The organism is uncultured Ruegeria sp., from assembly GCF_947497005.1.
In the GTDB taxonomy this organism is placed as follows: domain Bacteria; phylum Pseudomonadota; class Alphaproteobacteria; order Rhodobacterales; family Rhodobacteraceae; genus Ruegeria.
On the sequence record NZ_CANMFF010000029.1, the window covers coordinates 1 to 44,371 of the forward strand.

Genomic DNA, 44,371 nt, shown 5'->3' on the forward strand with positions numbered 1-44,371 from the left:
TTTCGCATTCGTTTGCTCCTTCGAAAAGTTGAGCAAACTCTACATCAGAGCGAGGGAAGTTTCGGGGGGCAGGTCAAGGCCAATAGAGATTTGGAACGACGGCTCGAGCTTGCGGAACGAAACGACACCGTGGTGAGCGAGCAAGAACTGGAGCGATTGCAAACAGCCGTGTCCGGCGCGGAAAGTCAGGTTGCGGCTGCACATGCCGCGCTCGATGGTGCCAAACTGCGCCAGACCACCCTTCTACCAGCACAGTTTGATACTGCGCGTGCTGTTTTGAGCGAAGCAGAGAATGAGATATCAAAATCTACTGTAATTGCCGAAGTGGATGGGACCGTCATGCAATTTCTCCGGAAGCCGGGTGGCATCGTTAACCCAACTTTACGTACCGCTGGGATTTTAGTTCGCGATTGGGGCTTTCGATTGGCAGGATCAAAGGTTGGTCAACCGGAACGAGCCTATATCACGCGCCCATAAACGCAACCACGGTTGGCTATGGCGACACAAAGCCAGAAAAACCCGCGAGCCGGTTTCTTTTAAGTTATCAACGCGTTTATTGGGCTCAACTTTGCTGGAATTGTCGTCGGCATAGGTGTCCATTCGGTCGAAGCCGCGATGATCGCCAATTTCTAAACAATGGAAATTCGAGTTTCAAACCTGGGTCAATCTCAGGCGACGGCGATCGACCGTTTTGAGGTGCGATCTGTCGAATGCACCTGCAGCAATCAGGACGTTCGGCGGCGCCAGTTCATGGCTCAAATCACCAGTCGAGGCGTTCAGCAGAGAACGGCGGCTGAGTGGCCACCTTTTGCAGATGGTCCAGCTTTTCTCACGGTGCTTTCCATGCGAGCTTATGGCACCACCTGACCTCAGCAGATTTTGTGCTGTCCGAAGCGCTCGTTAACCGGTAAGTTCTTAGTTGTCGCGGTTCGATTGTCGACCATCGCGGAACTCTTACTCCGCATTTACCGCCCCACCCTCGCGCATCCGGCGTTTTGTCCAGTTTTCGTTGACCCCTTCCAGCGTGTTGGACAATTCAGTGAAAACGGCGTCCAGGTTTTCCTGCGTTACGTCACCCGCCGTGCGTAAGTATTGCAAGTCATCCTCAAGCCCATAAAGCTTTGTCAGGGTCAAACTATAGTTGATCCAGGTCCAGCGAAAATCGAAAGTGGCTTCGACGGCGGCAAGGAAGGTTGCCCCAGCGCTGAGAACCAGCGCAATGTTTGCGGTCAAATCGGTGTTTATGGAGAACCAGGATGTGGCCTTCAATCCCAAAATGACTGTCACTACGCCACTAATCAGGATCGTCCCCGTACGGATAGCGATCCATGCGCGTTTACTTTTGGCGCTTTGGCTGGCAAAGAACGCTTTGTTCTGTTGCAACTTGTCCAACACAAACTGGATTTGCTCATCTTCGGGCATCTGCTTGGTTCCATTCATATTCCTACATCCTCTCTTTCAGGGCGGTCTGAAACCCTTTTGCCGAGATGTCCTGCCCTGCACTGGAAACATAGCGCAAGAGTTGCAGTGCAAGATATTGCGAGAACGCAAGCAGTTGGTTTAGGTCGTTCTCAGGCACTTCACTTGCACCGGTATGGGCAAGCCTGTTGCGTAGACCACGCGCATCTTTTGCGAACCACCGGCCAGTTGAGCCAGGGGCAATTTCTTGCGCTAGCCGCGCCACTTGTGCGCCAATGTCGGAACCCGAAATACGCCCGACTACTGCATCGGTGAATGCAAAACACAGCCGGGCTCGGACAGGATTGCTGACAATCGGATGAAAGAAGGCTTCGCGCAGCAGAGTCAACTGCCGGTCGATTCCGGGATGGTCTTGAGCGATTTGCAATACGGTATCAGCGAGAGCACCCGCCTCTGACAAAACAACTGGATCGGGTTGATCCACTTCATCAAGCCATTTTGTCAGTAAGGTCTGACGGTAGACGCTGGGCAAACGCAGGCGCAGTTTGCCTTCGAAATAGTACTCGCCCAGCAAAACTGGATCGAGGAAGTTGCCGAAGCCCAGGGCTCGAAGCGCGATGACGGTCGCACGCACGCTCGGATAATCATGCGGCGCACGCGCTCGAATCCCCGTGTTATTGTTTTTGGCATCCGGCACAAGGAGCAGGGCGCGGCCCGTGTCGGGGATTTGGCCCGCTTGGATTGCGGCGCTGGTACGGCGCAGGAAATCTTCACGTATGTAGCCGTCTTCCAATTCCTCTAACTTCACAAACGATAGTGCACTGAGCGCCACCGGTGCGGTCTTACCAATCGTAAAAACACCTTCTGGGCAATCGAGGCCGATAAGAGGTGACCAGGCAATCGCTTTACCTTCGGGCGCCCCCATCGTGGTGCCCATTTGGGTAGCTATAGAACTTCGGTGGCCGGACATGCGGTTATCGACGCGGAACTGTTCTTCAGCTTGCCAAGAACCTTTCTGAACAATGCGAGACAGTGCCTCAGTGCCTTCATTGAGTAGAGAGGAAAAAGTTGATCCTTCGGACACAGCGCGACCGAGAGAGAGGATCGCACTGGCAAGCAGCGCAGGCGCAAGCGCCAGCGTCTCGGGAGAGGCAGCAGCCACATTGCCAGAGCGCCCATGAAGCACATCGCTGCGCAGGCCGTAAAGATCGCCGAGCGCGCGCTTGCTGACCGTCCCGCTTTTCGGGACAAGCGCAGAACTTGCGGCAACGAAGGCCTTTTGAAGGCCAGTGGTCTGGCCGCGCAACAAAAGCTCCTCTAGTGCGATAGTGCAGAGTGTCGCCTGTTCCACTCGACCTAGCGCAGCGTCCTGCGCGTCTAGGAAGGTTCGCAGCGCGCCCGCCAACTCCGGGGTCTTTTGGATCGGGCGGATAAGGTGGGCGATGCGGTTCGCGTGTTGGATATCGACTTGCGTAAGTGGTGCCTCTGTCAGCTTGGAAGCAACGAAATACTCATGATCGGCGTCGCCCTGCACCTGAATGCCGTCAAAAGTGTTTTCCCGCCATTCGAATTGTTTGGGCCCATCGGGCACCAAGAAAAAAGACGACAAGCGCGGTTGAATGAATCCCGACACCGGGCGGGCGAGCGAAAGCGACACCCAGGCCCCATAGATCATATCAAGCGCCCAGGCGACAGCGTCGCCGTTGGGTAGAGTTGCCAGGAGGTCAGTGCGATGAGCCGGGCTTTTCATTTCCAGAAAACGTGAGCCGCTCAAGGTCTGCTGCGGAACGAGATCAGTTTCTACAACAGAGACCAGCGCGACGGGTCTTCCCATCTCATACTCGCTTTTTCGGTCGTGAGCGCCCCCCGTCAGAGCTTGATATTCGTCGTAGGGCAACTGCTGGAGTTCGGTGTGGGACGTCATAAAGGGAATTACGGGCTCAGGTATCACCACACCTGGTAAGTGAGCGATCAGAATAACATCGCCTTTAATGTGCGACATGGCGGCCACCTTGCAAAAAAGTCGGGCTCGAAACGGTCGAATTCAAATGCGAGGCTATTATTACCGAAAATTGCCCAAACGACTACTTTGTTTGCTACAGGACAGGCGATAGAGGTCTGTTAGAACAAAAGTTGTTTAACCAAATCCCCCAATTCTTGCGGCCAATTGTCGACCTGAGCTACCGTTCCGTGCGGGGCGCAGGATGCGCAGTATCCCACCGACTTGCATCGGCGCGGCAGCACCGAGGACGGCATTCGACACAGCAATCCAGCTGGTCGGTTTGGGCTCCTCGCCGCCGATTGCCTGTGCAGCAATTCGCTGATCAGCGGCTTCCCGCGACTTGCCACTCGCACGGATGGTAGAATGGGCCGTCGACGCGGTGTTGATGCCTGGGCCTAGATGGAGCGTTGGCCTCAATGCAGACCTCGTGGACCTCGCGACCAAACGGCAGATTGGAAAATCGACGCTAGGGCGTGTTGTTCAGACTATGTCACGCAGCCAGAACACCGGACAGGCGTTCAACCAGCTCTCGCTTAACGATAGAAAACTTCGGAGTATGCGCGATTTCATCAAGTGTCGTGACCCACAGAGGAACTTCAATTTCGGGACCAATTTCCATCGACAAGTGGAGCCGAGAATCCGCGTTTCCAATAAATGAGGGTAGAAACGCTTTGCCCACCCCGGCCGCGGCCATCTGCTGAAGCACCAAAAAGCTATCTGCGCCGTTGGTCATTTCATCCGCATTGACATGTTCTGCCAACCATTCGGCCGGGAGCGAGCGGCTCAACGCCCCATCAAGCCTCATCCATTTTCGATTTGGGGAACCATCGTCAAAAACTCCAAATGACAGCGTACCTGCACGTTCCCCGACAAGCCCTTCTTCAAGTCTTATCGAGGGTCGTACTGCAATGTCCGCTGTCAGCCTCGAAAGATCATGATGGCTATTTCCGCTCAATAAGGTCAGCTCAAGGCCGGAGTATAACTGTGAAATCTCGTTTAGTATTTGAGGCAATACAAGCTGGCAAAGACTATCCGTGGACGCAATGCGTACGTGACCAACGGGAGACCGATTTGCGCCTACAATTGCCCGCTCTACGGACAACACGGCGTCTTCAACGCTTTCCATCGCCGAAAGAATTGTGCTGGCCTCGGGGAGTGCTGCATACCCTGATGGGCTTTTTTGAAAAATCACACATCCAAAACGTTCTTCAAGGGCAGCAACTCTGCGCAGGACCGTTGCATGCGTAACACCTAAGGCCACAGCGGCCGCATTCAACGATCCGTATTTTCTTACGGCGAGCGCGTATCGAATATCATCCCAATTCTGGCTGTTCATAAATTAACAAGAAACGACAAGTAACAAACAATTACAATAAAATTTGTTCAAGGTAATATTCATCATACAGAACAGGGAGACACACCATGATGAAGAGATTTTCCATCTTCGCGGCGGGCCTATTGACTGTAGCCGCTATTGGAACGGCAATCGCGCATGAAGGCGAAAATCCGGCGGTGAAGGCCCGAACTTCGATAATGCAACTCTATGCTTTCAACCTTGGCACTCTTGGCGGCATGGCCAAGGGAGAGACGGAATATGATGCCGAGGCCGCAACACGGGCCGCAAATAACATCGTCGTTCTGACGCAGATCGACCAATCCGAGATGTGGCCCGCCGGATCCGACAATGTGACCGACCCGTCCACCCGCGCGTTGCCTGCAATTTGGGAGAACTTCCCAGATGTAGGCGCCAAGGGGCAGGCTTTGGCCGACGCCGCTGTTGCGATGCAGGCTGCGGCGGGACAAGATGTTGAAGCGCTTAAGGGGGCAATGGGTAATCTGGGCGGCGCCTGCTCGGCATGTCATAAAGCCTACCGAGCACCGAAAGACTAAAGGAGCGCTAGCTATGCGGCGTTTTTTCATCTTCGCCGCTGTTTTTGCAGTTCTGGTCGGGCTGGCCGGTCTCGTGCTGACCCGACCGCAGAGAGTTGATCGGACGCAACTGGACGGTATTACCCCAGATCTTGCAAGAGGTGAGACCGTTTTCTACGCTGCAGGATGTGTATCTTGCCATTCTGCACCAGACGCCGTCGGACAGGAAAAACTCAATCTCGCTGGCGGTCGCCGGTTCGAGTCGGATTTTGGCACTTTCATTGCCCCAAACATATCCAGTGATCCGGTTGCTGGTATTGGGTCATGGTCCGCTCTGGATCTGGCCAATGCCCTGATCCATGGGACCGGGCCCAAGGGGCAGCATTATTACCCAGCGTTTCCTTATACGTCCTACGCAAACATGACGGCAGAGGATGTCGCATCACTCCATTCATTCCTCGGAACCCTGCCAGCGGTAACCACTGAAAGCACCGCGCATGAGGTCGGCTTGCCCTTCAACATTCGACGCGGGCTGGGTGGATGGAAGCTATTGTATCTAAAGCCGGGTTGGGTGGTTGACGGCGATCTGACTGACCAACAGATTCTAGGCCGTTATCTGGTGGAGGCGCTTGGACATTGCGCTGAATGCCATACGCCGCGAAACGGACTAGGTGGCCTGAAACGTGATCTCTGGTTGACGGGCGCGCCTAATCCCAACGGAAAAGGTCGTATCCCCGGCCTTACCTCAGACCAGCTTGATTGGTCCGAAGCCGACATTGCGGAATACCTGAAATCCGGTTTCACGCCGGATTATGACAGCGCCGGTGGGGAAATGGTTGAAGTCATCGAGAATACTTCTCGATTGAGCGATGACGAGCGTTTAGCGATTGCCGCTTATCTCAAAGCCGTTCCTGTGCCTCAGATTGAGCCCCCGTCAGAGTAACAGGTGTCACAGGCCGCGATGCAGATACCAAGGCTGTTTCCCCTGCTTTAGGCAGAACGCCCAGAGGCTCTAATTCTTTTTGGCCAGACACCTGGTTTAGGTCTCGTGTACGTAAACTCGCCCTATCATCGCGACTGGCGTGAATGGTGCATCGGCTTACTTGTTGCTCAATATCGGCAGGCGCGAGGAGTCGCCTGCATTGGAGGCGAACTACCGGCACATATTCACTGACGTGATGACCTCAATTGGCGGTGTCGTGCGACTTTTACTTGCGCCTGTTACCGGCTGGCTGATCTTTGACCTAATCCTGGCAATTCTCATCGCGCTGAACTTCCTGTGGGAAGGATGGAGAATTATTCGGGCACCCGTGGATGGCCTGATGGATGTGAGCCTCTCAGATCATGACGTGCAGGTTGGCTCCAGTGCCATTGAAGCAAATTTCGGATCAGCATTGGAGTATCACAACCCGACAGTGCTCTAGGCTACCGCCCTCCGGCCACGGAAACCTTCGTCCAGATGGACCAGTGGCCAGTCATGCACTAACAGTCAAGTAGGGCTGATCACGGCGGTTCCTGCTCCATGGCATACGAATTGTCGGGGGTCGACCACACCATCAAGGATGGCACAATTCGGACGCTGACTGACAGCCAGCGCGCCACGGTGCAACTTCGCGAAACAGTTCTTGATGGCCACAGCAGCAATCCCTGTGCACTGATGGTCACAACTCGAGATATTGCTGACTTTGCGCGCCAAGTACGGCAGGATCTCACCGTGCCTATACCAAACCCGATTCATTGCAGAGGCGGAACTGCCACATCCCGCCTTTCAGAGTTGAACTCAATTAACGGTGACATTATGAGAATATTTACATCCTCGCTCATAGCTGCTGCGACCGCTTTTTGTCTGAACAGCACTTCCGCGCTTGCCGATGATTTGCCCATTCAGGACCAGCAAATGTTAACGTCCCGCGTGGCTGAGCACAGCCCGCAGAAAGAAATCTACATCAAGGATCGTCCGATCTTGGGTTGGAGCCTAACCAGCGACAGTCTGGAAGACATCCCCGCCCCGATCCGCGAAGCTCTGGGCAGTGTCGATGCCACCGGGTATGACGCCAATTATCTGGCCGAGAACAAAGGTTCAATTGTGGCGCTGCAGATGCGCAAGGATGGCACCGATTTTTACATCATTGGCAAAGAAACCTTTGATAGTAAATACGAACTGGTCGCCTTGGACGAAGTGGCGGAAAAAAACAGGCGCCTCGTAGAGCGTTTGAGCATGGCCCCCGAAGTGCAGGCGATGTTCAACCAAAGAGCCGCTGGTCTTGTCGGTGCGCTTAAGACTACACCGGTTGAAATGATCCGTATCTCAGGGTTGGGATATGACCTGAACCAAGAGCTAACCATTCAGGCGCCTTGGGGCACCCAGACCAAACCGGCAAATGAAGATGCATTCTTGGTTTGGGATAGCGGTGAAAATCAGTATTACATGGTGAATGCAAGCGCAGATGGCAATCCGTCCAGTTATATCCCAGCGCAATAACACCGCACATATATCAACAGCTCGGTGTGTAGATGTGCAATCTGACATTACTGGCTAGTACCGGCCAGGGTTCCCTTTTTCTTGCACTCACCGTCACGGGCAGCCGATGCTCAGTGGATCCTGTCTGACAGGCAGAAAGGGCTCTCGGCCGCTATGCGGTGCCACTGCGATCTGCAATGTCGTCGTGCATTGAGACCGATGTTTTGCCAAGCCCAAACTTTCCGCCGAAGAATCTGTAAATGAACGATTTTCTCAACCCATCAAGATTGTCGTGCAGCATTCGCGGATTGGCACCGGGCATTCGCATATACGCCAGAGGCAATTATGACCTCACTCGCAAATAAACGCCCGTTGCCCACCTATTTTCGAGCATGCGCGAGGACTGAATCGGCACTGAAAATCATAAGCTTGATCCACTCATCAACCATATCCGGCGAAACGTGCTGACCGGCCTGGATCGGCCATACGTGTCGGTGATGCACGTCCCCGTCCTGAATGGCCGAATGTCCAATCGGCGCGATAACGTTGGCGTCGGCCAATCGACTGGCATCACCGTCCTGTGCTGGCCCCATGCTGATCCAGGCCTGTACCAGATCGGCATAGTCCAACGCACCGTCATCAGGCAGAACGGTGACGCTCATTGGGCGGGTTCCGGTGCCATCCCGTGACGGTACGTCAAACAGGATCGTCGACAGATCAAGACCCAGTTGATCGGTATCCATTATCTCGCAGGCATATCTTGCGGCGCTTAGCGCGTTGTACAGCGCATCAAACCGCGCAACCCTGTCTGGTCTGACCTCAGCCACGGGTTTTCTGTCCTTCTACGATCATGTCATACCCTTTCGCAGGATCCCGCTTGCAAACGGCAACCCAGGCTTTCCAACTCAGCCCGCCTGCCCGGACATACCACGACACCTCGTGGAATTGCTTGTTAAAATTTGACCGCATTTCATTGGACAGCGGACCGTTGTGCTGTTTGATATTGGTATATAGTCGCCCGATTTGCGCAAACAGCAAATCAGCAATATGTCGGCGCTGCTCCAGCTTTTTCTCGCTTGATTTGTCTGCGTTAAAGACACGCGCCCACCGCGCATTGGTCGCCGCCTTGTTGCGGCCGAACTGTTTCAGGTGGCGTGTCACCACCATGGCGGCTTTACCCGCACCTGCCGCGATTTTCAAACCTCCACCCGCGCCCGCTCCAACCCCGGTCAGGGTCGCGATGTCACCCGCAATAGAGGTCAGATCGAGGCCGAGATTGGCAAGACCCCGGCGGGCAGTCTTTGCATTAACTTGCTGGAAGGCCCGCGCGATCTGATAGCGTTCGATGAGAGCAATAACCTTTTTGCGCGCTACAATCTCATGACCATGCGCCGGGTCCTCGGCAATCCGCTCCAGATTTTCTTTTTCGCGCTCAAGCAGCGCTTCTATCCCCCGATGATCGATAGCGTTCACCCCTTTGTGCAACACCTTTCCAGCGAAAGACCACTGGTCTTCAATCCCTTCTGCACCTCCCTGCCGTGACACGTTTTCGTCCTGCTGGATCGCGACGGCCTCTGCGTCCACAGCACCGCCAAGCTGCGATTTCAGGTCGCGTTTACGTTCCTGCATTGTCTTAAAGTCCGCCAGACTAGTTCCGACATGATAGGCGTGAATAACTGCCTGCAGGCCTGTCACAAGCAAACCCAAGATCGGGACGGCCGTTGACGCCGCCACGCTAAACGCATTCTCCAAAGTGAATTGCAGGTTGCGCGCAGTGCTGGCTGCACCTTTCGCCAGCTTGAGAAAATCCAAAAGCGCTTGTGCAATTCCCCGCCTCTTTTCCCCGCGCGAGCTTTCCTGCTTGGCCATGCAGGTCTTGATGGCGTCCCTCGTGCTAAGCACGAGATCCTTGACCGACGCGATGAGCCCGGCAAAATCGCCGATGTTTCCAGTGATCTTGCCAGCCGCATCAGAATGGGTGGTCGCATAGCTGCCTTGTCGACCGCCGCTGATGCTTGTCGCGCCGCCGGTACCGCCGGTCCCTCTGCCGTCGTGCGCTTTGGCACTGGAATCCACCACTTTGGCCACATTCGCGCCCAGACTTGTGGTGCTTGCGCCAATTTCGATTGCATCACCAAATTTCTCACCGGTGTTACGAGTCCGCCAATTTCGGATCAGCGACCCGATGGCGATGATATCGGCAATGCTGCCCGTGGCCCCGGCCATAGCCTCGGACCCGTGTTTGAAATCCCAGTCGCGCTCGTCGATCCGTTCCGCTGGCTTGTCGACTTTAAAACCAGAGCCGTCAGATTCCTTGAGTGCCCCGCGATCGTGCATTCCAGCAGCGGTATCGGCCCCTTCGGTGCCTTCCATCCCAGCTTTGAGCGCGTCAATCCCGTGCGTTTCCCCCAACGCGACAGCAGATGTATCTGACAAAGCCTTGGCCCTGATGATCTCGTCAGTGCCTTCGATCCTGGAATAAAGCAAAGGCTGCCCGGAGCGGATCGCGACCAGAGGCCGTGTCGCAGTGACTTGCGCGCCGCGGGGCAAGCGCCTCACTATTGCGTATGTATTGTGTGGGCCAGGGGCAAAGACGGGTTCGGAGGCGCTGGTTACCACTTTCTCCGAAAAATCAGGTGTGGCCGCAGCAGCATTCAGGAGGCCATCCGTGTTGTCCAGTTGTTGCGCCGCTTCAGCCCCATTGACGGCATTTTGCAGATGCGCAAGGCGTTGCTCGGGTGCCGTCAGGGCGGGCATTTCGCCCTGTCTTTCGGCCCGAACCTGACGACGTCGGAGGCTGTTGGCCTTCCGCGTCGCTATCTTTTCCTTCAGGCTTTCGACCATGGCAGCGATCTACCCCTCAAAAAATGACATTGGCCACATGCGCACCTGACATCAGCAGAGTTTTCAGGCCCCCACATAGCTTCTCAGGCTGTCGACTTGATTCAGCCATCCTTTGAGAAATACTTCATTTGAAGTGTGTTCGCGTGCGATCGCTTTGTAATAGCTGACCCGCTCATCCAGATAAGTACCTGCCGTTGTCACAGGGCTACAAGACGCGGCATGAGTGGCCGTGCTTGGCCCCCAGAGACCATCAGCCGTACAACCAACAGCTTGTTGCAGAAACTTCATCGCGCGGCCCGTCCCGCAGTTCACCGCAGAGTCGAATTGGACGATCCCCAAAACAGATGGGAGATCAGGACATTTGGCCATGTCCCAGTAGTCTTTCAGGTAGATATCATCGACTTCTTTTTGGGAAATGGCCCTGACCGATTGCGTCGGTAACCCATGACTTTGCCGATATGCATCATAAACCTTTTGGGTTATTCCCTTATTGGTTGCTTTTCCGGGATCGTTAGGGTTGTCGACATAGCCACCCTCCCATTTCAACGTGAAGCTCAATGCAGTCTGAAAATTTTTATTAGTTGCGGGCATCACATGTCCTTCCAAGGTTAACGTGGGCCGTCACAGGTAGACGTTCATCGTTGAAACCAGTTGCAAGCGGGTGCCGTGGTCCATCACTTGGGTCACACCAGGGCTTGCAAGTGGCAGTTGGATTTCACCGTCTCCCTTCGCGCTGGTTGTGTAGCGCAGCTTGAAGTTCAGCGCGGGCAACAGGTCGTCGCGCAACACAATTGGTTTGATCGACGTGAACTGCATCCCGGTTCGCCCATTAACCGAAATGGGTTTTGGTCCCAGATACTCGGAAGCGTCTTTGGGTCCGACAATTTTCGGGTCTTGCTTATCCAACCCAAAAATATTGTATTTCCAGATACTTGACCTCGTCTTGAATGCGATCTCATAGGTCTTGGGGATGACCATCGTCCCGTTCGGCACAAGACGCTGCGAGGCAGGAACCCCAGTTCCGGCCGGGGCGATTTCAACTAACGCAAATGGCTGCGGACCCTTAGTCAGCACCCCCGAAAGCAAGAGCTTGCGATCCGCTCTGATTTGATAAGCCCCTTCCGGGAGCGCCGCCAGATTCAAACGCAGAGTAGAGATTGGCCCATCCGGTGCTGCGACATCCAGAACGGTTTCGCCGGTAGCCATGCGTGTGACCGTAATCCGATCGGCGCGGATTTCCGGGTTCAGCCTTTGCGAAAAATGTGGCGGCAAGATCATCAGCTGCGGCCCAGTATAGTCTTTGAACCGCAGGGAGGGAGGCTGCCCGTCCCCGGCATGCTGAACCCCGGCGGCATTCGTGCTGAAATAGGCCGTGCCGTTTGCAGGTAACTGCGTAATCGGAAAAAGGTCGGGCTGACGATTTACGATCCAAAAAGAAAAGACCGCATTTTGCGATATGCGTTTGACGACGCTGTCCCGCCCGTCCCACGCATACCATAACTGCCCACCAGAGGTCGTCACGCGAAAGCGGCATTGGTATTGATCAAAAAGCGCTTGGGTCGCCTGGGTCGGCGTAATCTGAAACACCCCGTTTTGGCCTTGCGTGAAATAGGCGTGGTGCAGGTTCAGGTTAGCTAGCCAGCGGTACTCGATCCCAGTCATGATGACACGTCCAGTCCGCTGATCAACGGCGTCTCATCCTCGATCCAGCCCTGCTGGAAGCTGAGCATGCGGATTTTATAAAGCACCGAAGGCAAATATCGCCCGCCCAGCACCGCCCACAAATCGTGAATATCCTTGAGGCTCAGATCAACCCAGTCACAGGTCAGACGTTCGAGGCCGGCGGGCAGATCCGGCGCATTCTGGCGTGTATAAAGCGGCTTGGCCTGGAAATAGCCGATGACCCCATCAAGTAGATTCAGACCATCCTCGTACCGGTCGAAATTTGCCGAAACCAGAACGTCCAGCGAAACTTGAAGGGTCGGATTCATCCGCGCAGAACTGTCATGCTCTACGTGCGTCAAAGGCTGTGTCCGCATCGCGGTGCTGTCACGTTCAAGGTTGACTATTGTCAAAAGAACCTTGTCAGCAGCGTCGACAGGAGCGGAGCCGGTCGCAGTTGTCACATGCGATGCAATGACCCAATCACCGTCACTGGGATAGCGTTCAAGTAAAGCACGGTTCAATCGGGTTACAACGAATGTCATTGTCTCGTGGATCATCTGATACGCTCCACTGCCCGGGTTTCGCTGCGGAACTCGCGTTCGATGGCAGTGACAAGATCGTCCTTTGTCAGTGACGTTCTGCCCTTCGCGTGAACCGTCAGCGCCGCATTGCGTAAAACGTTGACGATACCGGCCCCAGTGACAGAATAGTTGCGCGCAAGTTCCGGCAAGTCCAGATCATCCCCCAGCAGATCGGACCCGGCAAGCGCCCGATGCCACAGGGCCAGTCGCTCTGCCTCTTCCGGCGCAGGAAACGAGATTGTGGACTGAATGCGCCGTGCAAACGCCGGGTCAATATTCGACCGCAGGTTGGTGGCCAGCAGAACAAGCCCTTCAAACATCTCGATCCGTTGCAAGATGTACGCGACTTCCTGATTGGCGTAGCGATCCACCGCACTTTTGACTGCGGTACGCTGCGCAAATAGGGCGTCTGCCTCATCAAAAAACAATATCGCATCGGTCTGTTCTGCCTGATCAAAAAGGCGGGCCAAGTTTTTTTCCGTTTCACCAATCCATTTGGACACCAAAGTCGACAAATCTGCCCGGTATACAGGTCGGCCCAGCCGTTTACCCAAAAGCGCTGCACTTAGCGTCTTTCCGGTGCCTGGTGGACCATAAAACAGGCTTCTGTAACCTGGACCAAACAGCCGATACGGGTTTTGGTCCGACTGCATGACCATACGGTAGTTCATCCAAACTACGATCTCTTCCAGCGCGTTTTTCGTGGCCGTAGGAACAACAAGGTCCGCCCATTCCAGCCGGGTTTCGAGGGGCTGCGCGGGTAAATTCAACCGCACTGGAGGGGCCAGCGCGCCAAGTATCGGCTGCAGGCCGGGCCCAGGTGTCAATACGCGCTCATTACTTGCGGCCGCATCTGCGATTTCCGGCAAAATGAGTTGCCCTCGCAGGAGCGGTGCCATCGAACCGAAGTGCCGAGAGACCTCAAACCGTTTTTCAAGATCGCGACCGGCCAGCAAAAAGAATACGGTATCGAGGGTCGGTAGCAGCCCCGACCCCGGATGAGTGACCCCGCCGAACTCGGTAAAGGGTTTGTCCAACGTTTTGTTGCGAACCAGCAAAGGGTCCAATGCTTCGGGGCGCAAAACGGTCGCCGCAGCAAGGATCAAGATTGCACGCACATCAAACCCCAGTTCCCTGGATTTGATAAGCCGAGCGTAGTCGGATGAATCATCATCGAGATCCGGCGGTTCAAGCGCTGAGGCGGGCGGGCGATCGGGCAGCTCAAAATACCGCGCAATTGCGTCGGCGATCAAAGCATCCAACCAGTCCAGCTCGCGACCAAGCGTTTGCGCATTTGCCTTTGTCATCTCAGGCCCCAATCGACCTGAAGCAATCGGGTCATCCAATCGAACCGAACCATGGAAAAAGGCCAGTTTATGTTATTCAGCAGCATGTCATAAGGGGCACTGTCGACGGTCAACATAAGGCTCTCGTCCCCATCGACCAAACGCCCTGCGCGGCACAAAAAACTTCCGCGCAGACCCGCGACCGAGGTGTTTTCCAGTCCCGGCCAGCGTTCGGTAACAGTCGTCAGCAAATGGTCAATCAGTCTGATCTCTTCATCGTTCAGTTCTTTAGACGGCCAAATCGGATCAACGGGCTCCAGACCGCATAAGACTTTCGCCAGCGTCAGATCGTGATCCGCCGCATGATGCGTGCCTGTAGCGAGATGGTGCAGCAAATACACCGACCGGTTCTGGTGTTCCGGTGTGCAAAACCTTCCGTGCTTGGTAGTGCCCAGATGTGCGAAATACTGCGGTACGAAGGGCCAGATCAGAACCAGACCGGCAAGCGAGACGCGCATCGCCGTGGACCGGGCGTCTGATGGAGATTGGGACAGCATGTCCGGGATCTGAAGAGGGTCGGGTAGCGCCCTGCCCTGCAGAACTTCGACGGTCGCGCGCTGTGCAACCAGCAAGACGCGAAACTCGTCGCTGCCCGCGTGCGCCGCACTTTGTAGCAAGGCCTGCAGGATTGCCACGCGTGATCGACCCAAGCGCGCCGCCACGGTTTCGGTTGCAATGCGCAAAAGTTCCGCCGGTTTGGCCGAAGCAGGGGTCGTCGAAAACAAAGCCTCATAAAACGCGTGGCTAACGATCTGCTGTGCCTCGGGGTGCAGCTCCGCAATCGCCCGATCCAGATCCTGTACGATAGAAATCAATGAAGAGTCATTGTGCCGGTGGGCCAGAACCGCCGTGCGTACTGCGGAAGTGGTCGATTGTGCTAACCGCATCCTTGTCGCCGGTAGCGTAGCTAGCCAGTACATCATTTGGCTGGCCCCGTCGCCGTCCGTATCAAGAAACCGTACCAACGCCTCGGAGTTCGCAAGCTGGTCTCCCGGAACCCCCTGACCATACCGCAGAAAGCGCATCAAAGCAGCCAGAGGCCCGAACTCGGCGACCATGTCCGCAAGGGCGAGCGGTGCATCCAAGGGGGGTCTGCCCGGCTCTGATACAGAAGGCTCGGCATCATCTGAAAGGCCATCGAACCGGGCTTGATTGATTGGGACTGTCTCTGCCTCGGCTGCGCCTGACTGTAAGTGGTCCAGCAAATGGTCCAGATCGCTAACCGATCCGGTTCCTGCGCTGGTAGTACGCGATCCAAGAAGGCGTTCTACTATGTCCACAGGGGCAACTGCCGCAATCCGGGCCGCATACTGGACCATCTGCCCGGAAAATTGCTTTTCTGTCAAGGCTGGGTCATTGGGTTCAAGAGCCCGTCTCAGAACCAATTGCCAAAGGCGCCCTGAGACACCTTGCGGCAGACAGCCACCTGCCCGCTTGAGCATGTCCAGCAACCAGCCTTTATGGGTTGGCACAAGCAATGAAATCAGCCGGGCCAGTAGTTCAAACGGAACTATAACGATGAGCCGGGAAACAAGGACCTCTCGCGCTTCGACACAACGAAGATCATCGATAAATTTGTCCGGATACTGCGTCAGTGCGGTTTCTATCCTCGCGACCAATGCAGCGTGATCCTGTATTTCCGCGAAGTTCCGGTCCTGATCGCTCAACAATCGTTCAATGATCGCCATTGGTTCATGACCCAGAGCAAAATCAGCATCTTTCACCTGCTCTGACACAGAATGACTTTGGGCATGGGCGCCAATATCAGGGACATCAGGCATGGGCACATCAACGGGCACCGATGGCCAGAACTCCGCCCCGGTCAGTTCAGTCGGGGCGTCCAGATCGTTGCTGTTTCCAGCTGTCGCTCGCCCTGGACCCGGCCCGCTGGACGAGGAAGGTACAGGTGGCTCCAAAGGCACTGAATCTCGTTCTGAAGGGCCCAAAGTCGGGCCCGGTCTGCTTTGCGCGAATGGCAAACCAGAATTCCCTCTGGTATCTGGATCATCGATATCGGCTACCGGGCTGATGGACAGGGGATCACGCGCCGATGTTTGTGGTTCTTCTCCCTGAATGCGCGTATCGAACATCGTTAGATTATCTGGTTTCGGATGAACATTTTTCCGCCCTGCCTCAGAGCGCGAAGACGATATATGCGGCGCTGCTGCGTTGGTTTCAGAAACCAGTCCCTGATTCAGCAACATGGCTACTTCTTCCAAAAGCGTGCCCATCTGAAAGCGCGGGTCGGAGGTCTCGGCACTGGCGAACTTGAGGGCCACATGCCGCCAATACGGCTCAAACTGTGCCGATGCCCAACCCATATCAGCACAAATCAGCGAAACGTTGTGCGTGTAGGCAGCAACATCCAGACCAAGCGATGTCAGCAAACGCAAGAATTGTTCCGAAGGAACCGTTCTCACCAACCTCTGCGTTGCCGCCGGGTCTTCCAGCACTTTTTGCAGCCAGCGGCGCTTGTCCGGCACAGACGCGCATAAGACACTTTCGATCCAGCCCCCAACAACCTCTGAAACATGGGAAGCCGAGACCGGAATCCGGCCGGTTCTAAGAAAGTGGATGAAACCTGCGTTATCGCCGATATCATCCATTCTTGGCGTCTTGAGGCTTTCTGTTGGCGGCACATTCAAGGCGCGCAACGCATCGACCAACCGGGTGGCGATGTCATTTTCCAGGCGATCACGGCTGAGATCGCCCAAATCCAGTTCAACCCGATCAGCGTGAACTGATACATCCCCCAACTGCGCCTGCAGAATTTCCGGCAGGTCATCGCTGCAAAATCGGCTGATCCGGTTCTGGAAATGGTCCGCGTCCGCCCGGTTGGCGAAATCGACATCAATCGTGAGCGTCGCGAACCTATGGCTGGTCATGGGCTTGTCATCCCATCCAGCAGCGCCTTGCATGCCAACTGATCGAGACGGTCGATCAAAGCACCCGACGCAGCACTTGGCCCAAGCGCAGCGCGGTAGCGCGTGAGAATTGTCTCATATTCGGCTCGCTCGACCCAATACAGCGCCGCATCCAGATGGGCGGGCAAATTCTCGGCCAGGATCTTCCCGAACAACGTCTGCGCACTGGGGCCTGCGCCTTGGGGCGGAATGTGGGCGACGATCGACAGGCGATGCGCGTTTCCCTCTGCCAGCAGATACGATGGGGTCATCGAAACCGGACCGGCGGTCAGGCTTTTAATTGCAGATCTGGCGCGCGCGAATGACGGAAAAGGTGTGGCAAAAACAAGCTCACCCCGAGTTGTCCTGAGCGTCAGACGAGCGCTGTAACCGCCGTTTGGCGACACCCGAAACGCTCCCGGATCGGCCAACCCATCCGTGACCGCTTGCCGGGTTGCCGTCCAGGCACCGCTCGGAACGCGTTTGTTCAGCACAATCACGCCTTGGTATCCGTGCGCGGACAACAAGAGGGCCTGAAACTGACGCGGCGGATCAGGGGGTGGATCCAAAAGCGCATGTTCGATGATGACAGACCGAAAATCCGCGCCGCATTTCAGATCGACCCGACGCTGAAGTGCTGTTTTGGTCGGATCAACCACTTTGGGTCCCAGCCCGCGATCGCGGCCCAAATCGACAATCTCGCGTAAAAAATCGCGTCGAAGCCCAAGCTGCATATCTTCGACTTGTTCCAGCGTCTTGTGATCTTCACGCCGCATCCAGCGATTGATGGCGTTAGTCTCGAATTCTTCGCCGAACCGAGCCAGCAAATGATCCAGAGCGCGTCGCAGCCGTATTCGGTACGGATCATTGTCCAGAACGATTTTTCTTAGTCCCGTGTTATACGTTTCCAGCCAGTCCGGGTCCTTCAGCGCGCCGAAAATAGGCGCAATCAGGGGAGCATCGTCCGGGCGCGCGGGTTCATGGGCCAAAGGTTGACTGAAGTAACTGCGTTCAACGTTGCTGAACGAGAATAACCGTGCAACATTGTTGAGCTGTTCCAGATAGTTCGCCAGAATTTGTTCGGCAAACACCAGGTATCCCTTAAGCTGACGCACTTCTGCCAGCCGCTTGGCGCCGCCCCGGTCAGGCCCCATTGCACCAAGACCATAAATCTGTGGAAACAAGTGTTGAACTGAACGGTACCGGGCCAGATCTCGGTTTGGATCGCCTGCCGGAAGCTGCGAGTAGTGCTTGGCCCGTAACTGGTTAACTCCATACCGTAATTCCGCTTTTCGCGCTTCGTCCGCAGCGCTGACCGTCTCCAATGCAGCCGCCATTTCAGCACTCGGGCGCTGGGTTGAGGTAGCAGCCAGCGCGAGTGAAAACGGATGAGATAGGCCCGTAACCTTTGCAGCCTGAGCAAAGTTGTGTTGTTTCGCTTCCGACGGTGTCACCGCACCTGGTACGGGCCCGTTGAAAATCTCCGTCGGTGATACACCTGCATTCAGTTGTTTGTTTATGCCGTCAACACGCAGTGCATTCTCTCGGATCTGATGTTCTGACAGCATAGACGTGTCATCTTGATCCCTTCGGCCCAAGCTCAATACGTCACTGGTTGACTGAATTTGCGGCTCGTCGGAACCAACAACCTCGATTTTTCCGAAATTCACGCCAAGTGGCCGTTGCGCCGTCAGTATCGCGCGCGCTCGGGCGCGTGTCTGTACAGGGTCGCTGCCCGAAGCAACAGCAAGCTTCACCTGGTAACAATTCGGGCGATCCCCTCTTTCGAACAGAATCAGGTCGATTATCTCGGGCACGGCGCACAATATTACGGCGCGGATGTCCGCCATTGTTACCGGTGCGGTTACAAGGATTTCATTGCCGGTAAAAAGGGGCTGCTCATCCACCGAGACACCCGTGGTTGCCGAGGACGAAGCCAGCAAATCCTCCATCGGGTGGCTACAGCGATATCCCAAATCCGTCAGGGCGTAACACAGCGCTTCAAGCATGGTGACGCCAGGATCGTGTTCATTAAAGTCGGTCCAAATGTCACCGGACAATGTCTGAGATAAAATCGTTCCACGCGCCAGGAGGCTGTCGAAATCTGCCGATATCATGTCCGGGGTTGATTTGGGTCCTGTCACACGCATGCCTGATCCCCGCTCAATCCCAAAGCCGTGTGATCGCATAGTTGAATGGCGTATTGGCATAAGCCTTGAGCTTTGGTCTTTGCAGACAAAGATCACGGGGCGGGTTTCGCTTAAAACCTGCCCCTTCGGCCTTGCGCCAGCTCAATCTGGCCTGAAGTCGGCGCAATCGCAGCGCCGACAGGGCGAAACAGAGAAGCAACACCAGTGCAACGCCTGCGATCCAGTCCGCCAGTTTTGGAATTTTCTCAAGTGTTTCAACAATTTTATCCAGACCTAATTGATGAAAAACCTTAGCCAGAAGACTCGTGATTTCCTGTTCCAGTTCAGGCTGTGAGGTATCCCCGGGCGGGTTTGCTTCTGTGTTCTGCGCGGGTTGGCTGCTCGGGGGTTGGGGCGATGATGTCGTTACTGCGACTCCATTCTGAGAGCTGGCGTCTGGGGAAATCCACTTTGGCAGGAAGTGAATGGCCAATGCCGCCAGGAACACGATCGCAAAAGCCCGCAATAGCAAGCGCCAATACGCTGGTCCAACACGCGGAGATTGCGTCACTTGCACGGATGGTGCTGCATTCGGACCAGAGCTTACTACGACCGCATGGATCATATTCGGCACCGGGGACTTCCAGCCGATCAGCGTGTGAAAAGCGCGCATCAACCAACCGTTGTGTTCGTTCTGAGGGCCGTCAATCACAGCCGAAATCTCAAATGCGCAGGGTCTGCCGGGCTGCAGTATGATCCGTTTGTGCGTTTCGCCCGCCTTCAACGAGTGCATGGCCAGCTTGGCCATTTCCGGCTCTGATCCTTCGTAAGCCTCGCCTCCGACTGCCGTACCGATCCGACCGGATAGACCGGTATATCCCCAAATGTTAAGTCCCGCCGCACCAGCGTGGCTGTGTTCTTGCGGCGCGAGCTCCACATAGGGTGTGTCGTTTGACAGCACCGGCATCAGGGCAGCAGAGCAACCGTCCGTCGGATCTGTGACTTTCAATGTCCAGCGATCGGGCGGGGCACCGATCGGGATTTCCGGACGCGTCGTATACGCTTTGAACTCCCGAACATGCGCATCAAAGGTCTGGACATGAACGGTCGACCGGATCAACTCCGAAAAATCGTTGCCCGTAGGAAGCATCCCGTCAGAGAAGAGTTTAACCAACTGGTCTTTTGTCGCTGTCACGGCTTCGTTCCTTTAAGCAAACGGGTGCGGGGACCGATCCGAATCCCGCAATAACAGTGTTGAGGACGGCGGGCGGGCATCGTCGGGGTCGATCACGGTAAATGTCCGGCCAATCTGCAGTGCTCCGATTCCAATCCGCTGGGGACGACGCGGAATTAGTGCGGGATCCGCCAGCCACAATATCTGTTGATCCGTGCCGGGGCTGTGCAGGTCGCGATTGACGGCCAATGAACCGATGCTGCGGGTGGCGGGCAGAAGCTCTATCTGCATCTCGGGGTCCGGCCACAAAACAGATGATGGTGTCGCGCAGTGCAGACTGGTTTCAGATCCGGCGCTGGCCCCTGCAGTGTCTTTCAGGCCGTGTTGATCCAGTTCCGGTGTCATTGGCTCTGAACGATAGAACTGTACCAGCGACAATCCGGTTACCTGGGTTACGCCGGGAAGCGCATGCAGAGTCTTGCGCAGCTCTCCCAAGTCTATCTGGCCGGTCCCGATGGCCATGGGCAGTTTCGCGTCCAGCATCCAGGGCGCAATCGCTTTTCGGGTCTCCAACTTGATCCGCTCAACAGCATCGTCACGTGCCGCATCGCGACCCAACGCAATCGAAACGAAAAGACGCACAGGTTCATACGATGGGTTGACCACATTCACGGGACTAGACCAGCCGGCGCTCAGCCCGTTCAAATAGGATGCGATCTGATGTCTGCGCCCCAGTGGCACAATAGGTCCTCGCACCTGATCGCGACGTCCTGAGGTCGGCGCGACAACAATGCCAAGGCCACCCTGTCCGGGACCGAAGACTTTTGCCTCGTATATGTCTGGAAATTTCTGCAGGATCAGTTGCTCGTAATCTTTAGCGCAGATGGCGCGGTCTTTGTGACGCAGCCGTTCGTTGACGCGCGTGCGGAAATCGCGTTGGCTCTCAGCAGCGCGCCCTCCCGATGCTGCAACGGGCTGTTCGATTTTCTGCACGCCCGGAATCTGATTCTCGGGCTGGGTAATGGGTTTCACAGATCCAGTGGACGGATCATCTCCGGGTTCGATCTGTTGAGTGACGCGTATGGCGTTGGTTGACAGCCCTACAATATCCGTCATCGGCGTCCGTCCGGCAGGGGCCGTCAGCGCCAGACGGATAACCTGATCCGATGCCGCGTCTGTTGGGATCATGATTTCAACGCGACCGGTCTGGCTTAGGTTTTCAGTTTCGTCCAGGATGACGTTGGCTTGTGGAAAGGCCTTCCAGCCGTCGCTGGCCAGATAACACCAGCTAAGGTCTGGATTGGCCTTGTCGAGGGTTCCGGCATACCGGGCACGGCGGGCGTCTCGCAATTGAAACAGGACTGAAACCGGGGTCCCGACTGCACCGCCTTCAAGATCCAAAAATAGCGCCGACCGATCGGGGAACTCCAAACCGGACAGATACGGGTTCGCTGTCAGCGTCGGCTGATGAAACGGGCACAGCGACCAGATTTCCAGATCACCCGTGACACTGTCGGCGACGGCATTGAATTCCAAAATTCCGCTGGCGATCTTAGGCTGCACAGGTGGGGGTGGTGCTGGCACGGGCGCGGGTTTCTTCCCGGTGATCCACGCTCTCAAAGTCTGGCCACCACGCGCATTCTTTAACAATGTCGCTGCCAAAAGTCCGGAATACAGTGGCGCACCAAAGCCATAACCGGGTGCCGTCAAAGTCAGTGTCAAACGCGGGTCCGTGAGTCTGCCTTGCTGCAGCAGATTAAGCGAATAGGTTCTTTTGAGGTTCAAGAGATTGCTGTCCGGAGCCGTAAAAAGCGGCACGTTCCCGGTTGAACGTGGATCCGAAAAGTCTTTGCTGTGCAGGTCAAATCGCCCTTCAAAACTGTTGTTCCGTGTCGCCTCGGCATACGGCGCGTAGTAGTCCTCCAGATCGTTCGGCAATCCCGCCCATTCGATCGAGATCGCAAGGGATGTGACCCTCTTGCCGTCCAGATCGGCACACGAGAATTCTGTGACCGAACCCGGTTGAGCAGGCGGGGCGAAAGCCGGGACAGGCTTGGTAATCGCAGCGCCTGCGCCCGGTCCGATATGCAGGTTTTGCAGGTCCTTGACTGTAACCGCGATCTCTGCACCGAGCACCTGCAGATGGGCAAAACCGCCATAGCCAAAAACCGGGGCACTTGGGTTGAACTGCATCTGCAGGCACGGATTTTCGAACGGTCCTGCACGCAAGGGCTCGATAGGAGGAAAATCAGGGGTAAGCACAAGACGGACCACCAGTTTGTCCTCATCCGCCAAGGCCGTGTCCACGTTTGCCTGCTGCACTGTCTTCAGTGTTTTTTGAGTGCTGAGCGAAAAGAGGAAGGCCCAGTCCAGCAGATGTTGAAACACCTCATCGGTCAGTTCGCCCTGATGGTCCAATGCGGCATGGCGCTGGAATTTGTGCAAGGCACGCGAAAGGGCCCCCTTCCGACACCGCAAGGTCAACTCGATTATTCGGGTCCCTTGCGACAAGCCCAGCACAGGGCTGGAAAAGGCTATGCCGGTTCTGCCAAGTTCACGGGCAGCCTGCCGATCGGAATGGGTCAGACGGGACGGGTGAAAAAACGGCGATCCGTCAGAAAAGCTACGTTGGTCAAAGGCCAGTATACGGGTTATGTTCCCTTGCTGATCAGTGCCACACCAAATCGACCGTCGCGCGGTGATCGTTGTACGCGACAGACGCGTATCAGCGGTATTGGCGAAACGCACGACTTTGCCATCCTGGCTCGGGGGCGTGACAAACAATGTTCCTTTCTTGAGGTCGACCACACCGACCTTCGGTGAAACCGTCAATACTAGCCAACTGTCATGCGGTACTGGCGGGTTCGGTGACAGGCCCAGAACAGTCTCGTAATAATACTGAAGATGACGTTCTGTGATCTGGTTGAGCTGCGCTTTTGAGACATCCAGCAATTGCAGGAAGCTCAGGAACAGACCCGCATGCGGAGGGTGGTCGGATTTGGAATTTAGAACGAGTGGCAATGTCTTACGAGCGACCTGCCCCAACCCGATGATGACGCGTCTGGCAGCGTGATGCAGATCCGGATTGTTACTGTCGGCGACATTTCTCAGGACACGCAATAGCTGTTCTAAAGTAGAGGTCGACGTGCTGTCCAACGTTACTGGACGTAGAATTTTTCCAAACTCCGCGCGAAGCGCATTCTGAACTGTCTGGCAAAACCCTTCGGTCAAAGCGTCACGCGATGTCTGACCTTCCAGCACTGCAACAGCCTCGCACCAGTCGGCAAGGCGGGTCAGCTGATCGGGCCCGTTTGCGCCGCAGCCGTCTTTCTGTTTGCGGGCAAAGACCACGATCCTGGCCAGCAAAAAGCTCAATTCTCCTGCAAAAAAGGCGCGCCAACCCTGCTCTTTCGGCACCGCTTGGTTCCGGTCATCGAACAGTGTCAGCAATTGTGCAAATTCAACTGCGAAATCGGCCATATCCTCAAGGTCGCGTTCGTCCATCCGGAAATAACGCGTACCAAGCGGCTCCAACCACCGGCCATCCTGCCAGAGGTGATCAATATGAGGTGTGCGCGACGTCATCGATGCCCCACAAGGGCCGCGGCAACCCGCGATTTGGGATCAAGTGTCGAGCCTTCGTGGATATAATAGGGAAAGACACGATTGCCGCGCGAGTTGGTGCTGGGGATTAAGTAGTCAATATGGATATCCAGTCGGCCTTCGGTGACGGCCTCGGTTCCGAACTCGATTGTTTCTATCCGAATTCGGTCTTCGTAAAAAACCACTGCCTTCTCGATTCGAGACCGCAAAAAGGTCAGGTCAGTTTCATCGGTCGAGTCGAATACATGCAACTGCAGGCCCAATCCGTAGGTTGGTCTCATCACCCGCTCGCCCAGAATGGTGTACATCAAGATATCCAGGCTTTGCGCGATGTCTGTTTCCGCCTCGACCATCGTCGCGCGGCCTTCATACGTTCCGCCCGCGGTCTTGGTGCAGGTAAATCGCGGTGGAAAGTTCCAGCCGCGGCCCAAAAATCCGGGTTTGCTGGTCATCATCGCATCATCCCCCGATGATTACCGTTGGACACCCTGTCAGGATCGTTCCGCCATGCACGGTTTCATCACCCATTCGCGCTGCAGGTCTGCCACCGATCATTACCGTGGCCGAGCCCATCGCGATCACATCGGGCGGGCCAACGCAAATCAATGTATCGCCGACGACAGCGGCAGGCATGTTGCAGATCATCACGTTGGGCACGCCGGGGCCAACAATTGGACCGCCCACATGAGGCACGGGCGGCAGGCCCGGGGTCACCATCGGACATTCATGCATATCTGTTAATCGCGCCGCTGGGGGCATACTCCCCTCTCCTTGTCAGTTGATGCTCACCATTATCCCCGAAATCGTAACCTCGCCTGTCGCCTCGAAACTTGCCGACAAGTTACCGGTACATGACAGTGCCTCTTGCGCATCGATTGAAACGCCACCACCAGCCACCGACACATCGCTGGGACTGCTGATGCTGATCCCGCTCTGACCCTTTATTGAGATCGAGCCATCTGCAGAGATCTCCATGTCTTTGGGCGTTGAAAGGGTAACGCCGCCCTCAGACATTTCGATCTTGTTGTTGTTGGAATCGACAACGGTGATTGATTTGTCCTCATCGCTGAGGGTGACGATATGTTTGCCCGGTGTTTCGATTGTGAGGATCTTCTTTTCATCCTCGAACCCGATCCTAAGGCCGGAACGGGTGACAATCGACTTTTCTGCGTTGGTTTCCTGCGGCTGAAACGGCAAGGATCGCTGGCTGCTATGCAGCGCGCCCAGAACGACAGGCGCGTTGGGATCGTCATTCAGGAACCCAACCACCACTTCATCGTCAACCTCGGGCAAAAACGAGATACCCATTTTGTCTCCGGCATAGGGACTAGTCAGGCGCACCCATATACCCTGATCGGGCGAGGAAAGGGGCAGCTTCACCTTGATCCGCTGACCGTCGTCCGGGTCGTCATAGACCTGAACGACTTTCGCGATCTGCAGGCCGGTCGCACCCGGCGTCAAAGCCGCCGCCTGTGGTTCGTCGACGTCGCGGTGCAGGTCAGCAAACCAGCGCCGATCCAGCCCAAGTGTGGCTTCGGTCTGCCATTCACCCTCGGACATGTAGTGATGAATCCCCGACACATACGCGTCGCCGCCAAAGCGCTTACCGACGCCCTCCACTTGAAGCAGGTAGCCTGGCATTACGCCCGCATTTCCCGGAAAAGATACTGTCCCGGTTATCCGTGAAAGACGGGATTTCATAAGCTGCGCGTTCGCCCAGGTCTTCAGGGCGCCGGCGTCCATGGGTCGCGATGTTTGCAAACCAAACTCTGCGACTCCCAATTTTTCGGCCAATTCTCTGCCCGTGATATTGCCCTGTTTGTTGACACTCGGTTCACTGGAAATTCCGTGCAGCAACTCCTGTTGTGACGCGTCCCAGCTGGTCGAAGAAACTTGCGAAAGCTGGCTGACCGCACGCAGTTCGATATCCATCTGTGCCAGCGTTTCCCCGAAGGCTACCTCGTATCTGGGAGCAACGAACTTGGGTGGCCCGACCGAGACTTTGCCATCCTCCACGATAACGACATGGCCGTGCGCCTCGGCCGTGGACAACAGAAAATCCCAGGCACTGCTTTGGGACTGCACTATATGACCCATTTGACCGGATATTTCAGACACATTCGCCTGCAGATCGGAGTCGGCGATGAGTTTTTTCATCGCATCGCTATAGGTCATTTCATGAAAGGTCTGGCTGACCCGAGCGATGGTCAGACGGATCGCCTTGTCTGAACATCCCACAGTCAGCACACTTCGACCGTCATGGCCCACGCGCAGGCCTTGCCGAATAATGACGCCCTTGAATACAGATTTGTCCCGGCTTTGATATCCCATCAGAATTTCGATTTCGGCACCCGGTACGAAAGTGGCTGAATCGCTCACCTTGAAATCCTGCGTCGAGGGATCACCGTCCGCGATCACAATCTCTGCAGAAGGGATCCGATTGATATGCCGGGTCACCGATATCGAAGTGATCATGTCGACGGAAGAAACCTCGCTGCCATCAACCATCAGCCTGAAGGTGATCAGATCGGCGCCATCAAAGAGAACGGATTCAGCCATCAGTCCTCCAATGGTGGAAAGGTCAGCCACTTGCCTACGGGCAAATGCATCAGATCATTGAGGTTGTTGGCGCGGGCAACATGCGGGTATAGCGCCGCATTCCTGTATATGTCGTAGCACATTTGCGGCAGAGAACTGTCATCCGTGGCCACCCGCGCATGGGTCAGGTCGGCTGAACGCTTACCTGCCCGCTTAGCAAGATCCGCAGGCGTCTGGTGCTGACGAAAGGTCATCGATAGCTTTGCACGCAACGGCAGGCCAGAAGGGCTGAACAGCAAGTAGGATACGTTCAGACCCGTAAGCATGCAGTCAAAAGCGAATTTGCCCCATATCAGTTTCAGATAGTTCGGGCTGTGCAAATCACCGTTGAATGTATAGGCCGTCTGACGGACTTTGTTCAGTTCGTCATGGACTGAGGTTACACCGGGCACGACCCCTGTTGCATCGATGATCAAGTCAAAGTTAACGGTCTCGGGTGCGCGGCTTTTGAACTGCGCGCGGCTGCCCGCCACGTCGATACCACGATCTGTTGTGAACTCGGTCCTGTGCCCATGTGCGTAGGTCTCTGGATTGATCTGGACCACATACTGCCCGATCTTGGACCGCAACTCGTCGTCGGCAAAGGCGAGGATTTTGAATTTTTCTAACATGCTATCCTATCGTTCGGACTGTCGGCGCAGGGCAGAAGCAACACGCTGCTCCACAAAATCTAACAACTCGCGTTTCAAGGCGTCGACGTCGGTCGATGGGAACTCATCAGCATCGTCCTTTGGCACCCGCGCACGCAGCACAAGCTCTCTGATTTCGACCGTCATTGTTGCTCCCTCCAGCCAGAGGACCAGTCAGGGCTTTAGAAACCCGGTTGCAGCTTTGGTCCTGATCAGTTTGCGCCTCACCTGCGCGTAAGCCAGATCGATGGTCTCAATCGCAACGCTGTTTTCACGCGCATTGAACTGGGCCACCTGCCACCCGACCGGCCAGGCCCGATCCAGCGACCACGCCAGCATTGGCTGTTGGGTCTGATCGAGCAACGAGACAATCACGGTCTTTGTCACAATTGGATTCGACATTCCGCCTTCAAGCGTATCCTTGCACCATTTCACCAACGCGGAACTCGCCACCATCAACCCGCGCTTCAAGGAAATATTGGTGTTCTTCACCGTCTGTGGCAGTTGGTGGACAAACCGGTTTTCCCCACCTTCGCGCACTGCAAACGTATCCATTCGGCTGTTAAGACCCGAAACTTCGGAAAAGCTCGCATCAACCCCACGCGAGTTGCCGCCAATTGAGACCGAAAACGAAAAGGAAACGGGTGGGTAGTAATTGGACATCTAACAAGGTCACTTGTTTGAAATGGTCAGACCCTCATGGGCAATTTCAAGGGACTCGATGGCCGCCTCGTTGCCCTCGGCCTTGAGATCGGTTGGCGATATCTTTGTCGGCCACGCATTGGCCAATTTCCACGTCATCGTTGGTTTGCCGGTTTCATCAAGCAGTTTGATTGTGACGTCGGCACGGGCGATCGTGTTCATCTTGATTTTGCTGTACCAATCGAAAAAGCTGTTATCCTTAACAAATACGCCCTTCTTGAGCGTCACGTTGCCAAATTTAGCAATGCCGGGCATTTTTACCGTACTGAACACTTTGGAATTGCCCGCGCGATACTCGATCACTTGGGTTTCGGTATCCAGTCCGCTGACTTCCTGAAACCCGACCTCGGACCCCAGCGAACTGATATCGACGCTGAAATAGAATTTCGGCAGCGGCCAAACATTGTTTTGCTTATCTCCAGACATGTGCCTGTCTCCTTATCCGGCCGTAACTACGAAGTTTGCATCTTTTGCTCGAACGTCAGGACAATGAACTCGGCCGGGCGAACCACCGCGACTCGAATTTCGACCCTCATATAACCGTTCAGAATGTCCTGCCCGGTCATGGTCGACCCCAGACCGACCTGGACATCAAACGCTTCGGTTGCGCTGGACCCCGCAAGTGCACCCGCTTTCCACTGGTTGGTCAGGAAATTCTCGATCATCGAAGAAACGGTGACCCAGGTCGAAGCATCATTTGGAGAGAAAACATATGCCTCACAGGCGATCTTGATCGATTGTTCGAGCATTATGAGCGTGCGCCGTACATTGACATAGCGCCAGTCGAGTGAGTTGGCGTCCAACGTCCGCGCGCCCCAAACCATGATGCCGCGGCCAGGCATGGTGCGAATGGCGTTAACAGCTTTACCATCCAGCGGCGCATTCAGATCCGCCTGGTCGTCATGGCTGATATTGACGGACGGCGAAACAACCGAGTTGACCGACGTATTCGCGGGAGCTTTCCAAACGCCGACCGTGTTGTCGGTTTGCGCAATTACTCCGGCAATCGCAGGGCTGGGTGGTAACAAATTCAGCGCGGCCAGCGCTTGATCCATACCGTCCTTGTAAACCGCGCTTACCGCCATCAAGGCCTGATTTTTTGCCTTAACATCTGCTGCGGCGACCTTGCCCTGAACATCTTTGATCAGCTGTGCGGTTGCAGGCGGAATCTTACCTTTCTGGTTAGGTCCGGCCTGCGCGTCTGCAAGCGCTTGCTGTTCCGCCTCGACAGATTTCATCAGGTCGCCAAGCACCGTCTTCTTGTCAAGATTGGCAAAGGTCACCTGCGTTGAATCGATCACAGAGGTATTCAGGAACGGGTAATAGGCTGCCCCATAATCCAGAAAGTTTGAGCCGACATCCGTTCGAAAATTCGAGATCGGATCGTCTTTTTCCACTGCGCCACGGGGCTTGTCGCCATTGACAATATCCAGGATCGACACGCGACTTTGCAGTTTATTGCACTGCGCAAGCGACGCGGTTGCAATTTTTTCCCAATCGGTGCTGCCTCCGCTCAGCATCACGGCCTCGGGGCAAACGATCATCGTGGGCTCGGGCTGCAATTCGAGCGCATTGAGCCCGGCCAGCAAATCAGCAGATGTCTGTGTTGTCGGCTGGTCCTTGCTGTCCGAGAAGGGACCGACCGAAACGATATAGCAGGGCCCACCGCCGTTGGCATAAAACAGTTTCAGGGACTGGAACATCAAGAACGGGCTGGCCGCCACCATCTTGCTCTTGTCGTTTTTGTCCTGCGTTACCAGCAAGTCGGGGCCCCCACCGAACAACGCCTTATAGTCGACCATCGACTCGATCCGGGTGGGCAAATTCGTTAAATCTGTATTTCCGGAATTCGCCTTCTGGGTATATCCGATGAACGCTGGGATCGCGGTCGGTACTTCTACGACCGCGTTGCCGAACGCATCGATTTCCTTAATGTAAACGCCCGGTGTTTGATATTGCGTTGCCATCATGAATTCTCCAAAATTGGGAAAAATTACCCGGATACCCGGCTAGGCCGTTACTCGTTTTCGGCCAGTTTGGTTGCAATATCTGCAAGCGCCTTTTTGTAGGTTGCCCAAGCTGCCGTTTTAGTTGCTTCCGCGGTTTCTGTATCGACGACCAGTTGCGCGTCGGCTGTTTTTTCTGCGTCAGCCTGAGATGCCTCGGCCTGTTTCTGCTGCGCCAAAGCGTCTGCATTTGCCGATTTCGCCGATGCAAGCGCAGACGCCGTCGTTGCAGCATCCGATACCGCGCTCTGGTAGTCATTCGTCGCCGCATCAAGATCAAACTGTGCTTGGGCAAGTGCCTTTTGCGCCTTGCTCAGTGCTGTGTTTGCTTCTGTCACGGCCTGTTCTTGCGCCAGTTGTGCTTTGTACAGGCCGTCCAGCGCCCCCTGCGCCGTACTATTGTCGGCTTCAGCTTTCGTCAGCGTATGCCCGGCCTGAGTCACCAGCGGAGCAGTCTCCAGCGTAGCGGCTGCAGCTGCTGCCTTGGTGGCCTGCGCCTTGAGCTGAGCCTGCACCATATCGACCGCATATTGCTGTTCGGCTTCAACCCAGATCAATTTGGCGGCGGCGGCCTGTGCGTCCAGTTGATCCTTGAACGCCTCCTTTGCAGCGGCCCGAGATTCCTCGATCGCATTTTCAACGGGATCGCCGGTTGGTGGCTTTTTTTTGCCGCCCAATCCGGATGCCCCCGCAGGTGTTTTTTCTGAGGTCGGCGCCTGAGCCATAACAAAACTCCTTTGGTGCCGCGATGGACACCGCAGCAAAAAAACCACATGAAACCAAGTGGTTGCTAAATTTTCAATATATGAGAGTTGTCTGGTTTCTGAAGAACCCGACCGCCCTTGGGATCGTACTGAACTATGGGCCAACGCTGCCATAAGACTGAAAAAAAAGCGAGCCTGAAAATTTGGTCCACATCCTGAACCGCGCACCGTTCAACGGAAACATCGCCCGCCAAGGCTTCAGATTCAAAGGGAAAAACGCGCGCCGCTCCTTCTGAATTCACAACCTGAATCTGCGGTGTAAGACCGGTAAAGTTGTTCGCTTCCGGTCGCCATCCCGACGGTCAAATAGCTGCCACCAGTCGCTACAATCGCCTCTCGATTCGCACATTGTGGAAAGCGATTGGTATTTTCGGGCAGTAACGCTTCGCACGAGACGACCGTGAATAGCGCTTTTTGAGTTTACCTTATGTGCCAAGTTCCTTGTTCAGATTGAAAGGATAGAGCGTTGAAATCCAGATGCGGGTGATGGCCTTCAGCACGTCGGCTTTGTCTGCCTTTTGCGTTGAGCCAAAGGTTTGGATAAGCACACCGGCATCCATTCGGTTGAGTGCGCGTGCCACCGAAAGGGGATCAAATTCTGGCGGTATGCCTTTGGTTTGATCTTGTTCAATGCGAGTTGAAACAACTTCATCAAATGAGCAAGGGAAGATTTCCCAGACATGTTCCTGCCATGCATCGCTCGCCGCCGCATCTGAGACGGTCTTAAGAATGGCGCCCCCTTCAAAGCGACCATCGACTAAGGCGCTCAGGCTTTCCTGAAGGCTGGAAATTGGGTCTCCTTCGTTTGAAAGCCATGTCTGCGCGCCTTCGACGACGCCTCCCTTGACCTCGTCTAATAGTGTTTCCATCAACCCGTGAAGATCGTTGAAACAAAGGTAGAATGTAGGTTTGCCGTACTCTGTTCAGGCCATCAAAGTTCCAACCGTCAAGTTTCGAAATGGCTGGCTTGTTAGAAACCTGCTGCCCGCATCAAGAATGGACGACCTGGTCAACGCGGTCTTGCTTGGCGGCATGTACGAACGGCGCGACCAGTATTAGAGCTAAATTTAGCGTTTTCTGACACACCGTCACTGAATCTGACAGTCTGACAGGTGTCCAGCACAAGATCGTTTTGACAAGGTCGAAACACCAGCACCGCATACGGTGGCTGAATTTATATACCTCACGGACTACCGCTCTGTGAGATGCTCGACATAACGAACAATGCCTGTGTCGCGTTTGTCAGATTGGGCAATGCCCCGCCCCAGAGCACGACATTGGCCAGGGCATTGATCGACAAAATGCTGGCTAGACTCCGATGAGATCAGGCTCGCCGCGCATGACCAGATCAACCTGATTTTCCGCCCTCGCGACCCTCAATCCACCGCGCGCTCATACCACCACGCCCGCGCCGACGCGTTTAGCCTTTGGTTCATCATACCGCTGAAATGTCCGCATGATCCAACCATTGCCAATGACGTCCAATCTGACGCCAGAAACTTGGCAGAGACAGAGCGGCCGTGCCGTTTGACGATGACCGAATTTATTGGATAACGCAAAAAAAATGACCAAAAACGGTAATTGTCACAAAAAAATTGCATTTTTTGTGTATTTTTGATCGGAAATATGGTGGAGTTCAAAAATGGATCACGATAGCGATAATATCCCTCATCGGGGCCGCGAACTTCTGGATGTGCTGGCGAGGCTGGGAGGCTCGGCACGCAATACACAGATTGCGCAGGTCATGGACGTATCGGAGGAAACGGTTCGTCGGTTGGTCAAGGCGCTGGCGCGAAACGATATGGTTGAGAGAGTGCATGGCGGCACTTTTCTATCGCGCGCGCAAGATACGCCGATGTTTTCCGGCGCATTAGAGCATAACGCAGAGGAAAAGACACTGATTGCCAAACAGGTCAGTCAGATTGTCGAGGATGGCATGGTTCTGTTTGTGGCCGTGGGCTCGACAATGACCCATGTTGCGGAGCAACTGCGCGAGATGAAGGATTTGACAGTGGTCAGCAATTCGCTGTCGGTCGTCGCTTCGCTGGCCGACAACAATGGTACGCGCGCAATCCTTGCAGGCGGCGAGGTCATTCGATCTGAGCGCGGAAGTTTCGGCCGCGCGGCCGAGCAATTGGCCCGCCAATACAGCTATGATGCTGTAATTTGCGGCGCCGATGCGTTGTCGTTAAGCGGTGGAGTATTGGCATCGAATCCCCTTGAAGCCGAACTGACGCGCGCGTTACGCGAAAATACCAAGCGCATTATTGTCGCGACAGATCACACGAAATTCGGTGCAAGGGCAGCCAATGTGGCTTGCCCGTTTGATCAGATGACCGATTTGGTGACCAATGTTGCCCCGCCCGAAGATTTTGCTCCGGTGCTGAAACGCGCAGGAGTCAAAGTGCATGTCGCTTCGGGGAAAGGGATTGGAAAGAAAAAGAACTCCAGCGGAGCAGCAGTCAACCCGCCGGCTTCACGTAAACACAAGTCAAAAAAGTAACCAAATTTTAGGGAGAAACCATGAAAAAACTTCTGATGTCAGGTGTGGCCTATGTTGCCATCGGGGGCGGCCTGGGCCAATTGCCCTGCCGCGACGGTTGCAGATATGCAAGGCGTATCCGCGGGCGCCTTTCCGCAACAATTTAATCTCGGCGAATTCCAAGCGGCCGCGAACTGCACGCTTACCATTGCCGAGAATCCGGCAATTGGCGATCTGAATGGAATGATCCGCGGCAACGACGCACTTCCTGCGGTTTCGGATCGTCTGCCGACTGAGCCGCTGGTGGTCGTGCCATACGATACCATAGGTCAATATGGCGGTGTTCTGGACGCGCTGTCCAATGCCACCGAAAGCGGCACGTCCGACTTCCTGTCTGTACGCCACGTGAATTTGTTCCGGTATTCCGATGATCTACAGACCCTTGTGCCCAACGTTGCAAAGTCATGGGATTGGAATGATGATTTCACCGAACTGACCGTGAACTTGCGGGCAGGTCATAAGTGGTCTGATGGAGCGCCGTTCACGTCGGCAGACGTAGTGTTCTGGTACGACAATCTGATGATGGACACCAACGTCATCGCAGAAGCCAAAGATTACGCACTGGCTGGCGGTGAGCCGATGAAGGTCGAGGCCGTCGACGAAACCACGGTCCGCTTTACGCTTGCTGCACCAAAGCCGGGCCTGACTGAAACATTCTCGTTCACCTATGTGCAACCTTATCAGCCTAAGCATTTCTTCAAGAAGTTTCACCCTGCGCTGGACGAAAATGCCGATGCAAATGCGCAAGCTCTGGGCTTTGAGAACGGCTATGAGCTGATCAAGGCTCATTATGGCAACTCGGACTGGATGGACACGCCTTCGCCAATGCTGACGGCGGGAGACAAGCTGGCGAACCTGCTCAAGGACACCATGCCGACGCTTGAAAGTCATATCCTGGTAAAAGAAAGCACCGAAGGTCGTCACTACGTCGCGAACCCTTATTTCTTCCAGGTCGATACGGCGGGTAATCAGCTACCCTATATCTCGGAAATGGATGAAACCTATGTCCCGGATGAAGAGGTCCGCAACCTCAAGCTGCTCAATGGTGAGGTGGACTATAAGTCCCAAGGCGTGAACCTGACCTCTGCGCCAGTGCTTCTGGAAGGCCAGGAAAGCGGGAATTATACGCTAGAAGTGAAACCTGCGATCAGCTATCCGGCGCTGACATTCAACGTGACTGCGGAAGATGAAGGCAAGCGGGCGATCTTCAATGATATTCGTTTCAGAACCGCAATGTCCGTTGCGATGGACCGCGATCAGTTGAACGAGGTGACGGCGTTCGGGCTGGGCACGCCGACGCAATATATCGGCTTCTCGCCACGTCCGGACTTCATCGACGAGAAATGGTCGAACTACGAAATCACCTTTGACCAGGACCGGGCGAACGCGCTGCTGGATGAAGTCGGTCTTGTCGATCAGAACGGAGATGGCTTCCGCGAGCTTCCTAACGGTGAGCCCTTTGTGCTGGACTGGCAATTCTCGACGCAGTCCGCATCGGCACAATTAGTGGAGCTTATTGCGCAGAACTGGAAAGATGTGGGCGTCAACACCGCAATCAAAGAGGTCGCCTCGGACGAGTTCCGCGCAGCTCAAACGGCAAATACCCTGGACATGGGGATGTGGCTTAAGAGCCAGCCTGCCGGGTCGGTCCTTGGCGACGGAGAGATCTGAGTACCGCCGTTTGACGGGTATTTTGACGTACGTACCGGCATGCTCTGGGCAGAATATATCAGCTCGAATGGCGAAAACGGTATCGAGCCCCCTGCCTGGGTTGGCGATCTGAAATCGGCACAGGACGCATATCAAACTAGCGCACCGGGATCGGATGCCTCAATCACAGCAGTTCAGAAAATGGTTGAGATCATGACCGGAGAGCTGCTGTTTTTAGGAACCGTCAACGCCCCGGCACCGATCTACCACTCCAACAATCTGCAGAACTTCACCGAGTTCAAGACGCAGTCCTACGAGTTCTATCGGACCTATCCTTACCGCCCCGCGCAGTGGTGGTTGTCTGAGTGATCCTATCCTCAATCTGAGGCAACGGAATGGGGCGTCAGCGCCCCATTCCAGATGCTAACCGGGAACAACAAATGCTCCAATTCGCTCGCTTTGCCGCCACGCGCGCGGTCATGGCCATTGTCACCCTCGTATTGGTTTCGCTCATCGTGTTTTCGCTGATGGAACTGGTGCCGGGTGATTGCGCCGAACGTTATCTTGCCTACAAAAATACGCAGGGCTCGGCGATCACGCTGGCTGATATCGAGGTTGAACGCGCGCGTCTTGGTCTTGATCGTCCATTCTTGACCCGCTGGCTTAGCGGTGCGATTCGGGGCGACTTTGGCGAAAGTTGTATTCTGCGCGTGAATATTGCGCAGCTGCTTGGTGACAAATTTCGGATTTCATTGTGGATATGCCTTGGGTCCTTGACCTTGGCTTACCTAATTGCGCTGCCGGTCGGGATTATTTCTGCCGCATCCAACAATGCTGTTCTCAACAACTCGCTGCGCCTGGTCAGCTATCTGGGTCTGGCCATGCCCAACTTTCTGCTGGCGCTGATGGTGATGCTGTTTTCCACAATCTAGTTTGGCGAAACACTCACCGGCCTTTTCAGCCCGGAATATCGTGAGGCCCCCTGGTCCTGGGCCAAATTCCTGGATTTGCTGAAACATGCCTGGCTGGCGGTATTTATTCTCGGTTGGTCGGCGACCGCATTCGCGTTGCAGACTGTGCGGGCATTGATGTCAGACGAAATCGGCAAACTTTATGTGACGGCCGCAGCAGCGCGGGGCATCTACGGGCCTCGCTTGTTGTGGCGCTACCCCGCCCGTCATGCTTTGGGGCCTATAGTCAATTCTCTGGGTTTTGACCTGAACCGTATCTTCAACGAACTGCCCATTGTCGCCCTGATCCTGACCCTCACAGAAGCAGGATCGCTGCTGTTGGAGGCTCTGGCACGGTCCAATGACCAGCAACTGGCGGGTGCCATCATCTTTCTGCTGACAGCCGCCATTGTCACGCTGAATTTCGCCACAGACATCCTGCTGGCGGTGATTGACCCACGCGTGCGCAAGAGCATTCTGAGGTAAGCCATATGTCCGTGAAAACACCCCCAAGCTCTGCTGAGCAAAAGGCCAAAGAGGCTTATTTCACCGCCTCTCAACGACAACTGATCTGGGCCAGGTTCAAAAGACAACGCGCGGCTATGATCGCGGCCACAGTGTTTGTGGTGCTGATCCTGTCGGGCCTGTTTGCTCCGTTTTTGTCACCTTATGATCCAACTGTCGCTGGTCGGGATAAGGACTACCTGAACGGCACACCTCAGATACCGAAATTCTGCGACAACAACGGCTGTTCGGTCCGCCCATTTCTGCACACGGTTACACGCGAACGATCGTTGGCGACCAATTTCCGTTGGGTCGAAAAGATCAACGAGGATGAACGTCGCTACATGGAGTTTTTCGTGCGCGGCGACAGCTACAAATTGTTCGGATTTATCCCGGGTGACATCCATCTGTTTGGAATGGATCAGGGATATGTTCATCTCTTCGGAACGGATAGCGCTGGTAAAGATATCTTCTCGCGCACATTGCATGCCGTTTGGACCTCGCTTCAGGTGGGCACGCTAGGCGTAGTGATCTCTTTCGTGCTGGCCCTGATGATTGGCGGGATCGCCGGGTATTACGGTGGCGCCATTGATAGTGTGATTCAGATGATTACCGACGCAGTCAGGACGGTGCCGTCCATTGCACTTTTCATGGCAATTGCTGCTTTCATCCCACCCGAATGGTCCGCTGAGACCCGGTTTTTTGTTATAACCCTGATCTTGGGATTGGTGGGCTGGCCGACACTGGCCCGGCGCGTTCGCACCCATCTGCTGACCGAACGCAATCAGGAATACGTGCTGGCTGCGCAATTGTGCGGGGCACCCGCCGGTCACGTAATCCGGCGACATCTCTTGCCAAGCTTCACCAGCTACATCATCGTCGATCTGGTTATCTCGTTTCCCTACGTGGTCCTCTCAGAAACCGCTCTCAGCTTTATCGGGCTAGGGCTAAAGGATCCGGTGAATTCGTTGGGTGTTATGTTGCAGAACGTCACCAAGGCCGACGTCTTGCTGAATTACCATTGGTATTTCATACCGGTCATTTTCTTCATTGCGCTGGTCATGGCATTCGTCTTTGTCGGCGACGGGCTGCGTGATGCTGCCGATCCCTATTCGGAGACTCGTAAATGAGCCTGATCGACGTCGAAAACCTGACGCTGCAATTCAAGACCGACGAAGGGCTGATAACGGCAGTGGACAACGTGTCCTTTTCGATTGCTCCGGGCGAGGTCATGGGCCTTGTGGGCGAAAGCGGCTCAGGAAAATCCGTGACGGCCAAATCGTTGATGAAGCTTAACCCGGGCAATGCGGTCTATGCGCCGGAAAGCCGTATCACACTTCATCTGGATAACGGGCCGGTGGACGTCATGAGCCTGAAAAGACCACGCGACATGGAAGTCGTACGCGGCGGTTCCGTTTCAATGATCTTCCAGGAACCGATGGCCAGTTTCGCACCCGCGATGACCATCGGCAGCCAGATGGTCGAGCAATTGCTTATCCATACGGATATGTCCAAGAAGCAGGCCCGTGAACTGTCGATCGAGATGCTGGATCGCGTGGGCATTTCCGATGCGTCAACCAGGTTTGGGCAATATGCGTTTGAAATGTCCGGTGGCATGCGTCAGCGGGCGATGATTGCAATGGCCCTGTCGACCAAGCCCAAGCTGCTGATCGCGGATGAGCCCACTACGGCGCTAGATGTGACAATCCAGGCTCAGGTCATTGATTTGATGAAGGATCTGGTGACCGACTTTGGCATGGGGATCATCTTTATTACCCACGACCTTGGGGTCGTCGCCCAAACGGCGGATAAGGTTGCGGTGATGTATCTGGGCAAGATGATTGAACAAGGCCCGGTGCGCGAAGTGATACGCAACCCCTATCACCCCTATACCCAAGGGCTGATTGACGCCCTGCCACAGCTTGACGATCTGGACAAGCCGCTGATGCCGGTGCCGGGAGACATTCCGTCGCCGCTGGAACGGCCAGAGGGCTGTGTCTTTCACACCCGTTGCGGCAAGATCATAGGCGATGTTTGCCGTACGGTCGCCCCCGGCTGGTCTGACACAGGCGAAAACCATCGCACGGCTTGCCATCTCTGCCACGAGGGACAATCTGCATGAGCACTGAAAATCTGATCGAAACCAAGGACCTGTCGGTTGGATTTCCTGTTGGCGGGAAGATCTTCAACAAGAGTGTTCTCAAAGCCGTAAACGACGTCTCGCTGTCGATCCCGCGGGGCTCGTTTTTCGGGGTGGTCGGTGAGAGCGGCTCGGGCAAAACCACGTTCGGGCGCGCCCTTTTGAACGCTGCTCCGATTACTGGTGGATCCGCTCACTATGAAGACGGAGACGTCAGCTATGATCTGGGTAAACTGACCGGGTCCGAACTGAAGGAATACCGGCGCCGCGCGCAGCTGATCTTTCAAGATCCATATGCCGCGTTGTCGCCGCGCATGACCGTCCGCGACATCATTGCCGAACCGCTTGAGGTCGTGGGGCTGTGCAACTCGCGCGAGGAGGTTGATGAACGTGTGCGTGAAATCGCCAACTTGTGTCGATTGAACCTGGAACATTTGCGCCGGTTTCCTCACGCCTTTTCCGGTGGGCAACGACAGCGCATTTCCATTGCCCGTGCATTGGTCTCCAAACCCCGGTTTGTGGTGGCCGATGAAAGCGTCGCTGCACTGGATGTGTCGATTCAGGCCGATATCCTGAATCTGTTGAAATCGCTGCAGGACGAGATGGGGCTAACCTATCTGTTCATCAGTCACGACCTGTCAGTAGTGGCCCATACCTGCGACCATGTCGCCGTTATGTATCTGGGTCAGATCATGGAAAGTGCTCCGACGCGTCAGCTGTTCCGATCACCGCGTCATCCGTACACGAAAGCGTTGTTTTCAGCGATCCCCTCGCTGGACCCGGATGATCACGGCAAGGCGCAGAAACTTGAAGGTGAGATTCCGTCACCCACCAATCGCCCCACTGGTTGCCAGTTCCACACCCGCTGCCCCTTTGCTATTGACCTGTGCAAACGCGAAGAACCGCGCATGGAGACTTGTGAAGCGGAGCATTCGGTGACCTGCCATCGTTGGCGCGAATTGCAATTGGCAGATTAATCCCGATGAACCTGCAACGGAACCTCTGACCAGTAAGGGTTTTCGAAAGGTATTGCCAAGTTGTTGATCGGTTTTGATAAAGTTAGGTCAGCCCTGTCGGTACTCCGGATAACATGCCCCGCCTGAGGAGCTTCGGCTACCCTCGAAAGGTCATTCGTTTGCAGTCTGGGCAGACCACCAATGAGCGCAGAGTATGGCTGATGTTGAAAACATGTTTGCGGACTGCCATGTTCTCCAATTCGCCGTCGTTGGAACCGCCAAACAAGAGCGGAGGTTGATACGTCGCTGCTGGCGCAGATAGGTCGGGTAGGCAAACCACGCCTGTCCTTCGTCGGCATAGTTTCAAGAAAATGGTTGATTAGAATGGTCGTGTTACTGTCCTCGGCCGAGCAGTGTGCCAGGTCATTCAGGGTCGACGTCCCGCCATCACGCGCGAACGGTTTGAATACACTGGGGTAAGACGCAATCTGATAGCCGCGAATTCTTAGGTGCGAGCGCTTAGGCAATGACACTTCCAACCGCATTTCGACCATTTCCACAATGCCAACCATGTGGAATCCGTAAGATTTCAGCGTCGGGTCATTTGCGTTGAAGACGCGTGGTTATTGCTGGGTGTCGGTATAACCAAATAGCATCGGCAGATAACCGACCTTGCGCATTTCGCTGGCCATGGTCGGAGTGTCATGACGCAGTGGCGCTCTACTGCGCCCCGATCTGTGGTTCATCGCGTATTGCCCGGATAACAATGATGCGCGCGATGGCCCGCAAGGGTCGGTGACCGAATAAATCCGGGTTAATGTGACGCTGCCGTCCATCAGTACGCGCAAATTGTGCAGGTCTACATAATCTGCCCGGGCTCCGAAAAGGCAATCTTCGCGCATCTGATCGAAGGTTACAAAAAAACGTTCTTATTGCCGCCCATCATGCCGTGCTCCTGTTTGCTGGATCAAATACCCGTATCCGGACTTGCCTGAAATTAGGATGAATCACCTCTGCACTTTCGACAAAGGGGGAGGGTTCCCGCAGAAATCCACAATTTTCTCCTCAAAAACAATAAAAACCAAAGAAAATTGTTGTAGTAGCGCTTTTTTGTGGTTTTATATTGTGATCTGTGATCAAGTTAGAAAATCGATGGTGCATGCAGATGACAATCTGCAAAATCAGGACGACACTGCCAGTCGGCTGAAACACGGTGCACCATTGACCAATCTGGGATGTTTGGAATGGCTTTGGAGTTTTCGCTGCTCACCATGCAAAACCTTACCATGATCAACTCGGACGTGGCTTTGAATTCGGGGAGTATGAATGGGTTCTTTCGCTTGGTTCACCGGCTTGAATGGCATGCTTCAATTCCCACAGTTCATGAATGTTGGCGGATTAAAGCTTCCGCCCCGAAAAAGGCAATTCACCGTGCAGGGCTCATTCGATCATTTGAGGTTCGTTCTGCCCATCCTGCCAAATCGACTGAAGGTCCAAGCTTACTCAGCCGGACTTCAGTAAAAACAAATCTGCAGAAAGCCATTTCAATGTTTCTGTCTATTCCGGGATCAGAGACCTTTGTTGCATCGGATAAATCTAAATGCTGAACGCTAAGAACGAGCCAACCACTGATATATCTGATCTTGTTTTCCATGCGATCAAGATTGCCCATTTGGCCAACAATGCGGCCCAAGAATATTTTCGCGGCGGGCTGGGGATCGAGTTCAAGGCAGATGAAAGCCCCGTCACGCAGGCCGACAAAGGTGTCGAAGCTGAAGTGCGCTCTTATCTGGAGCAGCAATTTCCGAACCATGGCGTTTTTGGCGAGGAGCATGGCTTTGAAGGGCAGGATTGTCGCGAAGTCTGGATCATAGACCCTATAGATGGCACCCGTTCATTTCTCTCAGGGCATCCGCTTTTCGGTTTTCTGCTCGGGCATCTGGTGGATGGCAAGCCGGATATCGGGGTTATCGGCATGCCCGCGCTGAATGAAATCTTTCTGGGCATCCCCGGCCAGGGAGCAACTTTGAATGGAGAAGCGATCACGACCTCGAACCGTACCCGTCTGGATCAATCTATTCTGTTTGTGAATGAGGGGGACAAGATCCACCGGGATTATCCTGCGCTTTTTGACCGCCTTATGCAGTCAGGGCAGACGCGCCGGTTCGCCTATGATTGCTACCCGCATGCCCTTGTAGCCGCCGGGCATGTGGACTCGGTGATCGATTACGATCTGCAGCCCTATGATTTCCTGCCCGTTCTGGCCGTGATAGAAGCCGCTGGCGGGGTGATGACGGATTGGGATGGTAATCCGTTGAACTTGAATTCGGACGGTCGTGTTGTTTCTGCCGCCACGCCGGAATTGCACGCCCAGTTGCTAGACCTTGTGAACGGATAACCGCATGGCAATTGTCAGCTTCCTTATCCAACTGGCCGGGGCAACAATGTTGCTCCTGTTCGCTGTGCGAATGGTGCGCACCGGGATCGAGCGCAGCTACGGCGCATCGTTCCAGCGGGTTATGACCGGACAGCGGACTTTCTTGCAGGCGTCAATGGTCGGTGTCGTCATGGCGGTCATTCTGCAAAGTTCGGCTGCGGTTGCGCTGCTGAGTTCGGGCTTTGCGTCCAGCGGGTTACTAGCCTTTCCTGCGGGCCTTGCGATCGTATTGGGTGGGGATCTGGGATCGGCACTGATTATTCAGATCCTGTCGTTCAATCTGGATTGGCTGGTACCAGTGCTACTGGCCGTGGGCGGATATCTGTTCGTCAAGACCGAGGCAAGGAAGGCGCGGCAGATGGGCCGCATCCTGATGGGTGTGGCCTTTATTCTGATTTCGCTGCGGTTCCTGCGCGAGGCCATGGACCCGATCCGCGACAGTGCCTTTCTGCCAGCGATCGCCGATTATCTGGCACGCGACTATATTACGGCCTTTTTGGTTGGCGGGGCCCTAGCTTTTGTCATGCATTCATCGGTCGCCGCGATCCTGATGTGCGTGACACTGGTACAAATAGGGGCAATTCCCTTTACGGCAGGTCTGTCTCTGGTTCTGGGTGCCAATTTCGGGTCTGCCTTCATTCCAGTCTGGTTGAGCCGTGGAATGGATCTGAAAGCACGGCGCATTCCGTTTGCCAATTTGGCGTTGCGAGGCAGTTGGGCAATCGCGGTTCTATTCGGTGTAAATCTTGCACTCCGTTCGGGATTGGTGGCTACGCCCGAAGGCGGTCAGATGTTGGTAAACGCTCATCTGGCCTTCAACGCATCGCTATTGCTTCTGGCAGTGCCGTTCTGTGGGCGTCTCCAGCCCTTGATGGAGAGGCTGTTGCCCGACCCGAAATCGTCATCGACGCCGACGCAACCGGGACGTCCGATCAGCGCTTTGGACTTGCACGATTTCGGCAGCCCAAGTCAGGCATTGTCCAGCCTCAAACGCGAGTTGTTGCGCATGTGCGACCTGATCGAGACGATGTTCCGGCCCTCGCTGGAACTGTATCGCTCGGGGGACAGGGAACAGATTCAGGCTGTGCGATCCATCGATGATGATGTGAACGCCTGCTTGTCGGGAATTCGCGCTTTTGTTGCAGCTATCCCAACCAAGGAATTCGGTAAGCAGAACGCAAAGACCGCACGCGATCTGATGGAATATGCTATCCGCCTGGAAACCGCGGGCGATGTCGTGGCCAAAAGACTGACCGCATTGGCCGAGGATATGCGCAAGAATGAGGCAGTGTTTTCGAAAGAAGGGTGGGCTGAATTGGTACAGATGCACGAGAGCATTCTGGCCAATTTGAAGTTGGCGACGAACGTCCTGATTTCAGACGATCTGGAAAGTGCGCGTTTGCTGAGCCTTGAAAAGAGTGAAATCAAAAGAGTGGAACGGCAAAGCCGCAAACGTCACCTTCGACGATTGCAACATGGGACGACTGAGAGTTTCGAGACCAGCGATACGCATCTGGAAACCCTGCGGGCTCTGCGAGAGTTCAACAGCCATATCTCAGCGGTTGCCTACCCGATCCTGTACCGTCACGGGCAGTTGCTCGAGACGCGTCTGATCGAGGAGATGCCGGACATGACAGAAGGCGAACCTGATGGGGTTAAAGGGTAATGGCATCAGTGGAAATCTTGAACGAAACCGGGACCGGGCGGGTTGTTTTGCTGTGCGAACATGCCAGCCACCGAATTCCACCAGAATATAACAGTTTGGGTCTGGCCGAAGCTGATCGGCAGAGCCACGCGGCGTGGGATCCTGGTGCCCGTGCATTGACTGTAATGCTGTCTCAGGCCTTGAATTCTCCGGTTATCGCGTCGACTGTGTCGCGGCTGGTTTATGACTGTAACCGCCCACCCGAAGCGGTAAGTGCGATGCCCGGGAAATCAGAGATGATCGAAGTGCCAGGGAATACGGGGCTGACCGCGCGAGACCGGGCCGCTCGCGTCGCGGCAGTGTATGAGCCGTTTTGCAAGGCGGTATCCCGGGTTCTAGATGTGCGCGGCCCGGAAACGGTTGTGGTCACCGTCCATTCCTTCACCCCTGTCTATTTTGATCGGCCACGTGCGGTGGAAGTGGGGCTTTTGCATGATGAGGATAGTCGTTTGGTTGACGCGATGCTCGACCATACCGACCGGCTGCCGCATCGCTGGATTGAACGAAATGAGCCCTATGGCCCGGCTGACGGGGTCACGCATTCGCTGCGGTTGCACGCGCTCAGCCGGGGCCTGGCAAATGTGATGATCGAAGTGCGCAACGATCTGTTGCGTACCGACGTGCAGATCGCCGCGATGGCGGACGAGATACTGGCGCTGCTGCAACCAGCGCTGAACGAAATCGCGATTAAGGAGGATGCATCGTGAGCGGAACTCTCACGTTCGAACATCTGAAGGCTCAGGTATCTGAGGGTTTGTTGGACACTGTATTGGTGTGCATGGTTGATATGCA

Annotated in this window: 42 protein-coding genes and 2 pseudogenes; 19 read left to right on the top strand and 25 right to left on the bottom strand. The window is 55.1% G+C overall.

The features are described 5' to 3' along the window. Positions 1-477: pseudogene (locus tag Q0816_RS23870) on the top strand (hypothetical protein); the annotation flags it as partial. Beyond that, positions 411-695: an ion channel gene (locus Q0816_RS26155; RefSeq protein ID WP_367180590.1), complete on the top strand. Its 285-nt coding sequence runs from the start codon at positions 411-413 to the stop codon at positions 693-695. The pseudogene Q0816_RS23870 and the gene Q0816_RS26155, both read left to right, overlap by 67 nt. A gap of 259 nt (positions 696-954) precedes the next feature. Here the strand turns inward: Q0816_RS26155 and Q0816_RS23875 are convergent, their stop codons facing one another. The 4 genes from Q0816_RS23875 to Q0816_RS23890 all read right to left on the bottom strand — a co-directional run bounded on the left by Q0816_RS23875 (position 955) and on the right by Q0816_RS23890 (position 4,757). Then, the gene (locus Q0816_RS23875; RefSeq protein WP_298855417.1) at positions 955-1,440 is read right to left on the bottom strand and encodes an SLATT domain-containing protein; all 486 of its coding nucleotides are present in this window, start codon (positions 1,438-1,440) and stop codon (positions 955-957) included. Positions 1,441-1,444: 4 nt separating this feature from the next. After that, on the bottom strand, positions 1,445-3,421 hold the full coding sequence (locus Q0816_RS23880; protein WP_298855418.1) for a hypothetical protein: 1,977 nt from the start codon (positions 3,419-3,421) through the stop codon (positions 1,445-1,447). A 135-nt stretch (positions 3,422-3,556) separates the two neighbouring features. Beyond that, positions 3,557-3,838, bottom strand: coding sequence for a hypothetical protein (locus Q0816_RS23885; RefSeq protein ID WP_298855419.1), 282 nt, complete (start codon positions 3,836-3,838; stop codon positions 3,557-3,559). A 73-nt stretch (positions 3,839-3,911) separates the two neighbouring features. After that, positions 3,912-4,757, bottom strand: a complete 846-nt coding sequence (locus Q0816_RS23890) for a LysR family transcriptional regulator (RefSeq protein WP_298855420.1) — start codon at positions 4,755-4,757, stop codon at positions 3,912-3,914. 86 nt (positions 4,758-4,843) lie between these two features. Here Q0816_RS23890 and Q0816_RS23895 point away from each other — a divergent pair, with 86 nt between their 5' ends. The 4 genes from Q0816_RS23895 (at position 4,844) to Q0816_RS23910 (ending at position 7,772) form a co-directional block, all read left to right on the top strand. Continuing rightward, positions 4,844-5,311: a cytochrome c gene (locus tag Q0816_RS23895; protein ID WP_298855421.1), complete on the top strand. Its 468-nt coding sequence runs from the start codon at positions 4,844-4,846 to the stop codon at positions 5,309-5,311. 13 nt (positions 5,312-5,324) lie between these two features. Further along, positions 5,325-6,233 carry a cytochrome c gene (locus Q0816_RS23900; RefSeq protein WP_298855423.1) on the top strand — a complete coding sequence of 303 codons (909 nt, stop codon included), beginning with the start codon at positions 5,325-5,327 and terminating at the stop codon, positions 6,231-6,233. A 127-nt stretch (positions 6,234-6,360) separates the two neighbouring features. Continuing rightward, a complete protein-coding gene (locus Q0816_RS23905; protein WP_298855481.1) occupies positions 6,361-6,714 on the top strand; it encodes a cation transporter in 354 nt (117 codons plus the stop codon). Positions 6,715-7,187: 473 nt separating this feature from the next. Next, positions 7,188-7,772 (top strand): hypothetical protein, encoded by a 585-nt coding sequence (locus tag Q0816_RS23910; protein WP_298855424.1) that lies wholly within the window; start codon positions 7,188-7,190, stop codon positions 7,770-7,772. 359 nt (positions 7,773-8,131) lie between these two features. Here Q0816_RS23910 and Q0816_RS23915 read toward each other — a convergent pair whose 3' ends face one another. The 20 genes from Q0816_RS23915 to Q0816_RS24010 form a co-directional block, all read right to left on the bottom strand. Further along, a complete protein-coding gene (locus Q0816_RS23915; protein WP_298855425.1) occupies positions 8,132-8,578 on the bottom strand; it encodes a hypothetical protein in 447 nt (148 codons plus the stop codon). Then, positions 8,571-10,595, bottom strand: coding sequence for a hypothetical protein (locus tag Q0816_RS23920; RefSeq protein WP_298855427.1), 2,025 nt, complete (start codon positions 10,593-10,595; stop codon positions 8,571-8,573). Before Q0816_RS23920 ends, Q0816_RS23915 begins: the two co-directional genes overlap by 8 nt. A gap of 63 nt (positions 10,596-10,658) precedes the next feature. Further along, the gene (locus Q0816_RS23925) at positions 10,659-11,186 is read right to left on the bottom strand and encodes a glycosyl hydrolase 108 family protein (protein ID WP_298855429.1); all 528 of its coding nucleotides are present in this window, start codon (positions 11,184-11,186) and stop codon (positions 10,659-10,661) included. Positions 11,187-11,216: 30 nt separating this feature from the next. Then, positions 11,217-12,257, bottom strand: coding sequence for a hypothetical protein (locus Q0816_RS23930; protein ID WP_298855431.1), 1,041 nt, complete (start codon positions 12,255-12,257; stop codon positions 11,217-11,219). After that, the gene (locus Q0816_RS23935) at positions 12,254-12,817 is read right to left on the bottom strand and encodes a DUF4255 domain-containing protein (protein ID WP_298855432.1); all 564 of its coding nucleotides are present in this window, start codon (positions 12,815-12,817) and stop codon (positions 12,254-12,256) included. Before Q0816_RS23935 ends, Q0816_RS23930 begins: the two co-directional genes overlap by 4 nt. Continuing rightward, on the bottom strand, positions 12,814-14,148 hold the full coding sequence (locus tag Q0816_RS23940; RefSeq protein ID WP_298855434.1) for an ATP-binding protein: 1,335 nt from the start codon (positions 14,146-14,148) through the stop codon (positions 12,814-12,816). Before Q0816_RS23940 ends, Q0816_RS23935 begins: the two co-directional genes overlap by 4 nt. Then, the gene (locus Q0816_RS23945) at positions 14,145-17,072 is read right to left on the bottom strand and encodes a contractile injection system tape measure protein (protein ID WP_298855435.1); all 2,928 of its coding nucleotides are present in this window, start codon (positions 17,070-17,072) and stop codon (positions 14,145-14,147) included. Before Q0816_RS23945 ends, Q0816_RS23940 begins: the two co-directional genes overlap by 4 nt. After that, positions 17,069-19,240 (bottom strand): hypothetical protein, encoded by a 2,172-nt coding sequence (locus tag Q0816_RS23950; protein ID WP_298855436.1) that lies wholly within the window; start codon positions 19,238-19,240, stop codon positions 17,069-17,071. The genes Q0816_RS23945 and Q0816_RS23950 overlap by 4 nt, the downstream gene beginning before the upstream one ends. Before the next feature lie 13 nt (positions 19,241-19,253). Continuing rightward, complete coding sequence (locus Q0816_RS23955; RefSeq protein ID WP_298855437.1) at positions 19,254-20,414, bottom strand: hypothetical protein; 1,161 nt, start codon at positions 20,412-20,414, stop codon at positions 19,254-19,256. A gap of 12 nt (positions 20,415-20,426) precedes the next feature. After that, entirely contained in the window at positions 20,427-23,978 is a 3,552-nt protein-coding gene (locus Q0816_RS23960; RefSeq protein WP_298855438.1) for a baseplate J/gp47 family protein, read from the bottom strand. Then, a complete protein-coding gene (locus Q0816_RS23965) occupies positions 23,975-24,451 on the bottom strand; it encodes a GPW/gp25 family protein (protein WP_298855439.1) in 477 nt (158 codons plus the stop codon). The genes Q0816_RS23960 and Q0816_RS23965 overlap by 4 nt, the downstream gene beginning before the upstream one ends. A gap of 4 nt (positions 24,452-24,455) precedes the next feature. Beyond that, entirely contained in the window at positions 24,456-24,755 is a 300-nt protein-coding gene (locus Q0816_RS23970) for a PAAR domain-containing protein (protein WP_298855440.1), read from the bottom strand. Positions 24,756-24,770: 15 nt separating this feature from the next. Beyond that, positions 24,771-26,555, bottom strand: coding sequence for a type VI secretion system tip protein VgrG (gene vgrG / locus Q0816_RS23975; protein ID WP_298855441.1), 1,785 nt, complete (start codon positions 26,553-26,555; stop codon positions 24,771-24,773). Then, entirely contained in the window at positions 26,555-27,205 is a 651-nt protein-coding gene (locus tag Q0816_RS23980) for a hypothetical protein (protein WP_298855443.1), read from the bottom strand. Before Q0816_RS23980 ends, vgrG begins: the two co-directional genes overlap by 1 nt. 6 nt (positions 27,206-27,211) lie before the next feature. After that, a complete protein-coding gene (locus tag Q0816_RS23985) occupies positions 27,212-27,370 on the bottom strand; it encodes a DUF5908 family protein (RefSeq protein ID WP_298855445.1) in 159 nt (52 codons plus the stop codon). A gap of 27 nt (positions 27,371-27,397) precedes the next feature. Next, positions 27,398-27,886 carry a phage tail protein gene (locus Q0816_RS23990; RefSeq protein WP_298855448.1) on the bottom strand — a complete coding sequence of 163 codons (489 nt, stop codon included), beginning with the start codon at positions 27,884-27,886 and terminating at the stop codon, positions 27,398-27,400. Between the two features lie 9 nt (positions 27,887-27,895). Further along, the gene (locus Q0816_RS23995) at positions 27,896-28,351 is read right to left on the bottom strand and encodes a phage tail protein (RefSeq protein WP_298855450.1); all 456 of its coding nucleotides are present in this window, start codon (positions 28,349-28,351) and stop codon (positions 27,896-27,898) included. Positions 28,352-28,377: 26 nt separating this feature from the next. Beyond that, positions 28,378-29,895 (bottom strand): phage tail sheath C-terminal domain-containing protein, encoded by a 1,518-nt coding sequence (locus tag Q0816_RS24000; RefSeq protein WP_298855452.1) that lies wholly within the window; start codon positions 29,893-29,895, stop codon positions 28,378-28,380. Positions 29,896-29,942: 47 nt separating this feature from the next. Further along, positions 29,943-30,656, bottom strand: coding sequence for a hypothetical protein (locus Q0816_RS24005; RefSeq protein WP_298855454.1), 714 nt, complete (start codon positions 30,654-30,656; stop codon positions 29,943-29,945). 464 nt (positions 30,657-31,120) lie between these two features. Further along, positions 31,121-31,564: a hypothetical protein gene (locus Q0816_RS24010; RefSeq protein WP_367180593.1), complete on the bottom strand. Its 444-nt coding sequence runs from the start codon at positions 31,562-31,564 to the stop codon at positions 31,121-31,123. Between the two features lie 460 nt (positions 31,565-32,024). Here Q0816_RS24010 and Q0816_RS24015 point away from each other — a divergent pair. The 9 genes and pseudogenes from Q0816_RS24015 to Q0816_RS24055 form a co-directional block, all read left to right on the top strand. Beyond that, positions 32,025-32,126: pseudogene (locus Q0816_RS24015) on the top strand (IS6 family transposase); the annotation flags it as partial. Between the two features lie 211 nt (positions 32,127-32,337). Further along, positions 32,338-33,198: a DeoR/GlpR family DNA-binding transcription regulator gene (locus tag Q0816_RS24020; protein WP_298855457.1), complete on the top strand. Its 861-nt coding sequence runs from the start codon at positions 32,338-32,340 to the stop codon at positions 33,196-33,198. Between the two features lie 51 nt (positions 33,199-33,249). Then, entirely contained in the window at positions 33,250-34,908 is a 1,659-nt protein-coding gene (locus tag Q0816_RS24025) for an ABC transporter substrate-binding protein (protein WP_298855459.1), read from the top strand. A gap of 39 nt (positions 34,909-34,947) precedes the next feature. Further along, positions 34,948-35,256, top strand: a complete 309-nt coding sequence (locus tag Q0816_RS24030) for a hypothetical protein (RefSeq protein WP_298855460.1) — start codon at positions 34,948-34,950, stop codon at positions 35,254-35,256. A 71-nt stretch (positions 35,257-35,327) separates the two neighbouring features. Further along, positions 35,328-35,819: an ABC transporter permease gene (locus Q0816_RS24035; RefSeq protein ID WP_298855462.1), complete on the top strand. Its 492-nt coding sequence runs from the start codon at positions 35,328-35,330 to the stop codon at positions 35,817-35,819. Positions 35,820-35,894: 75 nt separating this feature from the next. Further along, positions 35,895-36,323: an ABC transporter permease subunit gene (locus Q0816_RS24040; protein ID WP_298855464.1), complete on the top strand. Its 429-nt coding sequence runs from the start codon at positions 35,895-35,897 to the stop codon at positions 36,321-36,323. Between the two features lie 5 nt (positions 36,324-36,328). Beyond that, positions 36,329-37,471 (top strand): ABC transporter permease, encoded by a 1,143-nt coding sequence (locus Q0816_RS24045; protein WP_298855466.1) that lies wholly within the window; start codon positions 36,329-36,331, stop codon positions 37,469-37,471. After that, positions 37,468-38,463, top strand: coding sequence for an ABC transporter ATP-binding protein (locus Q0816_RS24050; protein WP_298855468.1), 996 nt, complete (start codon positions 37,468-37,470; stop codon positions 38,461-38,463). Before Q0816_RS24045 ends, Q0816_RS24050 begins: the two co-directional genes overlap by 4 nt. After that, complete coding sequence (locus Q0816_RS24055; protein ID WP_298855470.1) at positions 38,460-39,458, top strand: ABC transporter ATP-binding protein; 999 nt, start codon at positions 38,460-38,462, stop codon at positions 39,456-39,458. The genes Q0816_RS24050 and Q0816_RS24055 overlap by 4 nt, the downstream gene beginning before the upstream one ends. A 602-nt stretch (positions 39,459-40,060) precedes the next feature. On the opposite strand, the gene Q0816_RS24060 is transcribed toward Q0816_RS24055, so the two are convergent. Continuing rightward, the gene (locus Q0816_RS24060) at positions 40,061-40,339 is read right to left on the bottom strand and encodes a sulfatase-like hydrolase/transferase (protein WP_367180592.1); all 279 of its coding nucleotides are present in this window, start codon (positions 40,337-40,339) and stop codon (positions 40,061-40,063) included. A gap of 342 nt (positions 40,340-40,681) precedes the next feature. On the opposite strand from Q0816_RS24060, the gene Q0816_RS24065 reads away from it, so the two are divergent. Genes Q0816_RS24065 through Q0816_RS24080 form a run of 4 tightly spaced genes read left to right on the top strand, consistent with a single transcriptional unit; the run spans position 40,682 to position 44,286 of the window. Next, positions 40,682-41,044, top strand: a complete 363-nt coding sequence (locus Q0816_RS24065) for a hypothetical protein (RefSeq protein ID WP_298855474.1) — start codon at positions 40,682-40,684, stop codon at positions 41,042-41,044. Beyond that, on the top strand, positions 41,038-41,835 hold the full coding sequence (locus Q0816_RS24070) for an inositol monophosphatase family protein (RefSeq protein ID WP_298855476.1): 798 nt from the start codon (positions 41,038-41,040) through the stop codon (positions 41,833-41,835). Before Q0816_RS24065 ends, Q0816_RS24070 begins: the two co-directional genes overlap by 7 nt. Positions 41,836-41,839: 4 nt before the next feature. Continuing rightward, the gene (locus Q0816_RS24075) at positions 41,840-43,540 is read left to right on the top strand and encodes a Na/Pi cotransporter family protein (protein WP_298855478.1); all 1,701 of its coding nucleotides are present in this window, start codon (positions 41,840-41,842) and stop codon (positions 43,538-43,540) included. Then, a complete protein-coding gene (locus Q0816_RS24080) occupies positions 43,540-44,286 on the top strand; it encodes an N-formylglutamate amidohydrolase (RefSeq protein WP_298855479.1) in 747 nt (248 codons plus the stop codon). Before Q0816_RS24075 ends, Q0816_RS24080 begins: the two co-directional genes overlap by 1 nt. The last annotated feature ends 85 nt before the right edge of the window (positions 44,287-44,371 follow it).

What these genes read in the sequence shown, in the direction of transcription:
- Q0816_RS24050 (WP_298855468.1), top strand. Translation starts at nt 37,468, where the DNA reads ATGAGCCTGATCGACGTCGAAAACCTGACGCTGCAATTCAAGACCGAC.
- Q0816_RS24080 (WP_298855479.1), top strand. Translation starts at nt 43,540, where the DNA reads ATGGCATCAGTGGAAATCTTGAACGAAACCGGGACCGGGCGGGTTGTT.
- Q0816_RS24000 (WP_298855452.1), bottom strand. Translation starts at nt 29,895, where the DNA reads ATGATGGCAACGCAATATCAAACACCGGGCGTTTACATTAAGGAAATC.
- Q0816_RS23940 (WP_298855434.1), bottom strand. Translation starts at nt 14,148, where the DNA reads ATGACAAAGGCAAATGCGCAAACGCTTGGTCGCGAGCTGGACTGGTTG.
- Q0816_RS24055 (WP_298855470.1), top strand. Translation starts at nt 38,460, where the DNA reads ATGAGCACTGAAAATCTGATCGAAACCAAGGACCTGTCGGTTGGATTT.
- Q0816_RS24070 (WP_298855476.1), top strand. Translation starts at nt 41,038, where the DNA reads ATGCTGAACGCTAAGAACGAGCCAACCACTGATATATCTGATCTTGTT.
- Q0816_RS24065 (WP_298855474.1), top strand. Translation starts at nt 40,682, where the DNA reads ATGGCTTTGGAGTTTTCGCTGCTCACCATGCAAAACCTTACCATGATC.
- Q0816_RS24030 (WP_298855460.1), top strand. Translation starts at nt 34,948, where the DNA reads ATGCTCTGGGCAGAATATATCAGCTCGAATGGCGAAAACGGTATCGAG.
- Q0816_RS24060 (WP_367180592.1), bottom strand. Translation starts at nt 40,339, where the DNA reads ATGCGCGAAGATTGCCTTTTCGGAGCCCGGGCAGATTATGTAGACCTG.
- Q0816_RS24075 (WP_298855478.1), top strand. Translation starts at nt 41,840, where the DNA reads ATGGCAATTGTCAGCTTCCTTATCCAACTGGCCGGGGCAACAATGTTG.
- vgrG (WP_298855441.1), bottom strand. Translation starts at nt 26,555, where the DNA reads ATGGCTGAATCCGTTCTCTTTGATGGCGCCGATCTGATCACCTTCAGG.
- Q0816_RS23890 (WP_298855420.1), bottom strand. Translation starts at nt 4,757, where the DNA reads ATGAACAGCCAGAATTGGGATGATATTCGATACGCGCTCGCCGTAAGA.
- Q0816_RS24010 (WP_367180593.1), bottom strand. Translation starts at nt 31,564, where the DNA reads ATGGAAACACTATTAGACGAGGTCAAGGGAGGCGTCGTCGAAGGCGCG.
- Q0816_RS23960 (WP_298855438.1), bottom strand. Translation starts at nt 23,978, where the DNA reads ATGACGTCGCGCACACCTCATATTGATCACCTCTGGCAGGATGGCCGG.
- Q0816_RS23895 (WP_298855421.1), top strand. Translation starts at nt 4,844, where the DNA reads ATGATGAAGAGATTTTCCATCTTCGCGGCGGGCCTATTGACTGTAGCC.
- Q0816_RS23875 (WP_298855417.1), bottom strand. Translation starts at nt 1,440, where the DNA reads ATGAATGGAACCAAGCAGATGCCCGAAGATGAGCAAATCCAGTTTGTG.
- Q0816_RS23980 (WP_298855443.1), bottom strand. Translation starts at nt 27,205, where the DNA reads ATGTTAGAAAAATTCAAAATCCTCGCCTTTGCCGACGACGAGTTGCGG.
- Q0816_RS23935 (WP_298855432.1), bottom strand. Translation starts at nt 12,817, where the DNA reads ATGATCCACGAGACAATGACATTCGTTGTAACCCGATTGAACCGTGCT.
- Q0816_RS23990 (WP_298855448.1), bottom strand. Translation starts at nt 27,886, where the DNA reads ATGTCCAATTACTACCCACCCGTTTCCTTTTCGTTTTCGGTCTCAATT.
- Q0816_RS24005 (WP_298855454.1), bottom strand. Translation starts at nt 30,656, where the DNA reads ATGGCTCAGGCGCCGACCTCAGAAAAAACACCTGCGGGGGCATCCGGA.
- Q0816_RS24025 (WP_298855459.1), top strand. Translation starts at nt 33,250, where the DNA reads ATGTTGCCATCGGGGGCGGCCTGGGCCAATTGCCCTGCCGCGACGGTT.
- Q0816_RS23925 (WP_298855429.1), bottom strand. Translation starts at nt 11,186, where the DNA reads ATGCCCGCAACTAATAAAAATTTTCAGACTGCATTGAGCTTCACGTTG.
- Q0816_RS23970 (WP_298855440.1), bottom strand. Translation starts at nt 24,755, where the DNA reads ATGCCCCCAGCGGCGCGATTAACAGATATGCATGAATGTCCGATGGTG.
- Q0816_RS23910 (WP_298855424.1), top strand. Translation starts at nt 7,188, where the DNA reads ATGTTAACGTCCCGCGTGGCTGAGCACAGCCCGCAGAAAGAAATCTAC.
- Q0816_RS23920 (WP_298855427.1), bottom strand. Translation starts at nt 10,595, where the DNA reads ATGGTCGAAAGCCTGAAGGAAAAGATAGCGACGCGGAAGGCCAACAGC.
- Q0816_RS24045 (WP_298855466.1), top strand. Translation starts at nt 36,329, where the DNA reads ATGTCCGTGAAAACACCCCCAAGCTCTGCTGAGCAAAAGGCCAAAGAG.
- Q0816_RS23930 (WP_298855431.1), bottom strand. Translation starts at nt 12,257, where the DNA reads ATGACTGGGATCGAGTACCGCTGGCTAGCTAACCTGAACCTGCACCAC.
- Q0816_RS24035 (WP_298855462.1), top strand. Translation starts at nt 35,328, where the DNA reads ATGCTCCAATTCGCTCGCTTTGCCGCCACGCGCGCGGTCATGGCCATT.
- Q0816_RS23950 (WP_298855436.1), bottom strand. Translation starts at nt 19,240, where the DNA reads ATGCGTGTGACAGGACCCAAATCAACCCCGGACATGATATCGGCAGAT.
- Q0816_RS23985 (WP_298855445.1), bottom strand. Translation starts at nt 27,370, where the DNA reads ATGACGGTCGAAATCAGAGAGCTTGTGCTGCGTGCGCGGGTGCCAAAG.
- Q0816_RS23945 (WP_298855435.1), bottom strand. Translation starts at nt 17,072, where the DNA reads ATGACCAGCCATAGGTTCGCGACGCTCACGATTGATGTCGATTTCGCC.
- Q0816_RS24020 (WP_298855457.1), top strand. Translation starts at nt 32,338, where the DNA reads ATGGATCACGATAGCGATAATATCCCTCATCGGGGCCGCGAACTTCTG.
- Q0816_RS23965 (WP_298855439.1), bottom strand. Translation starts at nt 24,451, where the DNA reads ATGATGACCAGCAAACCCGGATTTTTGGGCCGCGGCTGGAACTTTCCA.
- Q0816_RS23900 (WP_298855423.1), top strand. Translation starts at nt 5,325, where the DNA reads ATGCGGCGTTTTTTCATCTTCGCCGCTGTTTTTGCAGTTCTGGTCGGG.
- Q0816_RS23995 (WP_298855450.1), bottom strand. Translation starts at nt 28,351, where the DNA reads ATGTCTGGAGATAAGCAAAACAATGTTTGGCCGCTGCCGAAATTCTAT.
- Q0816_RS23880 (WP_298855418.1), bottom strand. Translation starts at nt 3,421, where the DNA reads ATGTCGCACATTAAAGGCGATGTTATTCTGATCGCTCACTTACCAGGT.